The organism is Streptomyces sp. NBC_01689, from assembly GCF_036250675.1.
Lineage (GTDB): Bacteria > Actinomycetota > Actinomycetes > Streptomycetales > Streptomycetaceae > Streptomyces.
Genome location: NZ_CP109592.1, coordinates 7924374 through 7980189, shown reverse-complemented (window position 1 = coordinate 7980189; position 55816 = coordinate 7924374). Strand labels below are relative to the sequence as shown.

51 protein-coding genes and 4 pseudogenes (2 of these 55 only partly in view) are annotated in these 55816 nt (G+C 73.6%); 28 read left to right on the top strand and 27 right to left on the bottom strand.

Annotated features, from left to right (window positions below):
* Positions 1-568, bottom strand: partial view of an ATP-binding cassette domain-containing protein gene (locus OG776_RS34235; protein ID WP_148007992.1) — the 5' portion only. 368 nt of this gene lie to the left of the window's left edge; only the first 568 of its 936 coding nucleotides appear in the window; the start codon lies at positions 566-568; its stop codon lies beyond the left edge, outside the window.
* Positions 569-676: 108 nt separating this feature from the next.
* On the opposite strand from OG776_RS34235, the gene OG776_RS34230 reads away from it, so the two are divergent.
* The 3 genes from OG776_RS34230 to OG776_RS34220 all read left to right on the top strand — a co-directional run bounded on the left by OG776_RS34230 (position 677) and on the right by OG776_RS34220 (position 3821).
* Positions 677-1825, top strand: a complete 1149-nt coding sequence (locus tag OG776_RS34230) for a sensor histidine kinase (protein WP_329326577.1) — start codon at positions 677-679, stop codon at positions 1823-1825.
* Between the two features lie 77 nt (positions 1826-1902).
* The gene (locus tag OG776_RS34225) at positions 1903-2565 is read left to right on the top strand and encodes a response regulator transcription factor (protein ID WP_329323059.1); all 663 of its coding nucleotides are present in this window, start codon (positions 1903-1905) and stop codon (positions 2563-2565) included.
* A 98-nt stretch (positions 2566-2663) separates the two neighbouring features.
* Positions 2664-3821 (top strand): ROK family transcriptional regulator, encoded by a 1158-nt coding sequence (locus tag OG776_RS34220; protein WP_148007989.1) that lies wholly within the window; start codon positions 2664-2666, stop codon positions 3819-3821.
* A 369-nt stretch (positions 3822-4190) separates the two neighbouring features.
* Here OG776_RS34220 and OG776_RS34215 read toward each other — a convergent pair whose 3' ends face one another.
* A complete protein-coding gene (locus OG776_RS34215; RefSeq protein ID WP_148007988.1) occupies positions 4191-4952 on the bottom strand; it encodes a GntR family transcriptional regulator in 762 nt (253 codons plus the stop codon).
* A gap of 249 nt (positions 4953-5201) precedes the next feature.
* Positions 5202-6086: an RNA polymerase sigma-70 factor gene (locus OG776_RS34210; protein ID WP_329323058.1), complete on the bottom strand. Its 885-nt coding sequence runs from the start codon at positions 6084-6086 to the stop codon at positions 5202-5204.
* A 311-nt stretch (positions 6087-6397) separates the two neighbouring features.
* Between OG776_RS34210 and OG776_RS34205 the strand changes: the two genes are divergently transcribed.
* Positions 6398-7228 carry an alpha/beta fold hydrolase gene (locus OG776_RS34205; protein WP_329323057.1) on the top strand — a complete coding sequence of 277 codons (831 nt, stop codon included), beginning with the start codon at positions 6398-6400 and terminating at the stop codon, positions 7226-7228.
* Positions 7229-7735: 507 nt separating this feature from the next.
* Here the strand turns inward: OG776_RS34205 and OG776_RS42490 are convergent.
* A pseudogene (locus OG776_RS42490) lies at positions 7736-8134 on the bottom strand (EamA family transporter); the annotation flags it as partial.
* Positions 8135-8181: 47 nt separating this feature from the next.
* Here OG776_RS42490 and pdxR point away from each other — a divergent pair.
* The 3 genes and pseudogenes from pdxR to OG776_RS34185 all read left to right on the top strand — a co-directional run bounded on the left by pdxR (position 8182) and on the right by OG776_RS34185 (position 12226).
* Positions 8182-9663, top strand: a complete 1482-nt coding sequence (gene pdxR / locus OG776_RS34195) for a MocR-like pyridoxine biosynthesis transcription factor PdxR (RefSeq protein ID WP_329323056.1) — start codon at positions 8182-8184, stop codon at positions 9661-9663.
* 271 nt (positions 9664-9934) lie between these two features.
* Positions 9935-10135 (top strand): annotated as a pseudogene (locus tag OG776_RS34190) (alkaline phosphatase D family protein); the annotation flags it as partial.
* A 579-nt stretch (positions 10136-10714) separates the two neighbouring features.
* Positions 10715-12226: a GNAT family N-acetyltransferase gene (locus OG776_RS34185; RefSeq protein ID WP_329326575.1), complete on the top strand. Its 1512-nt coding sequence runs from the start codon at positions 10715-10717 to the stop codon at positions 12224-12226.
* A 140-nt stretch (positions 12227-12366) separates the two neighbouring features.
* Here the strand turns inward: OG776_RS34185 and OG776_RS34180 are convergent, their stop codons facing one another.
* Positions 12367-13857: a trans-sulfuration enzyme family protein gene (locus tag OG776_RS34180; protein WP_329323054.1), complete on the bottom strand. Its 1491-nt coding sequence runs from the start codon at positions 13855-13857 to the stop codon at positions 12367-12369.
* 60 nt (positions 13858-13917) lie between these two features.
* On the opposite strand from OG776_RS34180, the gene OG776_RS34175 reads away from it, so the two are divergent.
* Together OG776_RS34175 and OG776_RS34170 are read left to right on the top strand one after the other, a co-directional pair.
* Positions 13918-14424: an Lrp/AsnC family transcriptional regulator gene (locus tag OG776_RS34175; RefSeq protein ID WP_148007984.1), complete on the top strand. Its 507-nt coding sequence runs from the start codon at positions 13918-13920 to the stop codon at positions 14422-14424.
* 63 nt (positions 14425-14487) lie between these two features.
* Positions 14488-16179: a DUF885 domain-containing protein gene (locus OG776_RS34170; protein WP_329323053.1), complete on the top strand. Its 1692-nt coding sequence runs from the start codon at positions 14488-14490 to the stop codon at positions 16177-16179.
* A 271-nt stretch (positions 16180-16450) separates the two neighbouring features.
* Here the strand turns inward: OG776_RS34170 and OG776_RS34165 are convergent, their stop codons facing one another.
* On the bottom strand, positions 16451-16933 hold the full coding sequence (locus tag OG776_RS34165) for a rhodanese-like domain-containing protein (protein ID WP_329323052.1): 483 nt from the start codon (positions 16931-16933) through the stop codon (positions 16451-16453).
* A 94-nt stretch (positions 16934-17027) separates the two neighbouring features.
* On the opposite strand from OG776_RS34165, the gene OG776_RS34160 reads away from it, so the two are divergent.
* The gene (locus tag OG776_RS34160) at positions 17028-17474 is read left to right on the top strand and encodes an Lrp/AsnC family transcriptional regulator (RefSeq protein ID WP_148007981.1); all 447 of its coding nucleotides are present in this window, start codon (positions 17028-17030) and stop codon (positions 17472-17474) included.
* Positions 17475-17557: 83 nt separating this feature from the next.
* Here the strand turns inward: OG776_RS34160 and OG776_RS34155 are convergent, their stop codons facing one another.
* From OG776_RS34155 to OG776_RS34140, 4 genes are all read right to left on the bottom strand, one after another.
* Complete coding sequence (locus OG776_RS34155) at positions 17558-20560, bottom strand: SMC family ATPase (protein ID WP_329323050.1); 3003 nt, start codon at positions 20558-20560, stop codon at positions 17558-17560.
* Positions 20557-20727: a hypothetical protein gene (locus OG776_RS34150; protein ID WP_329323049.1), complete on the bottom strand. Its 171-nt coding sequence runs from the start codon at positions 20725-20727 to the stop codon at positions 20557-20559. Before OG776_RS34150 ends, OG776_RS34155 begins: the two co-directional genes overlap by 4 nt.
* A complete protein-coding gene (locus tag OG776_RS34145; RefSeq protein WP_148007979.1) occupies positions 20724-21887 on the bottom strand; it encodes an exonuclease SbcCD subunit D in 1164 nt (387 codons plus the stop codon). Before OG776_RS34145 ends, OG776_RS34150 begins: the two co-directional genes overlap by 4 nt.
* A 69-nt stretch (positions 21888-21956) precedes the next feature.
* Complete coding sequence (locus tag OG776_RS34140) at positions 21957-22583, bottom strand: YigZ family protein (protein ID WP_148007978.1); 627 nt, start codon at positions 22581-22583, stop codon at positions 21957-21959.
* 169 nt (positions 22584-22752) lie between these two features.
* On the opposite strand from OG776_RS34140, the gene OG776_RS34135 reads away from it, so the two are divergent.
* Positions 22753-24744, top strand: coding sequence for an amino acid transporter (locus tag OG776_RS34135; RefSeq protein ID WP_187285513.1), 1992 nt, complete (start codon positions 22753-22755; stop codon positions 24742-24744).
* Positions 24745-24756: 12 nt separating this feature from the next.
* On the opposite strand, the gene OG776_RS34130 is transcribed toward OG776_RS34135, so the two are convergent.
* The 3 genes and pseudogenes from OG776_RS34130 to OG776_RS34120 all read right to left on the bottom strand — a co-directional run bounded on the left by OG776_RS34130 (position 24757) and on the right by OG776_RS34120 (position 26859).
* Entirely contained in the window at positions 24757-25302 is a 546-nt protein-coding gene (locus OG776_RS34130) for a SixA phosphatase family protein (RefSeq protein ID WP_329326574.1), read from the bottom strand.
* Entirely contained in the window at positions 25299-26099 is an 801-nt protein-coding gene (locus OG776_RS34125) for a hypothetical protein (protein ID WP_148007977.1), read from the bottom strand. Before OG776_RS34125 ends, OG776_RS34130 begins: the two co-directional genes overlap by 4 nt.
* Positions 26100-26191: 92 nt before the next feature.
* Positions 26192-26859: pseudogene (locus OG776_RS34120) on the bottom strand (SDR family NAD(P)-dependent oxidoreductase).
* 175 nt (positions 26860-27034) lie between these two features.
* Between OG776_RS34120 and OG776_RS34115 the strand changes: the two are divergent.
* The 3 genes from OG776_RS34115 (at position 27035) to OG776_RS34105 (ending at position 29027) form a co-directional block, all read left to right on the top strand.
* Positions 27035-27925 (top strand): helix-turn-helix transcriptional regulator, encoded by an 891-nt coding sequence (locus OG776_RS34115; RefSeq protein ID WP_329323048.1) that lies wholly within the window; start codon positions 27035-27037, stop codon positions 27923-27925.
* 178 nt (positions 27926-28103) lie between these two features.
* Entirely contained in the window at positions 28104-28511 is a 408-nt protein-coding gene (locus OG776_RS34110) for a CoA-binding protein (protein WP_148007974.1), read from the top strand.
* 75 nt (positions 28512-28586) lie between these two features.
* Entirely contained in the window at positions 28587-29027 is a 441-nt protein-coding gene (locus OG776_RS34105; protein ID WP_148007973.1) for a GNAT family N-acetyltransferase, read from the top strand.
* 73 nt (positions 29028-29100) lie between these two features.
* Here the strand turns inward: OG776_RS34105 and OG776_RS34100 are convergent, their stop codons facing one another.
* From OG776_RS34100 to OG776_RS34090, 3 genes are all read right to left on the bottom strand, one after another.
* Positions 29101-29949, bottom strand: a complete 849-nt coding sequence (locus OG776_RS34100; protein ID WP_329323046.1) for an alpha/beta fold hydrolase — start codon at positions 29947-29949, stop codon at positions 29101-29103.
* 123 nt (positions 29950-30072) lie between these two features.
* Positions 30073-30630 (bottom strand): YbaK/EbsC family protein, encoded by a 558-nt coding sequence (locus OG776_RS34095; RefSeq protein ID WP_148007971.1) that lies wholly within the window; start codon positions 30628-30630, stop codon positions 30073-30075.
* Between the two features lie 43 nt (positions 30631-30673).
* The gene (locus OG776_RS34090) at positions 30674-31246 is read right to left on the bottom strand and encodes a helix-turn-helix domain-containing protein (RefSeq protein ID WP_148007970.1); all 573 of its coding nucleotides are present in this window, start codon (positions 31244-31246) and stop codon (positions 30674-30676) included.
* Between the two features lie 93 nt (positions 31247-31339).
* On the opposite strand from OG776_RS34090, the gene OG776_RS34085 reads away from it, so the two are divergent.
* Positions 31340-32197 (top strand): EamA family transporter, encoded by an 858-nt coding sequence (locus OG776_RS34085; protein ID WP_148007969.1) that lies wholly within the window; start codon positions 31340-31342, stop codon positions 32195-32197.
* 100 nt (positions 32198-32297) lie between these two features.
* Here the strand turns inward: OG776_RS34085 and OG776_RS34080 are convergent, their stop codons facing one another.
* On the bottom strand, positions 32298-33095 hold the full coding sequence (locus OG776_RS34080) for an acyltransferase (RefSeq protein WP_148007968.1): 798 nt from the start codon (positions 33093-33095) through the stop codon (positions 32298-32300).
* A 117-nt stretch (positions 33096-33212) separates the two neighbouring features.
* Between OG776_RS34080 and OG776_RS34075 the strand changes: the two genes are divergently transcribed.
* Complete coding sequence (locus tag OG776_RS34075; protein WP_148007967.1) at positions 33213-33752, top strand: gamma carbonic anhydrase family protein; 540 nt, start codon at positions 33213-33215, stop codon at positions 33750-33752.
* 73 nt (positions 33753-33825) lie between these two features.
* On the opposite strand, the gene OG776_RS34070 is transcribed toward OG776_RS34075, so the two are convergent.
* From OG776_RS34070 to OG776_RS34055, 4 genes are all read right to left on the bottom strand, one after another.
* Positions 33826-34482 (bottom strand): DedA family protein, encoded by a 657-nt coding sequence (locus OG776_RS34070; RefSeq protein ID WP_148007966.1) that lies wholly within the window; start codon positions 34480-34482, stop codon positions 33826-33828.
* Positions 34483-34827: 345 nt separating this feature from the next.
* Entirely contained in the window at positions 34828-35271 is a 444-nt protein-coding gene (gene cynS, locus OG776_RS34065) for a cyanase (protein ID WP_148007965.1), read from the bottom strand.
* Positions 35272-35363: 92 nt separating this feature from the next.
* On the bottom strand, positions 35364-35693 hold the full coding sequence (locus OG776_RS34060) for a hypothetical protein (RefSeq protein WP_148007964.1): 330 nt from the start codon (positions 35691-35693) through the stop codon (positions 35364-35366).
* Positions 35694-36146: 453 nt separating this feature from the next.
* Positions 36147-36599, bottom strand: coding sequence for a DUF4442 domain-containing protein (locus OG776_RS34055; RefSeq protein WP_187285512.1), 453 nt, complete (start codon positions 36597-36599; stop codon positions 36147-36149).
* A gap of 149 nt (positions 36600-36748) precedes the next feature.
* On the opposite strand from OG776_RS34055, the gene OG776_RS34050 reads away from it, so the two are divergent.
* Positions 36749-37783 carry a hypothetical protein gene (locus tag OG776_RS34050; protein ID WP_329323043.1) on the top strand — a complete coding sequence of 345 codons (1035 nt, stop codon included), beginning with the start codon at positions 36749-36751 and terminating at the stop codon, positions 37781-37783.
* 255 nt (positions 37784-38038) lie between these two features.
* Entirely contained in the window at positions 38039-39358 is a 1320-nt protein-coding gene (locus OG776_RS34045) for an MFS transporter (RefSeq protein ID WP_148007962.1), read from the top strand.
* On the opposite strand, the gene OG776_RS34040 is transcribed toward OG776_RS34045, so the two are convergent.
* Both OG776_RS34040 and tuf read right to left on the bottom strand, forming a co-directional pair.
* Complete coding sequence (locus OG776_RS34040) at positions 39320-40165, bottom strand: spermidine synthase (protein WP_148007961.1); 846 nt, start codon at positions 40163-40165, stop codon at positions 39320-39322. The two genes, OG776_RS34045 and OG776_RS34040, sit on opposite strands and share 39 nt — an antisense overlap.
* Positions 40166-40443: 278 nt before the next feature.
* A complete protein-coding gene (tuf, locus tag OG776_RS34035) occupies positions 40444-41613 on the bottom strand; it encodes an elongation factor Tu (protein WP_148014430.1) in 1170 nt (389 codons plus the stop codon).
* A gap of 798 nt (positions 41614-42411) precedes the next feature.
* Between tuf and OG776_RS34030 the strand changes: the two genes are divergently transcribed.
* Positions 42412-43191 carry a TVP38/TMEM64 family protein gene (locus tag OG776_RS34030; RefSeq protein WP_148014431.1) on the top strand — a complete coding sequence of 260 codons (780 nt, stop codon included), beginning with the start codon at positions 42412-42414 and terminating at the stop codon, positions 43189-43191.
* A 183-nt stretch (positions 43192-43374) separates the two neighbouring features.
* On the opposite strand, the gene OG776_RS34025 is transcribed toward OG776_RS34030, so the two are convergent.
* Positions 43375-44544 carry a thiolase family protein gene (locus tag OG776_RS34025; RefSeq protein WP_329323041.1) on the bottom strand — a complete coding sequence of 390 codons (1170 nt, stop codon included), beginning with the start codon at positions 44542-44544 and terminating at the stop codon, positions 43375-43377.
* A gap of 101 nt (positions 44545-44645) precedes the next feature.
* Between OG776_RS34025 and OG776_RS34020 the strand changes: the two genes are divergently transcribed.
* From OG776_RS34020 to OG776_RS34005, 4 genes are all read left to right on the top strand, one after another.
* On the top strand, positions 44646-45113 hold the full coding sequence (locus tag OG776_RS34020) for a winged helix-turn-helix transcriptional regulator (RefSeq protein ID WP_148014433.1): 468 nt from the start codon (positions 44646-44648) through the stop codon (positions 45111-45113).
* A gap of 345 nt (positions 45114-45458) precedes the next feature.
* Positions 45459-46334, top strand: a complete 876-nt coding sequence (locus OG776_RS34015; RefSeq protein WP_148014434.1) for an undecaprenyl-diphosphate phosphatase — start codon at positions 45459-45461, stop codon at positions 46332-46334.
* 394 nt (positions 46335-46728) lie between these two features.
* Entirely contained in the window at positions 46729-47133 is a 405-nt protein-coding gene (locus tag OG776_RS34010; protein WP_329323039.1) for a DUF3761 domain-containing protein, read from the top strand.
* 274 nt (positions 47134-47407) lie between these two features.
* The gene (locus OG776_RS34005) at positions 47408-47587 is read left to right on the top strand and encodes a hypothetical protein (protein WP_148014436.1); all 180 of its coding nucleotides are present in this window, start codon (positions 47408-47410) and stop codon (positions 47585-47587) included.
* 159 nt (positions 47588-47746) lie between these two features.
* Here the strand turns inward: OG776_RS34005 and OG776_RS34000 are convergent, their stop codons facing one another.
* Positions 47747-48484 (bottom strand): SDR family NAD(P)-dependent oxidoreductase, encoded by a 738-nt coding sequence (locus tag OG776_RS34000; protein ID WP_329323038.1) that lies wholly within the window; start codon positions 48482-48484, stop codon positions 47747-47749.
* A gap of 157 nt (positions 48485-48641) precedes the next feature.
* Here OG776_RS34000 and OG776_RS33995 point away from each other — a divergent pair, with 157 nt between their 5' ends.
* The 4 genes and pseudogenes from OG776_RS33995 to lnt all read left to right on the top strand — a co-directional run bounded on the left by OG776_RS33995 (position 48642) and on the right by lnt (position 53474).
* A complete protein-coding gene (locus OG776_RS33995; protein ID WP_329323037.1) occupies positions 48642-50087 on the top strand; it encodes a glyceraldehyde-3-phosphate dehydrogenase in 1446 nt (481 codons plus the stop codon).
* Between the two features lie 191 nt (positions 50088-50278).
* A pseudogene (locus OG776_RS33990) lies at positions 50279-51253 on the top strand (LLM class flavin-dependent oxidoreductase); the annotation flags it as partial.
* A gap of 75 nt (positions 51254-51328) precedes the next feature.
* Positions 51329-51814 carry a nuclear transport factor 2 family protein gene (locus OG776_RS33985; RefSeq protein ID WP_329323800.1) on the top strand — a complete coding sequence of 162 codons (486 nt, stop codon included), beginning with the start codon at positions 51329-51331 and terminating at the stop codon, positions 51812-51814.
* 70 nt (positions 51815-51884) lie between these two features.
* The gene (gene lnt, locus OG776_RS33980) at positions 51885-53474 is read left to right on the top strand and encodes an apolipoprotein N-acyltransferase (protein WP_329323036.1); all 1590 of its coding nucleotides are present in this window, start codon (positions 51885-51887) and stop codon (positions 53472-53474) included.
* Here the strand turns inward: lnt and OG776_RS33975 are convergent.
* Positions 53392-54303, bottom strand: coding sequence for a Gfo/Idh/MocA family protein (locus tag OG776_RS33975; protein ID WP_148007960.1), 912 nt, complete (start codon positions 54301-54303; stop codon positions 53392-53394). The genes lnt and OG776_RS33975 overlap by 83 nt on opposite strands.
* Positions 54304-54596: 293 nt before the next feature.
* Here OG776_RS33975 and OG776_RS33970 point away from each other — a divergent pair, with 293 nt between their 5' ends.
* Positions 54597-55070, top strand: a complete 474-nt coding sequence (locus OG776_RS33970; RefSeq protein ID WP_329323035.1) for a hypothetical protein — start codon at positions 54597-54599, stop codon at positions 55068-55070.
* 345 nt (positions 55071-55415) lie between these two features.
* Here the strand turns inward: OG776_RS33970 and OG776_RS33965 are convergent, their stop codons facing one another.
* A protein-coding gene (locus OG776_RS33965) for a hypothetical protein (RefSeq protein WP_329323799.1) crosses the window boundary here: on the bottom strand, positions 55416-55816 show its 3' portion. The gene runs 163 nt beyond the window's last position; only the last 401 of its 564 coding nucleotides appear in the window; its start codon lies beyond the right edge, outside the window; it ends in the stop codon at positions 55416-55418.

The following is a 55816-nucleotide window of genomic DNA, read 5'->3' as shown; positions in this document are numbered from 1 at the left end:
TCATCAGGTGGCTGGAGACCAGGACCGTACGGCCCTGTCGTGCCAGCTCGCGCAGCAACTCCCGCATCCAGACGATCCCTTCGGGGTCGAGGCCGTTGGAGGGTTCGTCGAGCAGGATCACGGGCGGGTCGCCGAGCAGCGCGGCGGCGATGCCCAGCCGCTGGCGCATGCCCAGGGAGTACGTCCTCACCCGGTTCCGCGCGACGGACGCGAGCCCGGCCTCCTCGAGGACCTGGTCCACGCGGCGTTCGGGGACCCGGTTGCTCGCGGCGAGCACGCGCAGATGGTCGCGGGCGGTCCGCGACCCGTGCGGAGCCTGCGCGTCGAGCAGGGCGCCCACGTGCCGCAGCGGCTCACCGAGGGAGGCGTACGCGCGGCCTCCGACGCGGGCGCTCCCGGAGGTGGGCCGGTCCAGGCCCAGGACGAGCCGCATGGTGGTGGACTTCCCGGCGCCGTTGGGTCCGAGGAATCCGGTGACGCGGCCCGGGAGAACACGGAAGGTGAGGTGGTCCACGGCGCGTCTGCCGCCGTACTCCTTGGTCAGGTCGTGCACGTCGATGCTGGTCATGGGCCCAGCCTGGCCGTGGCAGGCCGGTGGCCGCCTCCCCCGCGGGTGGAGATCGTCTCCCCCGCCCGGGGGAGGCCGGCCGGTGGGACGGACTGGCACGATGACCCGATGGCCCGCCTTATGCGCCCGCTGCTCCGGGGGACGACGTACACGCGCCTGCTGCATCTGTGGGTGCCCATGCTGTTCGTCAGCGTGTGGCTGTTCATCGACATGTCGAAGCCCTGGGTGCCCGCGGCGCTGCTGGTCCCGGTGGGGCTGATCCCGGCGGTGCGGCGCGGCGAGGGGGTGCAGGCCCGCCACATGCTGGCGCGCGACAGCGAGGACACCGCGATCTCGGTCACGCCCTCGGCCACCTGGCGGGACCGGGGGCGGACCGTGCTGTGGCTGGAGGCGCGGATGGCGCTGGGCGCGGCGGCCTGCGTGCTCACCGTCTGGGCGCCGATGACCACCGTCGACGTGCTCAGGGCGGCCTGGGGCCCGGTGGACGGCCCGATCGTGTCGGTGGCCGCTCCGCACTGGGCGTACGCGCTCCTCGCCCCGCTGCCCCTGCTCGTCCTCTACGGGGGCGTGGTCGGCCTCGGTGAGCTGACCACCGCCGTCGCGCGCCGGCTGCTCGGCCCGTCCCCCGCCGAGCGGCTGACCGCCCTCGAGGAGCGCACCGAACAGCTTCTGGAGCGCACTCGCATCGCCCGTGAACTGCACGACTCGATCGGCCACGCGCTGACGGTGGCGGTGGTGCAGGCGGGTGCCGCGCGGGCCGCCGGCGACCCCGCGTTCACCGACCGGGCCCTCGGTGCCATCGAGGACACCGGCCGGGCCGCCCTGGAGGATCTGGAACGGGTGCTGGCCGTCCTGCGCGAGCCGGGACGCCCGGCGAGCGGCAGACCGACGCTGACCGAGGCGGGCCGGCTCCTGGACTCGGCGCGCGCGTCGGGGGCGGAGGTCGACGCCGAGATGACCGGTCCGCTGGACTCCGTTCCGGGGCCGGTGTCCCGCGAGGGATACCGCATCCTGCAGGAGTCCCTCACCAACGTGCTGCGGCACGCGGGCGGGGTGCCGGTCCGGGTGCGCATCGCGGTGGACGGCGGCAGCCTCGGTCTGGAGGTCCGCAGTCCGCTGCGCGGGGACGTGCCGGGGCCCGGCCGGGGCAGCGGACTGCGCGGGATACGGGAGCGGGCGGCACTGCTCGGCGGCCGGGCGCGGACCGGACCCGACGAGGGTGACTGGCAGGTGCGCGTGGACCTGCCGTTGCGCTGATCCGCGCCGGGCACCGCCCGCCGGCCCCTCGCGGCGACGGCTCCGACGGTCCGTGGGGCGTGATCTACGCTGGGCCGATGCCGGTCACCGTTCTGCTCGTCGACGACGAACCCCTCGTACGGGCCGGGCTGCGCGTCGTCCTGGAGTCCCAGCCGGACATCGAGGTCGTCGGAGAGGCGGCGGACGGTGCCGCGGTGATTCCGCTGGTGCGGCGGCTGCGGCCGGACGTCGTCGCCATGGACGTCCGGATGCCGCTGATGGACGGCATCGAGGCCACCCGCGCGGTGCTGCGGACCGTCGAGGACCCCCCGAAGATCCTGGTGGTGACGACGTTCGAGAACGACGAGTACGTCTACGAGGCGCTGCGCGCGGGCGCCGACGGTTTACTGCTGAAGCGGGCGCGGCCGGCCGAGATCGTGCACGCCGTACGACTGGTGGCGGAGGGCGAGTCACTGCTCTTCCCCTCCTCCGTGCGGCAGTTGGCGGCCTCCTACGGCAACGGCACGGCAAGTCCCGCGGCACGGAAGGCGATGGAACGAGCCGCGCTGACCGAACGGGAGGCGGACGTCCTGCGCCTGATGGCACGCGGGCTGTCGAACGCCGAGATCGCGGCACGGCTGGTCGTCGGCACCGAGACGGTGAAGTCGCATGTCAGTGCCGTCCTGGCGAAACTGGGCGCCCGGGACCGCACTCAGGCGGTGATCGCGGCGTACGAGTCGGGGTTCGTCGCCCCGGGCTGAGAACGACCCGCCGGAGGCGAAAGGTCCCCGGCCCTCGCCGGAGCGCTCCGCGCCGAGTACGATCCGGCCAACACGCGCGCTAGCTGGGAGGACGGACGTTGGGGCGGCTGACCGGCGGGGACCCTTCTCTGCTGCGAAGGATCAATTCCGCGGTGGTGCTGCACGCGCTGCGGGCCACGGACTGCGCGACGCTCACCGAGGTGACCCGGGTGACCGGACTGTCGCGGCCGACGGTCGAGGGCGTCGTCGAAGGGCTGATCGAGGCCGGACTCGTCGTCGAGAAGGCGGCCGAGGAGGGCGCCGCCCGGCGCCAGGGCCGCCCGGCACGCCGGTTCAGGTTCCGGGCCGAGGCGGGACATCTGCTGGGGCTGGAGATCGGCCCGCACCGGGTCGCGGTGCTCCTGGCCGACCTGGACGGGCGGGTACTGGGCGGACTCTCCAAGGAGGTCGACGAGACGGCACCGGCCGACGAGCGGCTCGACCGGCTGCGGACGGCGGTCGCCGAGCTGCTGCGCCGGGCCGGGGTCGCCCGCAGCTCCCTGCGCGCGGTGGGCGTCGGAAGCCCCGGGATCGTCGAGGCGGACGGCACCGTACGGCTGGGCACCGCGTTGCCGGACTGGACGGGGCTGCGGCTGGGCGAGCGGCTGAGCCGTTCCTTCAAGTGCCCGGTGCTGGTGGAGAACGACGCCAACGCGGCGGCGGTGGCCGAGCACTGGAAGGGTTCGGCCACCGAGTCGGACGACGTGGTGTTCGTGCTGGCCGGGCTGAGCCCCGGCGCCGGTTCACTGATCGGCGGGCGGCTGCACCGGGGTTACGGGGGCGCGGCCGGGGAGATCGGGGCGCTGCACCTGCTGGGGAGCGAGGCGACGCCCGAGGCGCTGCTGTCGACCACGGACGAGCCGCTGCACCCGCTCGACGAACAGGCCGTCGCCGAGGTCTTCGCGCTCGCCAAGGGCGGCGACCAGCGGGCCCGCGCGGCGGTCGACCGGTTCATCCAGCGGCTCGTGCACGACGTGGCGGCCCTCGCCCTCGCGCTCGATCCCGAACTCGTCGTGATCGGGGGCTGGGCGGCCGGTCTGGACGGCGTACTGGAGCCGCTGCAGCGGGAGTTGGCCCGCTACTGCCTGCGTCCTCCCAAGGTGACGCTCTCGCTGCTGGGCGAGGCCGCCATCGCGACGGGCGCGCTGCGGCTCGCTCTCGACCATGTCGAGGAGCAGTTGTTCGCGGTGGAGGGAACCGTGACGGCCCGCCGCTGACGGCGGGCCGCCTCGCCCGCCGCGGGGCCCTCCGCAGCGCCCTGGCGCGGTCGACCGCACGGGACGTCCACCGAGCCACCGAGCCACCGAGCCACCGAGCCACCGAGCCACCGAGTGCCGGGGTAGCGCACGCCGGATGCCGGATGCGGACGGGCGCGCGGCGGGAACGCCCGACAGGTTCCGTACGCCGCCGCGTTCCGCACGACGCGAACCGGCCGCCGCCCGACGCGTCGGAACACTCGGCCCGCCTCGTCGTGCCACGGGCCCTCGCGCGCCGACCGGTCGGTGAAACCGTCGCGCGCCCCCGGAGTACCGAGGGGCGCGCGACGGTGAAGGCTCGGCGGAGGACCCGCCGTGAGCGTCGGGACGTCAGGAGGCCCGGCGCTCCGGGTCGTGGTGGATCTCCACGCCGCCGGAGTCCCCGAAGGTCAGCCGGCAGGTGTCGGCGCGGTACGTGGCGACGGAGACCGCCGCGGTGCGCCCGAGCGCGTAGAACCGGGTCGTGACCACGAGGACGGGTGCCCCGGGCAGCCGGTCCAGTTCCTTGGCGTCGTCCGCACCGACCGAGCCGAGCTCGACGGCGCGGTCCTGTCCGTCCAGGTCGAGGCGCTGCAGTTCGCGCAGCACGGCACGCGCCCGTGCCGCCCCCGCGGGCGCGTCTATCGCCGACAGGTCCGGCACCGAGGCCGCCGGGACGTACAGCAGTTCGGCGGCGACCGGCTGGCCGTGCGTGCCCCGGGTGCGGCGGACGGTGTGCACCGGCACCTCGTGGCCCGTCTCCAGGGCGTCGGCCACCGCGGCGGGCGGAGCCGCCGTCACACAGTCCGTGGGCTGCCAGGCGTCGCCGGGCGCGCCCGGCCACACGTGCTGCTCGGAACCGACGGCCACGCCCACGCGCGGCGGTGCCACGGTGGTGCCCACCCCGCGGCGGCGCTGCAGACGCCCTTCGAGTTCGAGCTGTTCGAGTGCCTGGCGCAAGGTGGCCCGGGCGACCCCGAACCTGGCCGCGAGGTCCCGCTCGTTGGGCAGGATCTCGCCCACCGAGAACTCGGAGTCCAGTGCCTCGCTGAGCACCGTCCTGAGATGCCAGTACTTCGGTTCCGGCACCGTTTCCAACTGCGTGGTCCCCACCCTGTCCTCCGCAATCGCCGTGGCCCGGCGGCGTTTAGCGCCCTTGTTTATTAAAGGTTCCTGCACTATCCCTGCGACCATAAAGCCGGCCTCACCCTTGGTCAAGACCAATCCTCGATCCCTTACGCATTGCGTAGGCGGGCGGCGCGGAGCGTTCACGGACCGTTCGCGCCGGGTGATGTCCGCGACATGACGCCGAAAGCCCCCGTCCGTGGAACGGGGGCTTTCGGCTGATAGGGGACCGTGTGGCTACCGGGCGCTCAGGGACACCAGCTTCTCGGGGTTGCGCACGATGTAGACGCAGCGGATCCGGCCGTCCACGACGTCGAGTTGGAGGACGCTGTCGGGCTCGGAACCGGACAGGGCCAGCACCGCCGCGCCGCCGTTGACCTCCAGAAGACGGAACGAGAGGCCGGCGGCGCCCTTCCGAGCGACACCGAGGAGGAAGCGGCCCACCTTGTCGGCCGACTCGATGACCCGCAGCGGCGCCTTGGACAGGCCACCGCTGTCGCCGACCAGCCGGACGTCCGGGGCCAGCAGGGACATCAGTCCCTCCAGGTCACCCTCCGCCGCCGCGGCGAGGAACCGTTCGGTCAGGTCACGGCGTTCGGCCGGGTCCACCTCGTAGCGCGGGCGCCGCTCCCCGACGTGCTTGCGGGCCCGCGTGGCGAGCTGCCGCACCGCCGGTTCGCCGCGGTCCAGGACCGCGGCGATCTCCGCGTACGGGAAGCCGAAGGCCTCCCTGAGCACGAACACCGCGCGTTCCAGCGGGGACAGGGACTCCAGGACGACGAGGACGGCGAGCGAGACGGAGTCGGCGAGCACGGCCCGCTCGGCGGTGTCCTCGACGGCGTCCCCGAAGTCGGTGACGTACGGCTCGGGGAGCCACGGGCCCACGTACGCCTCGTGGCGCGACTGCACCTGGCGCAGCCGGTCGATGGCGAGCCGGGTCGTGACGCGCACGAGATAGCCGCGCGGTTCGCGGATCTCGCCGCGGTCCGCGCCCGACCAGCGGAGCCAGGCCTCCTGGACGACGTCCTCCGCGTCCGCCACCCGCCCGAGCATGCGGTAGGCGACGCCCATGAGGACGGAACGGTGCTCTTCGAAGACCTCGGTCGCGGTGTCGGTGGTCACGTCCCCATCCCAGCCGACGCCTCCCCGTCTGTCCAGGCGGCACAGGTCCTGTACCGGGCGGTACGGGTTCCGCGCCCGGCGGTACGGTTCCGTGCCCGGCGGCGCGGGTTCCGTACCGTGCCGTACGGCGGGAGGCCTGTCCGCTTCTCCCCGAGGGGAGTTGAGGCGCGCAGGCGGGGGCCGGCGCGGCGGACCGGCGCGGGTGCGTCGCGTGGTTCCCGGCCACCGGGGGCTACCCGTCGGTAGCAGTTGCTGACAAGCTGTCTACGACATCGGTCCCGGCAGCGTGCCTTCAGACGAGGAGCAGCATCATGTCCGCCACGGTCTCCTTCAACCTCCCCTCCGCGAACGGCCCCAGGACCGTGACGATGTCCTACACGCGCGTGGGCTCCGGAGAACCGCTGCTCCTGCTGCACGGCATCGGCCACCACCGGCAGGCCTGGGACCCGGTCGTCCACATCCTGGCCGCCGAGCGCGAGGTCATCGCCGTCGACCTGCCGGGTTTCGGCGCGTCCCCCGCGCTGCCCGACGGGCTCACGCACGATCTCGGCACGGTGGTGCCGGTGCTCGGCGCGCTGTGCGAGGCGCTGGAGCTGGACCGGCCGCATGTGGCGGGGAATTCGCTGGGCGGGCTCCTGGCCCTGGAGCTGGGCCGCGAGAAGCTCGTACGGTCCGTCACCGCGCTGTCGCCCGCGGGTTTCTGGACGACGGCCGAGCGCCGGTACGCCTTCGCGGTCCTGCTGGCGATGCGGCAGGGTGCGCGGCGCCTGCCGCTTCCCGCCGTCGAGCGCCTCGCGCGCACAGCCGCCGGGCGGGCCGCCCTCACCAGCACCATCTACGCACGGCCCGGCCGCCGTTCACCCGAGGCCGTCGTCGCCGAGACCCTCGCGCTGGCCCACGCCGAGGGATTCGCCGAGACGCTGCGGGCCGGTGTCGCCGTCCGGTTCACGGACGACGTCCCGGGGCTGCCCGTCACCGTGGCCTGGGGCACCCGGGACCGGCTGCTGGTGCGCCGTCAGGGGGTCCGGGCCAAGCAGATCATCCCGCGGGCCCGGCTGGTGCGGCTGCCCGGCTGCGGACACGTCCCGATGAACGACGACCCGGCGCTCGTCGCCCGCGTCATCCTCGACGGCAGCCGCTGAGGAGGGCGCGCGGACGCCCGGGGCGCGTCTGCCGGCCCGGGGCACCCCCGCCCCGGACCCCAGGGCCACCCCCGCACCGACCAGCACGCTGCCGACGGCCTGCGCGGCGCCGTACGTGCCCGTGCCGACCAGCGGCGCGGTCCAGGCCGCCGCGACCGGGATGAGGCCGGAGAAGAGCGTGGCGCGCTCCGCGCCGATGCGCTGCATGCCCATGTACCAGGCCACGAAGCCCACGACCGTGACCACCACCGCCTGCCACAGGAGTGCCGCGGTCTCGGCCGCGGTCGGCGTGCGCGGCCCGCCACCGCCGCCGGTGAGGGCGGCGACCGCCGCCGACTCGGCCGCGGCCACCCCGCACACGGTGGCCGACAGCAGCCGCGGGCCCAGGGGGCGCAGCACCGGCACCGCGAGGACCGCGAACCCCACCTCGCCGGCGAGCGCGCACACCGACCACACGATGCCCGTCCCGTCGGTACGGCCCCAGCCCTGCACGGTGCAGGCGCCGAACGCGACGAGCGCGGCCCCGTACAGCACCCGGCGCAGCGGACGGCGCCCTTCGGTGAGGGGGACGACCACGGCGACGGCGACCGGCGCGCAGCCGACGAAGACCCCCGGGACCGCGGGTTCCGCCGTGCGTTCGGCGGCGAGCACGGCGAGGTTGAAACCGACCATGCCCACGGCCGCGAGCAGCGCGAGCCTGGCCCACTGGCGGGCCGTGAGCCGGCGCAGCGGTGCCGTGCCGTCGCGGCCGACCAGGGTCAGCAGCAGCGCGCAGGCGAGGCCGTAGCGCAGAAACTGGCCGTCCGCGTACGGGTAGTGGCCCAGGACGCTGTTGGCGGTGAAGGAGCAGCCGACGAGGACACAGGCGAGGGCCGCGAGCAGCGACCCCCTGGCGGTGGCGTTCATGACGGTGACGCTACGAACGGCCGCGGTCCGGATTAAGGTCCACTTCCATGACGCCATCGGGGACCGGTCACGGCGAGGCGCTCGGGCCGTCCCCGGATGCCGGCGGGACGGCGGGCCGAGAGTCCTGGACCGCGGCCTGGGAACTGCTCCTGCCGACCGCCTCGGCGCCCGCACGCGCGCGTGGCCGCGCGCTGCAGGCCGCGTTGCGGGAGGCGGTGCGTACGGGACGGCTGGCGCCCGGCACCCGGCTGCCGTCCAGCCGTGAACTGGCCGTCGATCTGGGGGTGTCACGGGGTCTGGTCACCGAGGCGTACGAGCAGTTGACGGCGGAGGGTTACCTGCGCAGCGGCCGGGGCGCGGGGACCTGGGTCGGCGACGCCGTCCGGGCGGCCCGCCCGACGGCCGTCGACCTGGCCCCGCGTCCGGCCGGGGTGCGCGCCGACTTCCTTCCCGGCACGCCGGATCTGTCCCTGTTCCCGCGGGCCGCCTGGGCCGGTGCCCGGCGCGGGGTGCTCGCCGAACTACCGCACCACGCACTGGGTTACCCGGACCCCCGTGGTCTGCCCCGGCTGCGCACCGCCGTCGCGGAACTGCTCGTGCGCCGCCGCGGCGTGGTCGCGGACCCGGAGCGCGTCGTCGTGGTGTCCGGGGTCGCGCAGGCGATGACACTGCTGGGATGCGCGCTCCACGCGCTCGGGATCCGCACCGTCGGGGTGGAGGACCCCGGCAGTCCCGAACACGCCGCCCTGTTCGCCGCGGCGGCGGTCGGCACCGTACCGCTGCCCCTGGACGGGGACGGGACCGCCATGGGACCGCTGAGGGCGTCGGGCGTACGGGCACTGGTGACGACGCCTTCCCACCAGTTCCCCTCGGGGATCGCGTACTCCGCACGGCGCCGTGCCGAACTCCTCGACTGGGCACGCTCGGTGGACGGGCTGGTGATCGAGGACGACTACGACGGGGACTTCCGCTACGACCGGTCCCCGGTGGGCGCGCTCCAGGGACTCGATCCCGAACGGGTCGCCTACACGGGGTCGGTCAGCAAGTCCCTCGCGCCCGGCCTGCGGCTCGGCTGGCTGCTCGTACCGGCGTCGCTCGCCGCGGAGGTCGTCGCACGCAAACGCACCATGGACCTGGGGAACCCCGTCGTCGACCAGGCGCTCCTGGCACGGTTCGTGGAACGGGGCGACTACGACCGGCAGTTGCGCCGCTGCCGGCGCGCCTACCAGGAACGGCGCGACACCCTCGTCTCGGCCCTGGCGGAACACCTTCCCGGCACGGAGGTGTCCGGGATCGCGGCGGGGCTGCACGTCATCGCCGCGCTTCCCGAGCGGTACGGGCCGTCCGACGCGTTCCTGCCGCGGGCCGCCGCGGCCGGGGTGGCCGTGCGTCCGCTCTCGGACTACGAACGCGCCGTGCGGACGGGCGGCCTGCGGCTGGTCCTCGGTTACGCCCACCGGTCCCCCGGGCAGCTCCGCGAAGGGGTCCGGCTGCTGGCGGAGGCGGCACGGGACGGGACGGCCGGGTGAGCGGGACGGGGGCGCGGTGCGGGGGTGCGGCGACCGGGCGCGGGGGACGGGGTGCGACGCCGGGGCCACGGGTACGGCCGGGATGCCCGGGTGAGCGGCACGGGGTGCGGCGACCGGGTGAGCGGGGGGACGGCCCGGACGAGGGAGCCGTCCCGGCAGGTCACCCGTCCCGGCCGGCACGGGGCCGACGGGTGCGCGGCGCTGTCGTCACCTCCGACTCCGGTGTCCGTGAGGGCAGTTGCTCACTCACGGTTTCCGTACGCGCTGCGGCGCGCTCGACGGCACCTTCGGTCCCGACCGGGTCTTCGTCAAGGCGCCGACGGCCGCCGACGTGTCGCCGGCCGAGGGCTACCAGTTCTTCGGGGAGGTCGACATCGACGGCGGCAGCGGGGAGTTGACGGTGCGTCTGCGGGAGCAGGACGGAACCGTGCTGTTCACCCAGGTGCTCCAGCCGGGTCGTGTCGGCCAGTAGCCCGCCCCCCTGCGAACTCCCGTACCCTCGACGTGTCGGGTCGCGCACCGGAGTCATCCCCCGGTGCGCGCCCGCGTGAGCGCGCGCGCCGTCGGGTCCTGATCGGTGTCGCGGGCCATCCACGTTTCGTCGCAGGCTTTCTGACGTGACCTCAGGTCGCGGCGGCCTGACTCCTCGCGGTGCTCGGCGGCGCGCTCCCATTGCTGCCGGCCGATCTCGCCGCCGCCCCACTGTGCCGGCCGATCTCGCCGCCGCGGGCACCGGCGGTACGGCCTCACGGGGGCTGGGGACCTGCCGGCCGTCCCCGCGGACTCCGCCGTGCGCTCCGGGGCGCCCGGTGATCTCGTCCACCCCGCGCAGACGGCTGACCGAAGCGGCTCGTCCAAAGTGGTGACACGGGCTCGTCGACCGCGGACGGCGCCGACCCTGACGCCGGGGATCTGACCAGGCGCGTAACTCCGGCGCTCCGAAGGAGGCAAAACAACCGCAAAAAGAACTACAAAAGGGATAGAAGGACACTTTACCGATCAGTCACAGACCGTTCGTGATCACGCAACACCACTCCTTCACAGTGGCTCCATGACTCCAGACATGTCTGATGTGACCCGTGCGAGGCACGGTCGTCCGGTCCACCACTGGCGGCGGGACGTCGTGGAACTCGCCGCGCTGTTCACGGCCGTCACGGTCGCGGACGGCGTCGCCAACCTGATCGGGCACGGCCCCGACGGGCCCGTGCTGCTGGTGATCTCGGCCGCCCTGCTGGTCGCCACGGCCGGATTCCACACCTGGTGGGCACGCCGCCACGGTCACGCGCCGCCGCCGGACCATACCGGTGCCCGGACCGGCGCCGCACGGCGCCGGTCCGGGCGGACCACGAAGACCGATGAGGCCAGGAGGACCGGAGAGGGAGACACAGGAAACACAGGGGACACGGGGCACACCGAGGGCCCCCGGCAGTCCGACGCGGCGCCGGAGCCCGCCGCCGGGGTGACGGTGCTGTGGCGGATGCGGACGACGGTCAAGGACCGGCCCGGTTCGCTGGCCGCGCTGTGCACGGCGCTGGCGCACCACCGGGTCGACATCCTCAGCCTGCAGACGCACCCGCTCGCGGAAGGCACCGTGGACGAGTTCCTGCTGCGCGCGCCCGCGGAGCTGGCGGCGTCCGAGATCACCCGCGCGGTCTCCGGGGCGGGGGGCTCCGGCACCTGGATCGAGCGGGCCGACGCCCACGATCTGGTGGACGCGCCCACCCGCGTCCTCGCCCTGGCCACCCGAACCGCTCTGGACGCGGCGGAACTTCCGCTGGCCCTCCGGCAGTTGCTCGGTCGGTGCACCATTCGTTCGCTGCCCGCCAGGTCTCCTGGATCGGGCCGGGCGGAAGAGGGTGCGCCGGTCGAGGGAGCGCTGGAGGACACGGTGATGCGGCTGCGCACACCGGAGGGTGGGGTGATCACGGTGGAGCGACCGTATTTGCCGTTCACGCCGACCGAGTTCGCCCGGGCGCGCGCGCTCGTCGAGCTGGACGCGCGGCTGGGCCCGCGCATCCCCCCGGGCCAGGACCTGCTGACCCTGCCGGAGGGCAACGAGATCACCGTCCGCCGCGCGGACGTGTCGGACCTGGCGGCGGCGAAGGCGATGCACGAGCGCTGCTCGTCGCGCACGCTGACCATGCGGTACCACGGGCCGGTCGGGGACGCGGACCGCTATCTGAACCACCTGCTCAGCCCGCGCTTCGGCCGGACCCTCGCCGTCCGGACGTCGTCCGGGCGCATGGTCGGGCTCGGCCACCTCCTCTGGGACGGTGACGAGACCGAGATCGCCCTGCTCGTGGAGGACGACTGGCAGCGGCGCGGTGTCGGAGGCGAGCTCCTCGTCCGACTGGTGGCGATGGCGGTCGAGGCGGGGTGCGCGAGCGTGTACGCCGTCACGCAGGCCTCCAACACCGGAATGGTCGCCGCGATGCGGAGCCTCGGGCTCCCTCTCGACTACCAGATCGAGGAGGGCACCCTGGTGATCACGGCGCGCCTGAACACGCCGCCCGCGACGCCCCCGCTCCCGTACGTCCGGGGCCAGGAACAGGTCCGGCCCTAGGCCGGCACCGCCGCGCTCGCGCTCCGCGCTCAGCCGTAAGGGGAGGCCCCGGGCGACCTCGCCCGGGGCCTCCCCGATTCCCCCTCCTCCCCCGTCCCCCCTCGCCGGCCGATTTCCCCCTCGCCCGGCCGTCTCCCCCGTCAGCCGGCGGCCGAACCCGCGTGCTCCTCACGCAGGTTGAGGCCCCCGCCCTCCGCCGCGCGCCCGGCGGTCGCATATCCCAGGGCCGCGTCCAGGTCGGCCCACAGGTCGTCGACGTCCTCCAGGCCCACCGACATCCGCAGCAGGCGATCGCTCACGCCCGCGCCGTGCCGGTCCCCCTCGGCGACGATGCGGTGACTGATGGACGCCGGGTGCTGGATCAGGCTGTCGACGCTGCCGAGACTGACCGCGGGGGTGATCAGCCGGACCCCGGCGATGACCTCGTGCGGGTCCCCGGCCACCTCGAAGGCGATCATGGCGCCGCCGATCCGCGGGTAGTGGACCCGGGTGACGCGCGGGTCCGCGGCGAGCCGGCCGGCGAGTTCGGCGGCGCTCGCGGACGCGGCCCGGACCCGTACCGGCAGGGTCGACAGCCCCCGCAGCAGCAGATACCCGGCCAGCGGATGCAGGACGCCACCGGTGGCGAACCGCACCTGGCGCAGCCGTCCGGCGAACTCCTCGTCGCACGCGACCACTCCGGCCATGACGTCCCCGTGCCCGCCCAGGTACTTGGTGGCGCTGTGCAGCACCAGCCGGGCCCCCCGCTCGGCGGGCCGTTGCAGCACCGGCGTGGCGAAGGTGTTGTCGGCGAGGAGCGGTACGGAGCCGCAGGCGTGCGCGACGGCGCGCAGGTCGATCTCGGCGAGCGTCGGATTGGCCGGTGACTCGACCATGACGAGTCCGGTGTCGGGGCGCAGCGCGTCCTCGATGCCCGCGGGGTCGACCCAGGTCACCTCCGAGCCGAGCAGTCCCGCCGTGAGGAGGTGGTCGCTGCATCCGTACAGCGGGCGCACGGCGACGACATGACGCAGGCCCATCGCGTTGCGGACGAGCAGTACGGCGCTCAGGGCCGCCATGCCGCTGGCGAACGCGACCGCGCTCTCGGTCCCTTCGAGCCGGGCGAGGGCGGTCTCGAAGCGCGCGACGGTCGGGTTGCCGAGGCGGCCGTAGACCGGCGGACCCTCCGGTTCGGCGCCGTCGGCCGCGAACGCGTCGATGCGGGCGGCCTCGCCCCGGCTGTCGTACGAGGGATAGGTGGTCGAGAGGTCGATCGGCGCGGCGTGCAGCCCGCTCCGGGCGAGATCCTCCCGCCCCGCGTGCACGGCCTCGGTGGCCAGAGCGCGGGTACGGCCGCGGGTGCCACGCCGCGGATGGGAAATTCCGGTGCCGGGGGTGCCCACGGTGCTGGTGGTGCCGGTGGTGTCCACGGCTGCCGTGGTTCCGGTCGGTCCGGTGCCGGTGACGCCGCCGACGCCCCTGGTGCCGGAGACCCCCGTGAGCCCCGCACCGGTGTCGGTGGTCCCGGCGTCCGGCCCGCTCCCGACCGGATTCGTCCCCCCACGCCCGGAGTCGAGCCCGGTGTCGGCGCCGACCTCGGTGCCGTCCGTGCCGCGCCTGCCCGCGTCCATGTCATCTCCGCCGAAGTCCATGCACAACAGCCTGAACACCGACCGGGGTCATAGCGCCAGAACCCGTGTTACGTTCGGGCCATGGCCGATTCTGTCGTACTCGATCCGGTGGATCTTCATCTGCTGCGACTGCTGCAGAACGACGCCCGGACGACCTACCGCGACCTCGCCGCGCAGGTCGGCGTCGCGCCCTCGACCTGCCTGGACCGGGTGACGCGGCTGCGTCGCGCGGGCGTCATCCTCGGCCACCAGCTGCGGCTCGATCCGGCGAAGCTCGGCCGGGGCCTGGAGGCCCTGCTGTCCGTACAGGTCAGGCCGCACCGCAGGGAGCTGGTGGGCCCGTTCGTGGACCGGATCAGGGCACTGCCGGAGTCCCGGACGGTCTTCCATCTCACCGGCCCCGACGACTACCTCGTCCAGGTCGCGGTCGCGGACATGGCCGACCTGCAGCGGCTGGTCCTCGACGAGTTCACCTCCCAGCGGGAAGTCGCCCGCGTGGAGACCCGGTTGATCTTCCAGCAGTGGGACTGCGGTCCGCTCCTGCCGCCCGCCGGCCCGGCCGCGACGCCCACAGCGAAATCGGGCTGATGCGGGCCAGAACCGCGTGGTGACGGGCTGACGTGGCACCGGTTCCCGTATGAGGATGTCGGCATGTCAGAGACGAAGAACCCGCTGCCCCGCGAGGTCGCCGACACGTACGTCGACGAACTCATCGCCCTCGACCCGGTCCTCGGTACGTACCTCGGAGTGAAGGAGAGCGCCGGCCTGCTCCCGGATCCCTCGCCCGCGGGCCAGCAGGCTCTCGCCGGGCTCGCCCGGGCGACCCTCGCCCGCCTCGACGAGGCGGAACGGCGGCCGGGCGCGGACAGCGACATCGAGCGCCGCTGCGCACGCCTGCTGCGTGAACGGCTGACCGCCGAACTGGCCGTCCACGACGCCGAGGAGGGGCTGCGCGCGGTCGGCAACATGCACACCGCCGCGCACGCGGTCCGGCAGGTCTTCAGCATCGCGCCGACCGCGACCGACAAGGACTGGGCAGCGATCGCCGAGCGGCTGCGCGCCGTGCCGACCGCGCTGGCGGGATACCGCGAGTCGCTGGCCCTGGGGCTGGAGCGCAAGCTCTACGCGGGTCCACGTCCCACCGCGACCTTCGTCGACCAGCTCACCGAGTGGTCCGCCCCGGACGAGCACGGCCGGCCCTGGTTCGAGGACTTCGTCACCGCGGGCCCCGACTCCCTGCGCGAAGAACTGGACACCGCCGCGCGGTCGGCCACCCGGTCCCTGGTGGAACTGCGCGACTGGATGCGCGACGTGTACGCGCCCACCATCCAGGGTGCGCCGAACACGGTGGGCCGGGAGCGGTACGCGCGCTGGGCCCGCTACTTCAACGGTACGGATCTCGATCTCGACGAGGCGTACGCGTACGGCTGGGCCGAGTACCACCGTCTGCTCGCCGAGATGCGGACCGAGGCCGAGAAGATCCTGCCCGGCGCCGAGTCGCCCTGGGTGGTGCTCGCGCACCTGGACGAGCACGGCAAGCACATCGAGGGTGTCGACGAGGTCCAGCGGTGGCTGCAGGGCCTGATGGACCAGGCGATCGACGCCCTGGACGGCACGCACTTCGAACTCGCCGAGCCGGTACGGAAGGTGGAGTCCCGGATCGCTCCGCCCGGCGGCGCCGCCGCTCCGTACTACACCGCGCCGTCGTCGGACTTCTCCCGGCCCGGCCAGACCTGGCTGCCCACCATGGGGCAGACCAGGTTCCCGGTGTACGACCTCGTCTCGACCTGGTACCACGAGGGCGTCCCCGGCCACCACCTCCAGCTCGCGCAGTGGGTGCACGTCGTCGAGGACCTGTCGCGCTACCAGGCGACCGTGGGCATCGTGAGCGCCAACTGCGAGGGCTGGGCGCTCTACGCGGAGCGGCTGATGGACGAGCTGGGCTTCCTCGCGGACGCGGAGCAGCGCCTCGGCTATCTGGACGCGCAGATGATGCGTGCGGCGCGGGTGATCGTCGACATCGGTATGCACCTGGAGCTGGAGATCCCGGCGGACTCGCCGTTCCACCCCGGTGAGCGCTGGACGCCCGAGCTGGCCCAGGAGTTCTTCGGCGCGCACAGCAGCCGCCCCGCGGACTTCGTCGAGAGCGAGCTGACCCGCTATCTCTCGATCCCCGGTCAGGCCATCGGCTACAAGCTCGGTGAGCGGGCCTGGCTGCAGGGCCGGGCGAACGCGCGGCGGCGTCACGGCGACGGTTTCGACGCCAAGGCGTGGCACATGGCGGCCCTGTCACAGGGCTCGCTGGGTCTGGACGACCTGGTGGACGAGTTGTCCCGGCTCTGACCGCCACCGACGGCAGCCGGGCACGGCCCCTCCACGGCACGGACGGCCCCACGGCGACACGGGACCACCGTGACACGGACCCAGGCGACGCGGGCTCGCGCCCTGCGCCCGGGGCCGCCGCCGGGGCCCGGCCGCCGTCGGCGGTTCTCCCCGCGAGGGGGGACGCGGTGCAACGCGCGTCCTGCGCCTGCCCCGACCGCTCCCACGTCGCCCTGCCCCACGGCCCGTTCCGGGGCCGTGCCGCCGTGCGGCCGTCCGGAGCCGGCCCCGTTCAGCAGCCGCAGTCCTCCGCGCCCACCGGGACTGTCAACGGGTCGGGCCCACGGCGCTCGCGCCCCTCCCAGGTCTCGAACTCGAAGCCCTCGCGCACCCAGTACTCGAAGCCGCCGAGCATCTCCTTGACCTGGAAGCCGAGTCGGGCGAGGGCGAGGGCGGCACGGGTGGCGCCGTTGCAGCCGGGCCCCCAGCAGTAGGTGACGACCGGCACGGATCTGTCGAGGAGCTGCCCGGCCTGCTCGCTGACGAGGGCGGTCGGCAGATGGATCGCGCCGGGCACGTGCCCCTGGTCCCACGCCGGGGTGGAGCGGGAGTCGAGGACGACGAATCCGGGGTCCTCGGCCGCCGCGAGGGCGGCGGCGACGTCGGACACGTCGGCGTGGAAGGCGAGGCTCGCGCCGAAGTGGGCGACGGCCGCGGCCGGTGAGGCCGGAGCGACCCGCAGCACCGGGTTCGTCACGGGGATCTGAGATGTCATGGCTGAAAACCTAAGGGCGGCGATCCCGCTCCTGAAGGGGCGATCCACGGCCTCCCGCTTGATCCGCCGGGGATTCCCCTGCTATTCCTCGCTCATGACCACGTATTCACCGGACGCCACCGACTGGCTCATCCTGGACGTCCTCCAGCGTGAGGGAAGAGCCAGCTTCGCCGAGCTGGCCCGTGCCGTCTCGATGTCCGCGAGCGCGGTGACGGAGCGGGTACGGCGGCTGGAGGAGGCGGGCGTCATCCAGGGGTACGCGGCCGTCGTCGCCCCGGAGAACATCGGCCTGCCGATCCTCGCCTTCGTCCGTCTGCGGTACCCGAACGGCAACTACAAACCGTTTCACGACCTCGTCGACGCGACACCCCAGATCCTGGAGGCCCATCACGTCACCGGCGACGACTGCTTCGTCCTCAAGGTCGCGGCCCGCTCGATGAGCCATCTCGAGGAACTCTCGGGCAGGATCGGCACGCTGGGCTCGGTGACGACGAGCGTCGTCTACTCCTCACCGCTCCCCCGGCGCCCCCTGGGTCACTGACCCGTCGTCCCGGCCCCGCACGCCCCACCCCGCCCAGGACGCACGGGACACCCCGTTCCCGGATCCCGCGGGACGCCCCCGTGTCAGTCCTGGACGCCCCGCTGCCGTACGACCGATCCCGTTCTCCCCTTCACGACCTCCAGCTGGGCGTGGACGCGGCGCCGCAGGTCGGCGACATGGCTGACGATGCCGACGCTGCGGTCCCGTTCCCGCAGCGAGTCGAGCACGTCGAGGACCTCGTCGAGGGTCTGGTCGTCGAGGCTGCCGAAGCCCTCGTCGATGAAGAGCGTGTCGAGCCGCACGCCTCCGGCCTCGTCCGTGACGACGTCCGCGAGGCCGAGGGCCAGCGCGAGCGAGGCGAAGAACGTCTCGCCGCCGGAGAGCGTCGCGGTGTCCCGTTCCCGGCCGGTCCAGGCGTCCACGACGTGCAGCCCGAGCCCGCTGCGGCCGCGGCCCGCGCGGTCGTCGGAGTGGACGAGGGTGTAACGCCCGGACGACATGCGCTGCAGACGTGCGGTCGCGGCGGCGGCGACCTGCTCCAGGCGGGCGGCGAGGACGTACGACTCCAGGCGCATCCTGCGTTCGTTCTCCGCCGAGGTGCCCGCCGCCAGGCCCGCCATGCGCGCCACCCGGTCGTACTCCTCGCGCAGCGGTCCCAGCCGGCGTACGGACGCGGTCGCGCGCGCGGAGAGCCGGTCCAGCTCGGCACAGCGGCGGGCGGCGGCGTCCTGTGCGGAGGCGGCGTCCCGCAGCCGCCGGGCGGCGGACTCGGCGGCCTGTTCGGCCGCCCGCGGGTCGACTGCCGGCCGCCGGGCCGCGGCGGTCGTGTCGGCCTCGGCGAGCACGGCGCGGACCGCGGCCTCCTCCGACTGCCAGGCGTCCAGGCGTCGTTGAAGGTCACGGTGGGCCGCGTCGTCGAGCAGCGCGGCGGCCGCCTCCTGCGGTGTGGAGAACCCGGCCCGGAAGGCCGCGTCGGCCAGCCGGGCGTCGGCGTCCTTGAGCCGCTGCGCGGCGTCCTCGGCCGTACGGACCGCGTCCGCGGCCTCCGTGAGCAGGGCGGCCCGCCGCTCCAGCTGCGCGGCGCGCGCGGCGACGCTCTCCGCGGCGCCCCGGGCCTGCGCCAACTCCTTTTCCAGCAGCGCTCGTTCACGGTCGAGGGTGTCGCGGTGGGCGACGCGGGACGCGACCCGCAGTTCGGCCTTCTGCCGGGCCGCGACCCGCCGTCCGTGTTCGAGCTCGGCCTGGGCGAGCCGCTCGCGGGCGGCGTGCAGTCCGGAAGCCGCGGCGCGGGCCTCACCGTGCTCGCGCTCCAAGTCGGCCTCCTCCTCGGCGAGTCGGCCGGTCGGGGTGTCGCCCGCCTCGGCGGTGGCGGCGGCGAGCGCCTCGCGGACGACACCGAGCCGTCGTTCGTCCTCGGCCGCCTTCTCGTCGGCCCGCTGGTGGACCGCGAGGGCCCGCTCCTCCGCCTCACGGTCGACATGGCCGGCGATCTTCCGCGCGGGCGCGGGGTGTTCGGTGCCGCCGCAGACCGCGCAGGGCTCGCCGTCGACGAGCGCGGCGGCGAGTTCCGCCGCGATCCCCTTGAGCCGCTCCTCCTTGAGGTCGAGCCAGCGGGCACGGGTGTCCGTCGCATGGGCGCGGGAGGCGAGAGCCTGCTTCTGGGCGTCGTCGGTGTCCTTGGCGAACTGGTCGCGCTCACGGGCGGCCCGCAGTCTCGCCCGGGCGGGTTCGCGTCGTACGGCCAGCCGCTCGGCCTGGCCCGCGGCCTCCTGCGCGGTCTCGATGCGCGCCTGGAGTCCGGTGCGGGTGGTCTCCCAGGTGGCGAGCCAGCTCTCGGCGTCCTGCAGGACGTCCTCGTCGGCGCGCTCCTGTCGGTCCAGGCCGGAGCGCTCCTCGGTGAGTTCACCGAGCCTCGCCTCGGCGCGGCGGGCCGAGGCGAGGCCGCCCAGCTCCTCGGCCGTCCTGCGCGCGTCGGCCGCGAGCCCGGCCGCCCCGGCATCGGCGAAGGACGCCGGGAGGGCGGCACGCGCGTGGGCCTCGGCGGTGGTCGCACGGCGGTGCTCGGCCTCGGCCGCGTCACGCAGGTCGAGGGCGGGTGCCACCGCCTCCGCCTTGCGGCCCCGGTCCATGCGGGTCTGTGTCTCGTGGTGGGAGTCCGAGCGCTCCTCCAGGCGCGCGGCACGCTCCCGCGCCTCGGTGAACCTGCGCTGCAGGCGGGCCACTTCCCGTACGTCGTCGAGTTCGAGGTCGGCGGCGGCCTGGGCCGACTCGGCGGCCGAGACCGCGCCGTGCGCGAGGGTCAGCCGCTCGCGGGCCGTGGCGCGGGCGACCGCCGCCCAGGCGAGGACGTCCTCGGCGAGACCCGGGTCACCGGGTGCGAGGCCGGGCAGCGGCATCTCGGCGATGTCCCCGGCGGCCTGCTGCATGCGGTGGGCGTCGGCGAGCAGGGCGGCGTCCCCGTCGCGCACCTCGCTCTCGGCGGCCCGCCGGCGCTCGGTGAGGCGCTTCTCGACCTCGGCGAAGCGGTGGGTGTCGAAGAGGCGGCCGAGGAGCCTGCCGCGCGCCTCGGCGTCGGCCCGCAGGAAGCGGGCGAAGTCGCCCTGGGGCAGCAGGACGACCTGGCAGAACTGCTCGCGGCTCATCCCGAGCAGCTGGGTGATCTCCTCGCCGATCTCCTGGTGGGAGCGGCTGAGGTCCTTCCAGGAGCCCGCGGACGCCTCGTACTCGCGCAGCCAGGTCTGGGCCTTCTCGGTGGTCGTGCCGGTGCCGCGCTTCTTCGGACGGGCCCAGGGTGGCTGGCGGGTGACCTCCAGCCTGCGTCCGGCGACGGTGAGTTCGAGACGGATCTCCGTGCGGGTGGCGGGGGCCGCGTGGTCGCTGCGCAGGGTGAGCCCCTGGCCGCTCTGCCGGGCGCCCGGGACCGCCCCGTACAGCGCGTAGCAGACGGCGTCGAGGACGGACGTCTTCCCCGCGCCCGTCGGTCCGTGCAGCAGGAAGAGTCCGCCGGCCGACAGCTCGTCGAAGTCGACCCGCTGGGTCGTCCCGAAGGGCCCGAAGGCGGTGATGTCCAGACGGTGCAGCCTCATCGGCCCCCCTCGCTGTCGTCGAACCGGTCCCCGCCGACGCCGTGTCCGTACGCACCGCCCCGGCCGAAGATCTCTCCATGGGTGCCGTCCTCGCGGCCGCGGGCGGTCCCGCCGGTGCGGGCGGTCCCGCCGGTGGCGGCACCGGGCCCGCGCGGTGGCGGGGTCACCGGGAGACCTCCCGTACGGCCTCGTCGGCGTGGACGGCGTCGAACGCGTCCCGCAGCACGGCCTGTTCCCGCGGGTCGGGACCCGTGCCCCGCACATGGGCCACGAAGTCCTCGGCGATCTGCTGTTCGCTGCGGCCCGCCAGCCGCCGCGCGTACGAGACGTCCGGGTCCTCGGGTGCCCGCTCGGGCTCGAAGACCAGGCTGAGGGTGTGCGGGAAGCGCTCGGTCAGCCGGGCCATCGGCTCGGCCGGACGGACCGGATCGGTGAGGGTGGCCTCGACCCACGCCTCCTCGTGCCGCGCCAGCCCCGGGTCGGCGAGCAGCTCCTCCAGCCGCCCCCGCAGGCGGGCGAGCGCCCGGGGCACGGGGCAGTCGACACGCTCGGCGGCGATCGAGCCGTCCGGGCCCAGGTCCACCAGCCACATGCTCTTGCGGTGGTCGGCCTCGGAGAAGGAGTAGGGCAGCGGGGAGCCGGAGTAGCGGACCCGCTCGGTGATGGTCTGGCTGCCGTGCAGGTGCCCCAGTGCCACGTAGTCCACTCCGTCGAAGACCGCGGCGGGCACCGCGGCGACTCCGCCGACGGTGATGTCCCGCTCGCTGTCGCTGGCCGCCCCTCCGGTGACGAAGGCGTGCGCGAGGACGACGGACCGGGTGCCCGGCGGACGGCCGGCGAGGTCGGCGCGGACCCGGTCCATGGCGGCGGCGAGCACGGTCTCGTGTCCGGCCCTGTCCACCGCGAACTCGTCCTTCACCAGGGCCGGTTCGAGATACGGCAGGCCGTAGAGGGCGACGTCGCCGTGGGCGTCGGCGAGGACCACGGGCGTGCCGGAGGCCGAGGGTTCGGTCCGCAGGTGGATGCCGGCCCGCCCGATGAGCCCGGCCCCCACGCCGAGCCGGCGCGCGGAGTCGTGGTTCCCGGAGATCATCACCGTGGGCACCCCGAGGTCGGCCAGCCGGTGCAGGGCGTCGTCGAAGAGCTCGACGGCGGCCAGCGGCGGGACCGCCCGGTCGTACACGTCCCCGGACACGACCACCGCGTCGACGGCGCGCTCGCGCACGGTCGTGACGAGATGGCCGATGAACTCGGCCTGGGCGCCGAGCATCGTCACCCGGTGGAATGCCCGGCCGAGGTGCCAGTCGGACGTGTGCAGAAGCCTCATGATCCCCGAGACTAACGGGCGGGTCGGACATCACGGGCGGGTACTCCCGTATCGGCCCGTGCCACCCGCCTACGCGTCCCCGTACGCCTCTCCGCCCAGTTCGAACCCGGCCGTCCCGGCCGTCGCGTCCGCGAGCCAGGCCCGGAACGCCGCCACGTCGGCGTCCGGCAGTCCGATCTCGATCGTGACCGCCTCGCCGTAGCGCACGTCGCGCACCGCGCGTCCGGTGGCGCGCAGGTCGTTCTGGACCTTGCCCGCGCGCTGGTGGTCCACGGTGACCGTGGCCAGCCGGAAGCGTCTGCGGGTCAGGGTGCCGAGCGCGTCCAGGGCCTCGCCCACCGAGCCGCCGTACGCCCTGATCAGGCCGCCCGCGCCGAGCTTGACCCCGCCGTAGTAGCGGGTGACGACGGCGACGACGTACCGCATGTCGCGGCGCAGCAGCATCTGCAGCATGGGGACGCCCGCGGTGCCGCCCGGTTCCCCGTCGTCGCTCGCCCGCTGGACGGCGGCGTCGGCTCCGATGACGTACGCGTAGCAGTTGTGGGTGGCGTCCGGGTGCCGCCTGCGGACCTCCGCGACGAAGTCCTGGGCCTCCCGCCCGGTGGCCGCCGGGGCGAGGGCGCACAGGAAGCGGGAGCGGTTGATCTCGGTCTCGTGCACACCCGCGCGGGCCACGGTGCGGTACTCGTCCTGCATCCGGCCAGCGTAGGCGCTGCACGCGCGCGGGCCGGACACGGGAGCGGGCGGCCCCCCGGTTCCCGGGCCGGTCGACCCGGCGCCGGGCCGCGCGAGGGCGTGGTGGATACTCGCTCCTCGTTGCCCGAAGCCGGACCGCCGGCCCGGCCGATCACAGGGAGACCGCAGCATGACCGGCACCCAGGTGGACAACGCGGAACCGGCCGGGCCCGCGGGTCCCGTCCCCTCCGCCGCCGCTCCCCGCTGGCGGGCCTGGCTCCTCGAGGGGCTGACCGAGCGGTCGGCCCGTCACCCGGGCCCGCACGCCACCCCCGACACCGAGCACCAGGGCCACACCTGGTGGCGGGTGATGTGTCTCACCGGCGTCGACTACTTCTCCACTCTCGGCTACCAGCCGGGCATCGCCGCCCTCGCGGCCGGTCTGCTCTCGCCGCTCGCGACCCTCGTCCTGATCGCGCTGACCCTGCTCGGCGCGCTGCCGGTCTACCGCCGGGTCGCCAAGGAGAGCCCGCACGGCGAGGGCTCGATCGCGATGCTGGAACGGCTGCTCCCCTGGTGGGCGGGGAAGGTCTTCGTGCTGGTGCTGCTCGGGTTCGCGGCGACCGACTTCCTGATCACGATCACCCTGTCCGCGGCGGACGCCTCGGCCCACGTCGTGGAGAACCCCTTCGCCCCGCACTGGACGCACGGCGCGAACATGTGGATCACCCTTCTCCTGGTGGCGGCGCTCGGCGCGGTCTTCCTGAAGGGCTTCAAGGAGGCCATGGGCATCGCCGTGGCACTCGTGGCCACGTATCTCACGCTCAACGTAGTGGTCCTGGTCACCGCGGCCTTCCAGGTGCTCGGTCACCCGCACAAGGTCGGTGACTGGACCGACGCGATGACGGCGGAGCACTCCTCGCCGCTCGCGATGATCGGTGTGGCCCTCCTGGTCTTCCCCAAGCTGGCGCTCGGCATGTCCGGTTTCGAGACAGGTGTGGCCGTGATGCCCCAGGTCAAGGGCGATCCCACGGACACGTACGCGCGGCCGGCGGGCCGGATCCGCGAGACCCGGCGGCTGCTCACCACCGCGGCGGTGATCATGAGCTGCTTCCTGCTGCTGTCCAGCCTGGCGACGACGATCCTGATCCCGCAGAGCGAGTTCGAGAGCGGCGGCTCGGCGAACGGCCGCGCCCTCGCCTATCTCGCGCACCGGTACCTCGGCGAGGGCTTCGGCACGGTCTACGACGTGTCGACCATCGCGATCCTGTGGTTCGCCGGTGCCTCGGCGCTCGCCGGCCTCCTCAACCTCGTCCCGCGCTATCTGCCCCGCTACGGCATGGCTCCCGAGTGGACGCGCGCCGTCCGTCCCTTGGTGCTCGTCTTCATGGCCGCCGCGGTCCTCATCACCCTGTGGTTCGACGCGAACGTCGACGACCAGAGCGGCGCGTACGCGACCGGTGTGCTCGTCCTGATGCTCTCCGCGTCGTTCGCCTCGGCCGTCGCCGTGCACCAGCGGGGCCACCGGGTCGCGGCGCTCGGCTTCGGCGCGATCACCGCGGTCTTCGGCTACACGCTGGTCACCAACGTCATCGAGCGTCCCGACGGCATCAAGATCGCGCTGATCTTCATCCTGGCGATCCTGTCCACCTCGTTCGCCTCCAGGGTGCGCCGCGCCTTCGAACTGCGGGCCGCGGAGGTCACGTTCGACGAGGCGGCGGCCCGGTTCGTCGACGAGGCCGCGGCGAGCGGGCCGCTGCTGCTGATAGCCAACGAACCGCACGAGCACAGCACTCGGGAGTACCGCGCCAAGGAGTACAGCCAGCGCGAGCAGACGCACATACCGGACGGCCGTCCCGTGCTGTTCCTGGAGATCTTCGTGACCGACTCCTCGGACTTCACGGCCGACCTCGCCGTGCACGGCGACGAGAAGCACGGGGTGCGCAGGCTGCGCGTCGAGGGCGCCACCGTGCCCAACACCATCGCGGCCGTCATGATGCGGTTGCGCGACCGGACGGGCCAGGTCCCGCACGCCTACTTCAACTGGACCGAGGGCAACCCGCTGAGTCACCTGGTCCGCTTCCTGGTCTTCGGTGACGGCGAGGTCGCCCCCGTCACCCGCGAGGTGCTCCGGCGCGCCGAGCCCGACCCGGAACGACGGCCCCGCGTCCACGTGGGCTGATCCCCGGGCCCTTCAGGGCTTCTTCCGGCCGCGCGGCACGATCATGTCCGTCAGCAGGGCCACGCCCGGGGTGAGGTCGTCCCAGGAACCCCCGTGCCAGGCCAGGACCGCGACCGCGGAGGTCGGGAACTTCGTCCGTACGTCGTCGAGCGCGTCGTCGAGACCGTCCCCGGCCAGGTCGAGGACCAGCTCCTGCAGCCCCGGATTGTGGCCGATCAGCAGCAACGTCATCATCTGGTCCGGGACTTCGTGTACGGCCGCGAGCAACTCCGGTGCGTCGGCGCCGTAGAGCCGCCGGTCGAACCGCGCGGGCGGCGGGGTGCCCCACTGCTGCGCCGTCAGCTCCCATGTCTGGCGGGCGCGCACGGCGGTGGAGCAGAGCGCGAGGTCGGGCAGGCAGTCGGCGTCCGCGAGGGCGCGCCCGGCCGCGGGGGCGTCGCGGCGGCCGCGCAGGGCCAGCGGCCGGTCGTGGTCGCCGACGCCCATGGGCCAGGCGGACTTGGCGTGCCTGAGGACGACGAGTCTGCGCAGCGGCCCGGCTCCGGCGCGTGCGATCACCACTGGGTCCCGATGTCACGGGTGAGCTCGAGTCCGAGCAGCCGGTCCGCGTAGGCGTACGTCTCGAAACGGGCGCCGTCCGGCACGTCCTCGGCGTGCTCGACGCGCCGCAGCACCGCCAGCACGGCGGGGACATCGAGGTCGTCCTCCCACGCGGCGCGCAACTCCTGCCGTACGGGCTCGGGGACGGGACGGGAGGGCCGGGTGGCCCAGCCGGCGACGGCCTTGCGCCAGCGTGCGAGGGTCTCGCGGGAGCCGTCGAGGTCGGCGGCGGCCAGGTCGAGGGAGTGCCCGCGCGGGGTCGTGAGCAGGATCATCCGCAGCAGCGCGTGATCGGCGGTGCCGCTCACCGGGGCGACCTCGACGCGGACGCCGTCGCGCTCCGGGTCCGGGAGGCCGGGGATCACGGTGGCCCGTCCGGCGGGGTCCTCGTCGGAGGGGGGCGGTCCGTCGGAGGCCGGTCCCTCGGAGACCGGTCCCCCGGCCATTGGTCCGTCGGCGGAGCCGCCCGTCGTCCCGACCACGTGCAGGGCCGGGCCCGCGCCGCCCCGCTCGCCCTCGGCCCGCCGGATGCCGAGCGCGTCGGCGAGCGCCCTGAGTCCCGCGGGCGGGTCGGCCACCGTGACGACGGGGGTCCCGCCGAGCTCCAGTGCCCTGGCGAGCACGTCGGCGACGAGCAGCACCCGCAGCGCGGACAGGTCGTCCCCCGCCACGTGCGCCTCGACGCGGGTCAGGCCGCGGCGGGCGCGGACGGCGTCGACGGTCTCGCCCGTTCGGGCGTCGGTGATACGCAGCACGAGGTGAGCGTAGGCGGCCGAAGGGCCGCGCGCAGGACGGTCGCCGCCATTCCGGACGGTCGGCCCGCCGGACCGTCCGGGTGTCCGCGGGGTCAGGCTTCGAGGTCGTCGGCGAAGTGGCGGTACCCGTGCCGGTCCCGGTGGATGGTCCACAGGGCCTCCGCGAGGGCGTCGGGGTCCTTCCTCGGGTGCCCGGGGATGATCGCGCCGGGAATGACGAACTGGGCGACGTGGATGCCGTCGGGGGCGAGCGCCTCGTGCAGCAGATGGCCGTAGGCGCTCTCGGCGGCGAAGGCGATGGAGGTGCCGGCGCGCTCGACGTGCGGGAGCGCGGCGGTGCCGCCGTTCACGAAGAGGATGGTGCCGCGGCCGAGTTCCCGCATGCCGGGGAGCACCTGGCGCACCGCGACGACGGGACCGTACACCGAGAACTCGATCGGGCCGACCAGGTCGGCGGCACCGGTCTCCAGGACGGGGCGCATGAAGTCGCGGTGCGGGACCGGGCTGTACTGCAGGACCTCGATGGGCCCCAGGGCGTGGCGACGGCGGCGTCGAGAGCCGCCTCCAGCGCGGCCGGGTCACGGACGTCGGCTGCGAAACCCCGCGCCGTCACCCCCTCCCCGGCCAGTTCGTCGGCGAACGTCCGCGTCCGGTCCGCGTCGCGCGAGACGAGGGCGACGTCGAAACCCGCGCGGCCGAAGCGCCGCGCGACGGCGGCTCCGAGGCCGGGTCCGGCTCCGACGACGGCGATGGTGGTCATGGTGTTCCTCGGCTGGTCTCGGGGCGGGCGGTCTCCCCCCACCGAGCTTCCGGCCTGCGGGCCCCACCCGCATCCCGGCGGACGGGCCCGCCGCGCACCGGGACCGCGTCCGCGGGCGTGACACGGCCCCGCGCTCTCCTGCCCCGCAGGTCATCGGGCTGCCACACTGGTGGCCATGGCACGTGAGCGGCGGAACGGCAGCGGCGGCGGCACGGATCTGGGGAGTTTCCTGCGCGCCCGCCGTACCCATGTGTCCCCGGAGGAGGCCGGTCTCAGGGTCGGGCCCGCCCTGCGCCGGCCGCCCGGACTGCGCCGCGAGGAGCTGGCCATGCTCGCCGGGGTGAGCATCGACTACTACACACGGCTGGAACGCGGCCGGGAGACCCGCCCCAGCCCCGCGGTCGTGGACGCCCTCGCCGGGGTCCTCCGTCTGGACGCGCGGGAGCACGAGCACCTGCGCGACCTCGTCGCGCGGGCCGCGCGCGACGCCTCGCGGGAACCGGCGGCGCCCACCCGTACCGTGCGGCCCGGCGTCCGGCTGCTCCTGGAGAGCCTGCGGCCCAACCCCGCCCACGTGGTCAGCCGTACGTCGGACGTGCTCGCGTGCAATCCGGGCGGGATGCGGCTCCTCGCCGGTCTGGACGAGTGGCCGGCCCGGGAGCGCAACGTCGCGCGCTATGTGTTCCTCCATCCGGACGCGCCCTCGCTCTTCGACGACTGGGACGAACAGGTCCGTGCCTGCGTCGGGCGGATGCGGGCCCTCGCGGGTACCGACCCCGACGCCCCCGACCTCGCCGCGCTGGTCGACGAACTCCTGCTCAAGAGCCCCGACTTCGCACGGCTGTGGGACCACTACGACGTCCGGCTGCGCTCCCACGGCCATCGGACGTTCCACCATCCGGAGGTCGGCGACCTGACCCTCGGCTACCAGTCCATGCAGCTCGACGGCACCCCCGGCCACCGGCTCGTCGCCTACTACGCCGAGCCCGGCACGCCCGGGTACGACGCGATGGCGCTGCTCGACACGGCCGTGGACCGGAGCCGCCCGAGAACCGGGAGCGGCTGAGGCGAGCGCCCGACCGGCGTCCCCGCGCCCGCCCGCAGCTCCGGGTCCGTGCCGGGGATCGCGGAACCACGTCCGGCGATCCGGGAATCCTCCCGCGCCGTCCGCCGTTCTTTCGGCTGAACAGCTGAAACAGCTGAACGGCGATGACATTCCACGGCAGCACCCCAGGAGGACGACCGTGTACGGCGACCGGACGACGATCAGCAGGATCCTGAACGAACTCGGCGACACCTGGGCGGTCGTCGGCCTCTCGTCGAACCAGGGGCGCGCGGCGTACGGGGTCGCCGACGTCCTGCGGCGCCACGGCAAGCGGGTCGTTCCCGTGCACCCGAAGGCCGAGACCGTCCACGGCGAGAAGGGCTATCCCTCGCTCGACGCGATCCCGTTCGACGTCGACGTCGTGGACGTCTTCGTCAACAGCGACCTCGCCGGGGCGGTGGCCGACGAGGCCGTCGCGATCGGCGCCAAGGCCGTCTGGTTCCAGCTCGGCGTCGCCGACGAGGCCGCGTACGAGCGGACCCGCGCGGCGGGGCTCGACATGGTCATGGACCGCTGCCCCGCCATCGAGATCCCCCGTCTCGGCTGATCCGCCGCGCGCCGTCCCCGGCCCGTGCGGCAAACCCGGTTGACGCCGTGCGCGGCAGCCGGGTTTGCTGCCGAGGTGTCCACTCTCCTCTTCCGGCGGCCGGCCGACGAACCCGGCCTCGAAGCCTGGCGTCACGTCCACAACGTGATCGTCCCGCCCGCCGCGCTCTCCCTCGACGAGGTCCGGGAGCGGGCCGTCCGCAACCTCCTGGAGGTCGTCCACCTGGGCGACGTCCTGGTGGGCTGCACGACGGTCCGGCCGCCGGAACCCGGCACGGCCACGGCCACCGTGATCGCCCGGGTGCTGCCCGGGCACCGCGGCCGCGGGTTCGGCGGCGAACTGTACACGCGGGGTCTTGAGCAGGCGCGGGAGCTGGGCGCCGAGGTGATCGAGACGGTCGTCCTCGCCGCGAACGAGGACGGGCTGCGCTTCGCCCTGAAGCACGGATTCACGGAGACCGAGCGCTATGTGCTGCCCGGCGACCCGTCGGAGTGGATCGATCTGCGGCTGACCTGACGCGGCGCCTCTCCCGGCCACGCCCCGGGCCGCGACGTACCTCCGTACCGCGGTACCTCCGTCCCGTCGGCCGTCACCGTTCCCGTTCGAGGAACTCGACGACGGTCTCCGTGAAGAACCGCGGGTCGTCGAGCCAGGGGAAGTGCCCGGCGCCGGGCTGGACGACCGGACGCGCCCCGGGTATCAGCGCGGCGGCCTCGCGGGCCACCCGCGGCAGCGGCCCGCTGTCCAGTTCGCCCGCGAGCAGCAGGATCCGCGTGCCGAGCGCGGCGACGGCGGCGCGGGTGGCGGCGGGCCGGAAGGCACCGGGGGACGCGTACAGTCCGGCGGCCTCCTCGTTGGTCTGTCCGACCTCACCGGAGGCGTGCGCCCTGGCGGTCGCGTCCCAGCGGCCGTAGAAGAAGGGAGCGGCGGCGTCCCGGTCGGCATCCGTCGCCGAGCCGGCCCAGATCCTCCCGAAGGCGTCGTACGCCTCCTCGAACCACGGCTCCGAGCGGCGCAGCAGGGCCGCCTCCCGGCGGTGCTCCCGGCTGAAGTCGACGCCGAGGGCCCGCGCGCGGGCGGTCACCAGGGTGAGGGTGCGCACACGGTGCGGATGCGCGGCCGCGTGCAGCAGGGCGAGATCACCGGCGGCCGAGTGGGCGAGAAGGTCTACGGTGTCCAGTCCCAGATGGGTGCGGAAGGCCTCGACGTCCGCGACCTGTCGGTCGCATCGGTACGTCGCCGGGTCGTCGGGGGCGGCGGAGTCGCCGGTTCCCCGCAGGTCGAGCAGGTACAGCCGACGGTGCCGGGACAGTCCGCCGAGGTCACCGAGGTAGGCCGAGGCCCGCATCGGGCCGCCGGGCAGGCAGAGCAGCGGTGCGCCCTCCCCCACGGCGTGGTAGGCGAGCGTGGTCCCGTCGGGGGCGGGGAAGGTCGGCATGGCGTCATTCTGGTGATCGCGCGCGGGCCACGGCAACCGTTCGACACGCGAGGGCCCGGCACCCGCCCCGATACCGCCGGCCCCGCACCGGCTCCGCTCCGGCTCCGCCCGGGTGCCGGAGTGTCAGGCGACGCCGAGGCCCTCCGTCACCACGGCGTTGGGCAGTTCCGTGAACGCCTTGCCGGGTACCAGCAGCTTTCCCCGCCGACGGCCGCTGCCGACCAGGACGTACGGCAGCTCGGCGACCGCCGGGTCCACCAGGACGGGCCAGTCGGCGGGCAGTCCGAGGGGAGTGATGCCGCCGTACTCCATGCCGGTCTCGCCGGTCGCGACGTCCATCGAGGCGAACGAGGCCTTCCGGGCGCCGAGCCGGCGGCGGACGACGTTGTTGACGTCGACCCGGGTGGTGGAGAGGACCAGGCACGCGGCGAGCGTGGTCTCCGCGCCCCTCCGGCCCGCGACGACCACGCAGTTGGCGGACACGTCGAGCAGTTCCCTGCCGTAGTGCTCGACGAAGGTCGCGGTGTCGGCCCGGGCGGGGTCCGTGTCCACGTACACGATCTGCTCGGCGGGTACGGTGCCCCGCCAGGCCCGTACGGCGTCGGCGACCGGGCCGACGAGGTCGCCGAGGCACTCGGGAGCGGGCGTGGCGTGGTCGAAGTCTCCGATGGGGGCGCGCATGACCGCACGCTAACAGCCGCCCGGGGGCGCCCGGCCGGGGGTCTCAGTGCACGAGCGGGACCGACACCGCCATGACCAGCTCCACGGGTACGTCACCGTCGTTGCCGTACCGGTGCGGGGTGTTGGCCTCGAAGGAGGCGCTCGCCCCCTCCGGCACGCGGTGCGGGACGCCGTCGACGGTGAGGGTCAGATCGCCCGCCGTGACGTGGACGAGCTCCACGGTTCCCGTGGGGTGCGGGTCCGAGGGGCTGCCCTCGCCCGGCATCAGGCGCCAGTCCCACATCTCCAGCGGGCCGGGGGCCTCGGTGCCCGCCAGCAGCCGGTTGTAGCTGCCGGCGTCCGTGTGCCACAGCCGTACGGCCTGCTCGGCGGGGACGATCCGGACCTTCGGGCCCTGTTCGTAGTCGAGGAGCGTGGTGATGCTGACCCCGAGGGCGTCGCCGATCTTGACGACGGTGCCGAGGCTGGGGTTGGTCCTGGCCTGCTCGATCTGGATGAGCATGCCGCGGCTGACCCCGGCGCGGGCCGCGAGTGCGTCCAGGGTGAAGCCGCGCTCGGTGCGCCAGCGCTTCACGTTGCGCGCCAGGGACTGGGTCAGCAGGTCGAGGTCCGACACATTCCGTCCAATATTGTGAATGACAGAGTTCAATAGAGTGAACTATGGTGTGGTGCACCCGATCGTTCACCGAACTGTACTGCGAGGCGACTCATGACAGCGCTCTTCGCCCTGGCCACCAGCCTCCTGTGGGGCCTGGCCGACTTCGGCGGAGGCCTGCTGACCCGCCGGACCCCCGCCCTGACCGTGGTCGTCGTCTCGCAGGCGGTCGCGGCGGGCGTCCTGGGTGTGATCGTGGTCCTCACCGGCGCCTGGGGCGAGGCGGGGCCGCGGCTGTGGTTCGCGGTCGCGGCCGGCCTGGTGGGACCGGTCGCGCTCTTCTCGTTCTACAAGGCCCTCGCCCTCGGCCCGATGGGCGTGGTCTCGCCGCTCGGCTCCCTGGGTGTCGCCGTCCCGCTCACCGTCGGGCTCGTCCTGGGCGAACGGCCCGGACCGCTGCAGTTCGCGGGCATCGCGGTCGCCCTCGCCGGTGTCGTGCTCGCGGGCGGCCCGCAGTTCAGGGGCGCCCCCGTGCAGCGGCAGGCGATCCTGCTGACGCTGCTCGCGGCGCTCGGCTTCGGCACGGTGTTCGTCCTGATCGCGGAGGCGTCCTCGTCCGTCACGGGCCTGTTCCTCGCCCTGTTCGTGCAGCGCGTGACCAATGTGGTCGCGGGCGGTGCGGCGCTGGGGGTCTCGGTGCGGCACGGCTCCGCCGGACTGCCCGACGGCGGCTTCCCCTGGCGCGCGCTCCCGGCCTTCGCCTTCGTCGGCCTCGCCGACGTGGCGGCCAACGGCACGTACTCCGTCGCCGCCCACCTGGGCCCGGTGACGGTGGCCGCCGTGCTCGCCTCCCTCTACCCGGTGGTCACGGCGCTGGCCGCGCGCGGGTTCCTCAGCGAACGGCTGCGCGGCATCCAGGCGGCGGGCGCGGGCCTGGCCCTCGTCGGCACGGTCCTGCTCGCGACGGGGTGAACACCGGCTCGGCGCGGTCCGGCCGGTCCGGGTCCGGCACGGACCGAGCCGGCTGCCGGGTGCACCCCGGCCGGTGCCCGTGCCCACGGCGCGGCGGCGATCAGGGCTCGGCGCGTACGTCCCCGGCGACCTCGCCCGTCGCGAGGTCCAGTTCCGCGAGCCGGGCCACGGCCGCCTCGTCCAGGCCCGACAGCGCGAGCAGCTGCTCGGGGGTGACGCCGTCGGGGATCGGCACGGGCGCCGGTGTGCGCAGCGGCGGCTGCCATCCGGCCGCCGGGTCCCAGCGCCGTACGACCCGGGCGGGAGCGCCCGCCACGACCGCGTGGTCGGGCACCGTGCCGCGTACCACCGCGCCGGCGGCCACCACGACGTTCCGCCCGATCCGCGCCCCCGGCAGGATCACCGCCCCGGTGCCGATCCAGCAGCCGGGACCGATCTCGACCGGCTCCATGCGGGGCCACTGCTTGCCGATGGGCTCGTGCGGATCGTCGTACGAGTGGTTGGTGGACGTCACGTACACGTAGGGCCCGAAGTAGCAGTCGCTGCCGATGGTGACCGTCGTGTCCGCGATGACATGGCTGCCGCGGCCGAGCACCACGCCGTCCCCGAGGCGCAGGATCGGCTCGGGGCCGAGGTCGAGGTCGGGCATCAGTCCGGCGGTGAGGGTGACCTGCTCGCCGACGATGCAGTGGTCGCCGAGATGGATCCAGGGTTCGCCGAAGACGGTGCCGAGCGGGAAGGCCAGTCTGGTACCCGTTCCGATCGCCCCGAAGCGCAGCCGGCCCGGATGTTCGGCCGTGACGGAGGCCGTGCGCTGCACCCAGGCCCAGCCCGCGTGGACGGCACGCTGCACGAGACGGCGCCGCCATGACGAGAACTTGTTCCTGTTACTGGGCACGCGCTCACCGTACTCAGGGGGAGTGGGAGCCAGCAGGGATCACGGCTGTGATCTTCGCCCCACCGCGCCGGGGATCATGGCATACGGTGCCGGTGTACCGACGACGAGGAGGCGGCGATGACGCAGCAGGCGCTGATCATGGGGATCGGCGGCAAGGATCCGCAGGTGGACCCGGAGGCGTTCACGGCACCCACGGCGGTGGTCATCGGTGACGTGACCCTGGGGGCGGGCGCCGGCGTCTGGTACGGCGCGGTGCTGCGGGCCGACTGCGGGCCCATCGTCATCGGCGCCGACAGCAACATCCAGGACAACTGCACGCTGCACGTCGATCCCGGCTTCCCGGTGACCGTGGGCGAGCGGGTCTCCGTCGGGCACAACGCCGTGCTGCACGGCGCCACCGTCGAGGACGACTGTCTGATCGGGATGGGGGCGACGGTCCTCAACGGGGCGGTGATCGGCGCCGGTTCGCTGGTCGCGGCGCAGGCCCTGGTCCCGCAGGGGATGCGGGTCCCGCCCGGCTCGCTGGTGGCGGGCGTCCCGGCGAAGGTCAAGCGTCCGCTGACGGAGGAGGAGCGGGAGGGTCTCACGCTCAACGGCACCTTCTACGTGGAGCTGGCGAAGGCGCACAGGGACGCGGTGGAGCGGGCGGGGAGCTGAGGCGTGGCCTTCGGGGACGCGGGCGCCCGTGTCCCCGGTCGCGGCCGGCCGGTGCCCGCGGGGCCCGGTCGGCTCAGGGGACCTGGTCGGCGGCGACCGGCTCCGGCCGGACCTCGTCCAGCTCGGCGGACACCCGCTTCGCCCGGCGCTTGACGACCAGCATCGAGCCGAGCCCGATGAGCACCGCCAGCACCAGTCCGACCCACGAGAACCGCTTCAGCCAGGACTCGGCGACGACGCCCACGTAGTAGATGACCGCGGTGGTGCCACCGGCCCAGACGACCCCGCCGAGCACGTTGGCGATCAGGAACTTCCAGTACGGCATCTTCAGCACACCGGCGAGCGGCCCCGCGAAGATGCGCAGCAGGGCGATGAAGCGGCCGAAGAAGACGGCCCACATGCCCCACTTCTGGAACGAACGCTCGGCCGTCGCGATGTGTCCCGGACCGAAGTGCCTGGGGAACTTCCTGCCGAGCCAGGCCAGCAGCGGCCGTCCGCCCCGGCGGCCGATCGCGTAGCCGATGGAGTCACCGACCACCGCGCCGACGGTGGCGCACGCCCCGAGGATGACGGGATTGATCCCCGCGTGCTGGGAGGACAGCAGAGCCGCCGAGACCAGGATGATCTCGCCGGGCAGGGGTATGCCCAGGCTCTCCAGACCGATGACCAGGGCCACCAGCGCGTAGATGCTGACCGCGGGCACCGTCTCGAGCCACTCCTGGACGTGCAACTCCCGCTCCTCGGCGTCATGTGTCTCCCGGCATGCGCTCGGACGAGCGCATGCCGGGAAGCCTACCGCTCGGCCGAGTGCGGCGGAGTCACGCGGTTGACGCCGGTGCTCCCGGAGAGCGGCCGCGCAGGCGGTGGGCGCGGCGCCGCGACGGGGGCCGCCGGCGAGAGCGCCTGGCCGGCGCGATGGAGACGGCCGAGGCGGCCGGCCGGACGGCGTGCGGGGCCGCCGCCACGGCCGGTGGGCGCACCGCCCCCGCGAGGGGGCGCGCCACCACCGGCCGCGCTACCACCGATCACCCCGTCCCTGATCCGGACACGACGGGTCCGGCCACGGGTGATCCCGCTACCACTGGTACGGGAGGTACTTCCCGTCGAGGGTGACGACCACGCGGTCGCCCGCGGGGTCGGGCACCCGCCGTACGTCGAGCCGGAAGTTGATCGCGCTCATGATGCCGTCACCGCACTGCTCGTGGATCAGCTCCTTGATGGTCGGCCCGTACACCTGGACGACTTCGTAGAGCCGGTAGATCGTCGGGTCGACGGGGACGGCGGCGTCCAGGGCCCCGCGGGTCGGCTGGAGCTGGAAGGCGAGGACCGCGTCGTCGCCGAGTTCCAGGAGCGCCGCGGCCGTCGTCGCCTCCTCCTCGCGCATGGGGTGCTGCCCCAGCAGCGCCGCCGTCGTCCAGGCGAGCGGCTTGCCGACCGCTTCGGCCAGTTGGGCCCAGGTGACCCCTGTTCTCACCTTGGCCTGACGGACGGCTTCGGCGGCTTCGCGCTTGCTGAGCATGCACATCTCCGTTCCTGGAGAACCACGCAGACAGGTCGGGCCAGCCTAGGGAGAACACTCACCGTGATCCATAGGACCGGCCCGAACTCGCCTCAGTCCCGGGGCTCGACGTGGATCCGTCGGCCGTCCCAGCGGAGTGTGTCGCCGAGCCGGGCGACGGCCGGCGGTTCCCCGTCGCGCCGGATGGTGAGGCCGTCGGCGCCGAGTCCTGCCGTGTAGCCGTGCTGTCGGCACCACCGGCCCGGGACGTCCGGGGGGATGTCGGGGTGGAGCAGGAGTGTGGTGGGGTCGGCTCCGGCCCGGTTGTCGACGATGTCCCGGAGCGATGCGGCCATGGCGCGCAGTCTGCGGCTCTTCCGTCTGCTGAGTGCCCGCATCGCCTCGTACTCGTACTCGAAGGCCACTTCACCCAGATCGCTCACGACGTCCCCTTGCTGCGGAGGACCGTCGCCCGTCGGCTCCGCCCCCCTGCCCACCGGCCGCACGCGCACGTCGGACGGTGGATGTGTCCGGCCCGCCGGACCCTCGGGCGGCGGCTGCATCCAGGGTATGCCGAAGGGACCACGCCCTTCGGACGGTTGGCGGCGCAGGGCCTGGTCACGGCCGCGCGGGCCGGTACGGGTGGTGGCGCGGGAGGGTACGGGGGCTCAGGAGGCGGTGGGTGCGTCGGTGGAGGCGATCGTCGTCGCCGGCGAGCGGGTGCATCCGGCAACGGGCCGGCGTGCCGTCGACCTCGCGCGCCCGTCCCGGTCCGGCGGGGCTCGGCCGGCGTCACCGGGGGCGGTCGCGGAGGCGACCCGGGCGGGCGGTCCGCCCGGCTTCCCCCCGGGGTCCGACGCGGACCTCCAGGGGGAGAGTTCGTACGGGGAGGACGGTCAGCCGTTCGGCCGCAGGGTCCACACCACGGTCATCTCTCCGGTGACCGCGCCGTCCGCGCGCTGGATGGCGACGGTGACAGGAAACTCGGGGCGCTGCCCGGCGTCGAGTTCCGCCACGACGTCGGCGGCCGGACGGCCGAGGGTCGCGGTGGCGGTGACCGGCCCCATCGCCAGCTTCCGGTAGGCGATCTCGGCGCTCACCGCGAGCGGCACGGCACGGGAGAGCTGCTCCCCGAAGGCGGCGAGGACGATCGCCCCGCTCGCCGACTCGCCGAGGGTGAACATCGCCCCGGCGTGCGGACCGCCGACGTGGTTGTGGAAGTCGCTCTGGTCCGGGAGGTTCACCACGGCCTTCTCCGGCGTGGTCTCCACGAATTCGAGGTTGAGGGTCCGGGCCATCGGCACCGTGGCGGCGAGCATCTCGCCGATCGTCATCTGGTCTGCGCTCATGTCCGCATGTTACCCACGAGTAGAAAATCCTGGCCAGCACTGGGGCATGTGAAGAAAACGAAAAAATCAGGACCCGATCTCTGACCGGTACATGGCTGACGAAGAGCAGTGACCGAAACGTGTCACGGCCGCTACTAGGGTTACTGCCCATGTGGCCAGGACAGCAGCCGCCCGGGGGCGAGCAGAACCCGCAGAACCAGAACCCGCAGCAGCCGAACCCGTACCAGCAGCCGGGTTACCAGCAGCCGAATCCGTACCAGCAGCCGGGATATCAGCAGCCGAATCCCTACGGGCAGCCGCAGTGGGGGACCGTGCCGGACTCGCCCGGGGGCCCCCACGCGCCCGGTGGGCCCGGGGGCGGGAACCGGGGCGGCGGCAACCGGACGAAGGTGACCGCGATCGTCGCGGCCTCGGCCGTCGTGATCGCGGCGGGCGTCACCGGCTTCCTCGTCCTGGGCGGCAAGGGCAAGGACGACAAGGCGGGCGGCGACCCGACCACGTCCTCGTCCCCGAAGACGTCCGCCTCGGCGTCCGCGAGCGGTGACGACAACCCGCGCGGTACGGACGACGAGAAGCCGACCGTCGCGGGCTGGAAGGTCGTCGTCAACCCCAAGTGGGGCACCGCGTTCGACGTCCCGGCCGACTGGAACGTCCGCACGCCCGGCACCTTCATCGGCTTCGAGGACGAGAAGAAGGGCGACGGTTCCGCCGTCATCGGCATGTCCGCGCCGGCCTTCCTCAAGGAGAAGTGGTGCACGTCCGACGACGACAAGGACGGTCGTACGGACGACACGGCGCTGGCCGCCGCGGGCACCAAGGGACAGAGCGGCGCCAAGAACACCGACGACGTCGCGCGCAACGACTCGGCCTGGTGGGTCTTCGGCGGCTACACCGACCAGAAGGAAACCTCCAAGAAACTGCTCAAGATCGGTAAGCCCACGCCGTACACGACCGCTTCCGGCATCACGGGCAGCGTCGCCACGACGTACTCGACCGGCGTGCCGAAGAAGGGCAAGTGCGACTCGAAGGGCAAGGCGACCACGTTCGCCTTCAAGAACTCCGCGGGCGACTTCGTGTCCTGGACGCTCTACGGCGCGAAGGGCGTCGCCGAGGAGGTTCCCGACGCCACGATCCGGAAGATACTGAGCACGGTCCGGCTGCACGGTGAGCCGACCGGGTCCTGACGCCCGCGCGCGGCGAGCCGGCCGGGTCCCCACGCCCGCACACGGCGAGCGGGCCGGATCATGACGTCCGTACGGTGACCTGCGGGGTCGTGAGCGGCGCACGGTGAACCGGCGGGACGGTGGGCGTCGCACGCCGGACCGGCGGGGCGTGGGCGGACCCGGGGAACGCCGAGCCGCGGGCCGGTCCCCCGAGCGGTGCGCGGAGGGTCCGCCCCGGGTTTGGCAAGTCGGGCACCGGGCGGCGAAAGTGGCCCGGTGACCTCTGCCCCCGACTCCCGTCGACACCCGCGCCGCCGTCCTTCCTGGGCCGGACGGAACTACACCCTGCTGACCGCCGCCGCGGTCGTCACCAACCTGGGAAGCCAGGGCGCGCTGATCGCCGCGGCGTTCGCGGTGCTCGAAACGGGCGGCGACGGAGGTGACGTCGGCCTGGTCGCGGCGGCCCGCACACTGCCGCTCGTCCTCTTCCTGCTGATCGGCGGCGCGGTGGCCGACCGGCTGCCGCGCCATCGGGTGATGGTCGCGGCCAACGCCCTCAACTGCCTCTCGCAGGCGGCGTTCGCGCTCCTGGTCCTGACCGGCGAACCGCGGCTGTGGCAGATGCTGCTGCTGTCCGCCCTCGGCGGCACCGGCCAGGCGTTCTTCGGTCCGGCCGCCGAGGGCATGCTGATGTCCTCGGTCGACGGGGAGCAGGCGAGCCGCGCGTTCGCCTTCTTCCGGATGGCGATGCAGGGCGCGGGGCTCGGCGGGGCGGCGCTCGGCGGAGCGCTGGTGGCGGTGATCGGCCCCGGCTGGGTGCTCGCCGTGGACGCGGTGGCGTTCGCCCTCGCCGGAGCGATGCGCTCGTTCCTCGACGTGAGCCACATACCTCCGCGCCGGCCGGGCGAGGGACTGCTCGCCGACCTCCGCGAGGGCTGGCAGGAGTTCGTCGGACGCCCCTGGCTGTGGACGGTCGTCGCCCAGTTCTCCGTGGTGGTCGCCGTCGTGGGCGCCGCCGACGCGGTCTACGGTCCGCTGGTCGCCCGGGACAGCCTCGGCGGGCCCGGACCCTGGGGGCTGGCCCTCGGCGCGTTCGGCGCGGGCACGGTCGGCGGCGCGCTGCTGATGACCCGCTGGAAGCCGCGCCGCCTGCTGCTCGCGGGCACCTTCTGCGTCTTCCCGCTCGCCGCGCCGGCCGCCGCGCTCGCGGTACCGGTACCGGTCGGGCCGCTGTGCGTGGTGATGTTCGTCAGCGGGGCGGCGATAGAGGTGTTCGGCGTCTCGTGGATGACCGCGCTGCACCAGGAGATCCCCGAGGACAAGCTCTCCCGTGTCTCGGCGTACGACTGGTTCGGCTCGATCGCGATGGTCCCGCTGGCCACCGCCCTGGCGGGCCCGGCGGAGCAGGCCTTCGGCCGGACGGCCGCCCTGTGGGGGTGTTCGGTTCTGGTCGTCGTGGTCACGGCGGCGGTGCTGTTCGTACCGGACGTACGGAATCTGACCCGGCGGACCAGGCCGGTGGCCCAGGGGTCCCCGTCGGTGGACGTCCGGCACACGTCAGCCGATGCCGAAGGCTCCGCCGGGCGGCTCGGGTGAGGGGACGGCGTCCTCGTCGCGGACGGGTGCGGCGGCTCCGATGAACCTGCGCAGCGCGGGGCCGTGTTCCACCCGCGCCGGGAACGCGTCCGCGGCCGTACGACGGGCCAGGGCGGCCGTGTCGAGCGGGTGGTGGGAGGCGACCAGTACCGCGTTCCCGAACCGCCGGCCGCGCAGCACGCCCGGTTCGGCGATCACCGCCAGCTCCTCGAACACCGTTGAGAACGTGGCGAGTTGGGAGCGCAGAAAGGTGAAGGGGGCCGCGTCGGCGAGGTTCGCCAGGTAGACGCCGCCGGTGCGCAGGACGCGTCCGGCGGCGTAAGCGTACGCCGTGGACGTCAGATGGGCGGGGACCCGCGAGCCGCCGAAGACGTCCGCGATCACGATGTCGGCGGAGGCGGGCGCGGCGGATTCGAGCCACTCGCGGGCGTCCGCGCCGTGCACGGTGATCCCGGCGCCGTCGGCCACGGGCAGGTGCTCGCCGATCAGGGCCAGCAGACCCCGGTCCGCCTCGATCACGTCCTGGCGTGCGCCCGGCCGGGTCGCGGCCAGATAGCGGGGCATGGTCAGCGCTCCCCCGCCGAGGTGCAGCACGTCCGGTTCCCGCCCCGGCGCGACGACGGTGTCCAGTACGTGCCCGAGCCGTCGCGCGTACTCGAACTCCAGGTGCGTGGGGTCGTCCAGGTCCACGTACGACTGGGGTGCCCCGTCGACCGTCAACAGCCAGGCCCGCTTCCGGTCGACGTCCGGCATCAGCTTGGCGGTCCCGTGATCCACGGCCCGCATCACGGGTATCGGCTCGTCCACGCGTCCATTGTGCCGCGCCCACCCACGCCCGACGGCCGGTGCCTCGTGCCACGCCCCTGCCGCCGGTCGGGACACGGCCCCGGGTGACCGGACCGGCTGCCGCCGACCGGTCCCGGGCCGATTCCGACTCCACCGGCGCCGCGTCGCGTGCCGGGTCGCCGCGGCGTGCGCCGTCTTCCACCGGGCGCGCGAGGCGTGCCGGGCGCCGACACGGACGGACGGGGGCCCGCCCCTTCCGCGGCGCGCCCCCGTCCCACTCCCCCGTCCCACTTCCCCCGTCAGCCGACCGAGGTCACCGTCCCCGCGCCGACCGTCCGGCCGCCCTCACGGATCGCGAAACTCAGGCCGGGCTCCAGCGGTACCTCGCGTCCCAGCTCGACCGCCATCGTGACGGTGTCGCCGGGCCGGGCGATCGCCCGCTCACCGAGGTCGACGTCACCGACCACGTCCGCGGTGCGGATGTAGAACTGCGGCCGGTACCCGGTGGCGACCGGCGTCGTGCGGCCGCCCTCGCCCGAGGACAGGACGTACACCCGCGCCGTGAAGCGACGGCTGGGGACGACGCTGCCCGGCGCGGCGACGACGTGCCCGCGCCGTACGGCGTCCCGGGCGACCCCGCGCAGCAGCAACGCCACGTTGTCACCGGCCTGCGCCTCCGCCATGGGCTTGCCGAAGGTCTCCAGACCCGTGACCACCGTGTCGACGGCGGCGCCCAGCACCTCGACCCGGTCGCCGACCCGGACCGTGCCGCGCTCCACGGCGCCCGTGACGACGGTCCCGCGCCCGGTGATGGTGAGCACGTTCTCGACCGGCAGCAGGAACGGCGCGTCGACGTACCGCTCGGGCATCGGCACGTACGTGTCCACCGCGTCGAGCAGCGCGTCGATCGCCGCCGTCCAGCGGGGGTCGCCCTCCAGCGCCCTGAGACCGGACACCCGCACGACGGGGACCGACTCGCCTCCGTAGCCGTGCGCGGAGAGCAGCTCGCGGACCTCCAGCTCCACGAGGTCGGTGAGCTCCTCGTCCCCCGCGTCGGCCTTGTTGAGGGCGACGACGATGTGGTCGACACCCACCTGTCGCGCGAGCAGCACGTGCTCGGCGGTCTGCGGCATGATCCCGTCGAGCGCGGACACGACGAGGATCGCCCCGTCCAGCTGCGCCGCGCCCGTGACCATGTTCTTGACGTAGTCGGCGTGGCCGGGCATGTCCACGTGCGCGTAGTGCCGCGTGTCGGTCTCGTACTCGACGTGCGCGATGTTGATGGTGATGCCGCGCGCGGCCTCCTCCGGCGCCCGGTCGATGCGGTCGAACGGGACGAAGGTGCCGGAACCGCGCCCGGCGAGGACCTTGGTGATGGCGGCGGTCAGGGTGGTCTTGCCGTGGTCGACGTGACCCATGGTGCCGATGTTCAGGTGCGGCTTGGTCCGCACGTAAGCCGTCTTGGGCATGGCTGTACCTCGAAGCCTCTTCGGTGTCAGCGGAGCTGAGTGAGGGTCCCGGCGCTCATGGCCGGGACGGGGACCCCGAGGACTCGCCGACCCTCCCCCTGCGGGGTCCGCCGGACGATCCGGGAAGGGTCAGCTTCGGGCGCCGTCGACGGCTGCCACGACGATCGGGACGGCAGCCTTCGGCGCGTCCGCGACTGCGGACGCTGCGAGGAGGAAGACGTGCCGGAACATGAGGCGATCATCGCCGACATGTCCGGCCACGTCGAATGGTTTTCCCGGTGGTTTCCCGGACCACCGGACCACGGGACGCAACCTGGTGCCGTCGGTGCGTCAGAGGCGTGCGGGTCGGGAGCAGATGGAGGGACGACGGGCCATCGACGGTTGCCGTGGGGAGAGTCGGCTCACACGGCCGCACGCTCGGCACGCGGCCGGCTCCCGGTGAAGCCGGTGGACCGGCGCCGCGGCGGCGGCCCGCGGCACCCGGCCGTGGTGGTGCGGTCCGCGTCCACAGGAGCCGCGGTGGCCGGAAGGTCCGCGCGGGACGAGGACCGGTGATCGGACGTGGTCAGGCCATGGAGAGGACGACACTGTCGGCCTACTGGGCCTCGGCCTGGGGCCGTTGCGGACCGGCCGTCGCGGGCCGGCCCCTGCGACACCGCCGACGGCCAGCCGTGCCGGGACGGTGCCTCGGTGGCGACGTCCGGCATCCCGAACCGGCCGCCCGGCGTTCCGGAAGCTGTGACGCCCCTGACACGAACCATACGGCGATCACACACACGGGTCGGTTAGTGTCGCCGAATGCTCGATGCCACCACCCGCTCTGGGGGCACCGCCACGGCCGTCCCCGCGGCCCCCGCCACGGAGCTCTCGCTCGCCGCCGAGTTCGCCGTCTCCACGCCGACGGGCCTCACCGCCCGCTGCACGAGAGTTCTGCTCTCCCCCTGGTCCCGGCTCTCCCTGCTGCTGGTGCTGCTCGCGGCCTCCGCGGCGAGCGTGCTGCTCTTCGAACCGCAGCGGCTGCTCTCCGACGGCTGGCCACCCCAGCTCAGCGGGGCCGCGGCCGCCGTGGTCTTCGGGGTGGCGTACGGGCTGTGCACGGTGGCCTTCGTACCCCGGCCGCTGCTCAACCTCGCCGCCGGCGCCCTGTTCGGCTCCGGACTCGGCCTCGGCACGGCGCTCGCGGGTACGGTGCTCGGCGCCGGGATCGCCTTCGGGCTGGGCCGGATCCTCGGACAGGACGCGCTGCGCCCGCTGCTGCGCGCCCGCTGGTTGAAGGCGGCCGACGGACAGCTCAGCCGGCACGGCTTCCGCACGATGATGATGGCCCGGCTGTTCCCCGGAGTGCCGTTCTGGGCGGCGAACTACTGCGCCGCCGTCTCCCGCATGGGCTGGCTGCCGTTCCTGCTGGCCACGGCGTTGGGGTCGGTTCCGAACACCGCCGCGTACGCCGTCGCGGGCGCCCGGGCGTCGGCCCCGACCTCGCCCGCCTTCCTGATCGCGATGGGCTTCATCGCGCTGCCCGCGCTGGCCGGCGCCGTGGTGGCCTGGCGCAAACGCCACCACCTCCGCGCACACTGACCCCACGACCCACGACCCACGACCCCGGCACGGCGTCCGCGGACCCCGCCGGACACCCCGGGACCGGCACCGACGCGTCCACCCACCCGAACCCGAAGTCCAGGACTCCGGACGAGTGCCGACGCGTCCACCCGCCCCTGAGTCCGGGAACCGACCCGTGCGGGCGGAGCCCGCCCCTCCGCCCTACATCGCCTCAAGCACCATCGCGTTGGCGAGCCCGCCCGCCTCACACATCGTCTGCAGTCCGTAACGGGCGCCGCGGGCGCGCAGGGCGTGCACGAGGGTGGTCGTCAGCCGGGTCCCGCTCGCGCCGAGCGGGTGACCGAGCGCGATCGCCCCGCCGTGCACGTTGACCCGGGAGAGATCGGCACCCGTCTCCTGCTGCCAGGCCAGGACGACGCTCGCGAAGGCCTCGTTGACCTCGAAGAGGTCGATGTCGCCGAGGGAGAGCCCCGCCCTGCGGAGCACCTTCTCGGTGGCCGGGACGACACCCGTGAGCATCAGCAGGGGGTCGGATCCGGTGACGGCGAAGCTGTGGAGGCGCGCCAGCGGGCGCAGCCCGAGACGGGCCGCGGTCTCGCCGGCCATGATGAGCACGGCCGACGCGCCGTCGTTGATCGGGCTCGCGTTGCCCGCCGTGACGGACCAGTCGATCTGCGGGAAGCGCTCGGCGAACACCGGGTGGTAGTAGGCGGGCTTGAGCCCGGCGAGCGTCTCCGTGGTGCTGCCGGGGCGGACGCTCTCGTCACGGGTCACACCGTGCAGGGGGGCGACCTCGGCGTCGAAGAGGCCGTTCTCCCAGGCCGCGGCGGCCTTCTGGTGAGAACCCACCGCGTACGTGTCCAGCTGCTCGCGCGACAGCCCCCACTTCGCGGTGATCAGTTCGGCGCTGATGCCCTGCGGCACCAGACCCTCGGGGTAGCGCTCGACGATCCCGGGGCCGAAGGGGTTTCCGGCGTCGCCGACGTTCGACCCCATCGGCACCCGGCTCATGGACTCCACCCCGCAGGCCACCACGATGTCGTACGCCCCCGACAGGACTCCCTGTGCGGCGAAGTGCACGGCCTGCTGGGAGGAGCCGCACTGGCGGTCCACGGTGGTGGCGGGCACCGACTCCGGGAAGCCGGCCGAGAGCACCGCGTACCGGGTGAGGTTCGCGGCCTGCTCCCCGACCTGGGTGACGGTGCCGCCGATGACGTCGTCGATCAGCGCCGGGTCGACCCCGGAGCGCTCGACGAGGGTGCGGAGGGTGTGGGCGAGGAGCTCCACCGGGTGGACCTGGGCGAGAGAGCCGTTCGGCTTGCCCTTGCCCACGGGCGTACGAACGGCTTCGACGATCACGGCGTCACGCATGACTGCTCTCCGAACTCGTGGCGTTTGCTTTCCAAACTCACTAAGTGACTCCAGAGTAACCTAGTGAGTAGGACATTCCAACCCACCCGTAGACTGACGGCATGAAGGACGCCCGCCCCTGCTCGATCGCCGAGACCCTGGCCCTGGTCGGCGAGAAGTACTCCCTGCTGGTCATGCGGGAGGTGTCGCTCGGCGTCACCCGCTTCGACCAGCTCGCCCGCAACATCGGTGCCCCGCGCGATGTGCTCACCGCGCGCCTGAAGCGGCTCGTCGACGTCGGCGTGCTGGAGAAGGTCGAGTACAGCGACCGCCCGAAGCGCTACGAGTACCGGGCCACACGGGCCGGAGCGGAGCTGCAGCCGGTGCTCCTGACCCTGATGGAGTGGGGCGACCGCCATCTCCAGGAGGACGGTTTCCGTCCGATGGTGATGGAGCACGTGTGCGGCCACGAACTGGTCCCGCAGGTGGTCTGCGGGGAGTGCGGCCAGAGGATCGAGCACGGCGACCTGACGGCCCACCCGCAGTCCCCGGGCTGGACGGTGACGGGTCCCGCGGCGGTCCGCACCTGAGAGCGCGCGGCGCGAAGCACGGCACCCCCTCCCCCCTCCCCGATCCGCCGCCCGGTCGGCCCACCCGTGGACAACCGGCCGTCCGCACGGCGCGAACCGGCCGTGGACGCCCGGCCGGCGGAGGCCCGGGACCGTCGGGAACGCCCAGGTCACCCCGCACCCGAGGGTTCCTACGTTCGTACGAGCAATCGAACAGTTCCTCTAGTAAAGGCAAACCCCCGTGGCCGGACCGGCCTCGCGGGGCGCTACGCTGCCTCCGACACCCGTGATCACCGCGTCCCGCGCATCTCCCCCACGGCGTGTCCGCCGGCCCGTCCTCGATCAGCGCTTGGACCACCTCACTTCATGTCTTGGTTTGAATCCCTCATCCTCGGACTCGTCCAGGGGCTGACCGAGTTCCTCCCCGTCTCCTCCAGCGCGCATCTGCGCCTGACCGCGGCGTTCTCCGGCTGGCACGACCCCGGAGCGGCCTTCACCGCGATCACACAGCTCGGCACGGAGGCCGCGGTGCTGATCTACTTCCGCAAGGACGTGGGCCGGATCCTCGTGGCGTGGTTCCGCTCGCTCACGAGCAAGGCGATGCGCCAGGACCACGACGCGCAGATGGGCTGGCTCGTCATCGTCGGCTCGATACCGATCGGCGTGCTCGGGGTGACGCTCAAGGACCAGATCGAGGGTCCGTTCCGCGATCTGCGGGTCACCGCGACGATGCTGATCGTGATGGGCGTGGTCATCGGCGTCGCGGACCGGCTGGCGGCGCGCGACGAGTCGGGCGGCAAGCACCGGGCCCCCAAGCAGCGCAAGACCATCGAGAGCCTCAACACCAAGGACGGCCTGCTCTTCGGCCTCTGCCAGGCGATGGCCCTGGTCCCCGGCGTCTCACGGTCCGGCGCGACCATCAGCGGCGGCCTCTTCATGGGCTACACCCGTGAGGCGGCGGCCCGTTACTCCTTCCTCCTCGCCATGCCGGCCGTGCTCGCCTCGGGAACCTTCGAGGTCAAGGACGCCACCGAGGGCGGTCACGTCTCCTGGGGGCCGACCATCTTCGCGACGGTCATCGCCTTCGCCGTCGGGTACGCCGTGATCGCGTGGTTCATGAAGTTCATCTCCCACAAGAGCTTCATGCCGTTCGTCTGGTACCGGATCGCACTCGGCGCCGTCATCATCGCCCTGGTCGGCGCGGACGTACTCAGCCCGCACGCGGCCGAGTCGGCGGGCTGAGGCGGATCCCGCCGGATTCCGGCGGATTCCGGCGAGGCGGGCGGATTCCGGCGAGGCGGGCGGATTCCGGCGAGGCGGCCGGTTCCTCCGGTCGCCTCCCGGTGAGCGCGTGAAACCGCCCCCCGGTCAGCCCACTTGCGCGACCCGCCCGGAGAGCATGGCGACGGGGAGACCCGAACCCGGCCCCCGGCCGTGAACGGTCACAAATGTGTCACCGCCCTCACCCGGCACTCACCTTTCCTTCACATCTCCCGTTACGGTCACCCCATCACGAACCATCCCTGGGGGGACCATGTCGTACAACCAGCCTCCGCCGCCGCCCGGTTACGGGCCGCCCGCGCCGTTCCCGCCCGCGCCGCAGCCGGCCCGGCCGAAGTGGGCGAGGAAGAGGTACATGCTGCCCGCCGTCGGCCTCGCCTTCTTCATCGGCGTCGGTATCGGCGGGAGCGGGAGCGGGAGCGGCCAGGACAGCGACACCACGAAGGCCGCGGCCGCCAAGGTCCGGCCGGCCGCCACCGTCACCGAGACCGCGACCGCCACGGCCACCGCGACGGAGACCGCGACACCGAAGCCGGCACCTACGGTGACCGCCACGAAGACGGTCAAGGTGAAGGTGACCGTCACCGCGCGAGCCGCCTCCGGCAGCGGCTCCGGCAGCGGTTCGTCCGGCGGATCGTCCGGCAGCGGCGGCGCGGGCAACGGCGCCACCGCCCGCTGCAACGACGGCACCTATTCCTACGCCGCGCACCATCAGGGCGCCTGCTCGCACCACGGCGGAGTGGCCGTCTTCTACAAGTAGGTCCCGCCTCTGCGAGCGGCTTCCGCACGCGGGTCCGACGGCACGGGCCTTCCGCGACGCCCGCCGCCGGACCCGCCGACGCCCGCTCCGAGCAAGGGCGCACAGGAGACGCCGCACCGGGCCGGCCGGTCCGCCGGGGCCGGTTCAGCCGCCCCGTCCGGACCGGTTCCCGCCCTCATCCGCACGGCGCGACCCGCGAGCCGTGACGAACCACATACGGGATGCGTAGCCGACCGGTGGCGCAGTGTCAGTCCATGCCCCTAGGCTGGTGCGCATGTCCCCCGACTTCACGTTCTCTGGTTCCGTGCGGTCCGCTGCCGCGTTGAACGAGCAGATCCGCGCCCTGTGGATGCGCTCGGGTGGCTCCCTGTCCGCCCAGGAACGCGCGGAGTACGAGCTGTTGGTCGTGAAGTGGGCCGAAGCGATCCGCGAAGAGATCATCGAGGCGGCCTGACCCTCCTCCCCGCCATGCCGCGCGGTGTCGTGGCATGTCATGTCGCGTCCTGCACCACGGGGTCGCCGGTCCGGGGCCCCCGACTCCGGGCCACCGTCCGCCGCGTCCCGCCCCGCATCCCGCACCGCCGCGCGTCCGCCACCGGCTCACGCCACGGACTCACCGGCCTCCGGACACCCGCAGCACCGCGCCCGTGGCGTACGAGGCGTCCGGCGACATCAACCACGCGACGGCGGCGGCCACTTCCTCCGCCCGGCCGACCCGGCGCAGCGGAATCGAGGCCGCGGAGCGCTCCGCGCGGCCCGGGTCGCCCATGGCCGCGTGCATCTCGGTGTCGATCATGCCGGGCGCGACCGCGTTGACCCGGATGCCGTCCGGGCCGAGTTCCTTGGCGAGCCCCAGAGTCAGGGCGTCCACGGCGGCCTTCGTGGCCGCGTAGTGCACGAACTCGCCGGGGCTGCCGAGGGTGGCCGCGGCCGAGGACACGTTCACGATGACGCCGCTCCCCCGGGACGCCATCGACCGGGCGGCCCGCCGTGAACACAGCAGTGTGCCCAGCAGGTTGACGTCCACCACGCGCCGCAGGTCGGCGGGGTCGCTGTCCGCGAGCCGCCCCAGCGGACCGGTCACACCGGCGTTGTTCACCAGCCCGCCGACGGGCCCGAGCCGCTCCGCGGTGTCGAAGAGCCGCTCCACGTCGTCCGCGTCGGAGGTGTCCACCCGCACCGTGACACAGCGCGATCCCGCCGCGCGGACGGCCGTCGCGGTCGACTCCGCCGCCGTGCCGTCCCGCACGTACCCGACGACCACGTCGTGTCCGTCTGCCGCGAGGCGGGCACAGATCGCGGCGCCGATCCCCCGGCTCCCACCCGTGACCACAGTGACCGGACGTGTCATGCATGACTCCTTCCGACAGCCCTGCACCACAGTAAGCCCGCAGGCGATCATGAACCGGGCCTCCGCCCCCTCCCCGACTCCTGCCGTCCACCCCTCGGACGATCAAAACGAACGACGGGTTACCATATGAGCGCCGCCTAGCTCGAAAGATAGACCTGTGACTGTCAACGACGACTCGTTCACCAACTGGAAGACCCGCGAGGAGATCGCGGAGTCGATGATCCCGATCATCGGGAAGCTGCACCGGGAGCGGGACGTCACGGTCCTCCTCCACAGCCGCTCCCTGGTGAACAAGTCGGTGGTCAGCCTTCTCAAGACCCACCGCTTCGCCCGGCAGATCGAGGGCGCGGAGCTCTCCGTCACCGAGACGCTGCCGTTCCTCCAGGCGCTCACCACGCTCGACCTCGGCCCCTCCCAGATCGACCTCGGCATGCTCGCCGCCCTGTACCGGAGCGACGATCTCGGACTCTCCGTACCGGAGTTCACCGCCAGGGCCGTCGCCGGCGCCACCGGCGCGGACCGGGTCGAGCGCCGCGAGCCGCGCGATGTCGTCCTCTACGGCTTCGGCCGCATCGGCCGGCTCGTCGCCCGCCTGCTGATCGAGAAGGCCGGCTCCGGCAACGGGCTGCGGCTGCGCGCCGTCGTCGTCCGCCGGGGCGGGGACCAGGACATCGTCAAGCGGGCCTCGCTGCTGCGCCGCGACTCCATCCACGGTCAGTTCCAGGGCACGATCACCGTCGACGAGGCGAACAGCACGATCATCGCCAACGGCAACGAGATCAAGGTGATCTACGCCGGGGACCCGAGCGAGGTCGACTACACGGCGTACGGCATCAAGGACGCCATCCTCATCGACAACACCGGCAAGTGGCGTGACCGCGAAGGCCTGTCCAAGCACCTGCGTCCCGGGATCGACAAGGTGGTCCTCACCGCGCCCGGCAAGGGCGACGTCCCCAACATCGTGCACGGCGTCAACCACGACACCGTGAAGCCGGACGAGCAGATCCTGTCCTGCGCCTCCTGCACCACCAACGCGATCGTCCCGCCGCTGAAGGCGATGGCCGACGAGTACGGCGTCCTGCGCGGTCACGTGGAGACCGTCCACTCGTTCACCAACGACCAGAACCTGCTGGACAATTACCACAGCTCCGACCGCCGGGGCCGCTCCGCGCCGCTCAACATGGTCATCACCGAGACGGGTGCCGCGTCCGCCGTCGCCAAGGCGCTGCCCGACCTCAAGGCCCCGCTCACGGGCAGTTCGATCCGGGTCCCGGTGCCGGATGTCTCGATCGCCATCCTCAGCCTGCGGCTGGGGCGCGAGACCACCCGCGAGGAGGTCCTCGACCACCTCCGCGAGGTGTCGCTGACCTCGCCCCTGAAGCGTCAGATCGACTTCACCACCGCGCCCGACGCGGTGTCGAGCGACTTCATCGGCTCGCGCCACGCCTCGATCGTCGACGCCGGCGCCACCAAGGTCGACGGCGACAACGCGATCCTCTACCTCTGGTACGACAACGAGTTCGGCTACTCCTGCCAGGTCATCCGGGTCGTCCAGCACGTCTCCGGGGTCGAGTACCCGACGTTCCCGGTACCCGCCGTCTGATCGGGCGTCAGGACCGGTCGCCGTCACCGGCGTCCGGTCCCACACCTCCCCGACCCACCAGCGGACCGTACGAACTCGGCTGCCTCCAGGGCTTGTTCGGCCTCCGGATGCCGGAGGCCGACGCCGTCCGCGGCTCGCCCCGATCGACCGAACACCCGTGCCCGCCCGGTCCCGCTCCCTATACTGAGCAGATGATCTCTGTGCCGCTCGGTGCGCTCGAGGTAGCCATGGTCCAGGCGGGCACACGGGCCGCGGACACGTTGCGCGACACCACCGAGTTCGCCCGGCGGCTCGACGACCTCGGATACCGGCGGCTCTGGTACGCCGAGCACCACCACTCCCCCGCCATCGGGGCGTTCCCGCCGGTCGTCCTGACCGCCCACGCGGCCGCGTCGACCTCGTCCCTCCGTCTCGGATCCGGCGGCGTCCTCGCCCCGAACCACGCTCCGCTCATGCTGGCCGAGCAGTTCGGCACGCTCGCCGCCCTGCACGCGGGCCGGATCGACCTGGGTATCGGACGCGGTCCGGGCACCTTCGACGAGCCCACGGCGCGGGCCCTGCGGCGCGGGGCCGGTCCGACGACGGACGACGAGTACCGCCACGACGTGTCGGAGACCCTGCGGTTCCTGATGGAGGAGGTCGCGCTCGAACCGCTTCCCGAGCCCTGGCTGCTGTCCTCCAGCACGGCCGGTGCCGCGCTCGCCGCGGAGCTGGGGCTGCCGATCGCCTTCGCCCACCACATCCGTCCCGATAACACCCTCACCGCGCTCGGCCACTACCGGGCGCGCTTCTCCCCCTCCCGCTGGTGCGGCCGTCCCCGTGTGCTGGTCTGCGTGGAGACGGTGTGCGCCGGGACCCCGGAGGAGGCCGCGCGGCTCGCGGGCCCGATGGACGTCGTCAAGGCGGGGCTGCTCCAGGGAAGGAGCGACATCCCCTTCCCCGCACCAGAACAGGCCGCCGCCCACCCGTTCACCGCCCAGGAGGCACGGGCCCTGGCGGGCTTCCGCGCCCAGCAGGCCCATGGCACCCCCGACACGGTCACGGCCCGGCTGACGGCGCTGGCGGAGGCGACCGGCGCGGACGAGCTCATGCTGGTGACACCCGTCCACGCGCTGGCCGACCGCCTCAGGTCCTACGAGCTCGTCCGCCAGCACGCCGGCCCTCCGCACGTCCGCGCGCCGCCGGGCGAATGTCCCTGCACGCCACTTGGCTCCGCGGGCCCGGTGGCCAACACTGAGCCGATGACGCAGCGTGTGGAGCTCGCGACCGTGATGGACCGGTTCGCCGTGGACGGACTCGTCACCGACTACGCGGTGGTGGTCGACGACGGCGACTGGGACGCCTACCGGGGGCTGTTCGCGCCGGGCGGCCGCGCGGACTACCGCTCCGCAGGCGGCATCGAGGGGGACGCCGACCAGGTCGCGGGATGGCTGGCGCGGAGCATGGAGCTGTTCCCCATGCGCCAGCACCTGATCGTCAACCGGCGGGTGCGGTTCGGAGTACTGGACCAGGACAGCGGCGACACGGCCCGGGTCCAGGCCGACTACATCAACCCGATGCGCTTCGCCGGACCCGAAGGGGGGCCCACCGCACCGGACTTCGTGTGCGGCGGCCGGTACGTCTTCGGACTGGTCCGCACGCATCTCGGCTGGCGTCTGCGCGAGGTGGTCGTCCAGGAGAAGTGGCGCCGCATGCCGCAGCCGCGTCAGAAACCTTCCGCCACCTGACCGCAGGCCCCCTGTCGTAGATCGTCCGTGAAGCGCACACTGGAGGGAGCACCGGGGAGGGAGGCGCCGTATGACGAGGTTCGGCCGATGGCGTGACTCCCCCTGGCGGCGTGCGGTCCTCGCCGCGCTCGCCGGCTCCCTGCCGGTCCTCGCCTTCCCGGCCCCGTCGTGGTGGTGGTTCGCCTACGTCGCCCTCGTACCCTGGATCCTGCTGGCCCGCACCGCCCCGACGGGCCGACGGGCCGCGTACGACGGCTGGTTCGGCGGCCTGGGATTCATGCTGGCCGTGCACCACTGGCTGTTGCCGAGCCTCCATGTCTTCACGGTCCTGATCGCGGGACTGCTCGGGGCGCTGTGGGCGCCCTGGGGCTGGCTGGTACGCCGGTTCCTCGGCGGGGTGCCCTCGGCGGGGCGGGTCGGGGCCGCGCTCGTGGTGCTGCCGTCGGGCTGGCTAGGCGTCGAACTCGTCCGGTCCTGGCAGGGGCTGGGCGGGCCCTGGGGTCTGCTCGGGTCGAGTCAGTGGCAGGTGACGCCCGCGCTGCGGCTCGCGTCGGTCGGCGGGGTGTGGCTGCTGAGCTTCCTGGTGGTCGCCGTGAACGTCGCGATCGCGGTCCTGACGGCCGTGCGCCGGTCGCGGGTGCCCGTCGTCGCCACCGCCGTCATCGGGCTCGTCGCCACCGCCGCCGCCACCTCGGCGGCCTGGGTGTGGTCCCCGCGCCCGGAGCTCGACGACCGGGTGCGCGTCGCCGTCGTACAGCCCGGCGTCATCGGCGGCGCGGGCACCGGCGCGGAGAAGCGCTTCGCGCGCGAGGAGGCCCTCACCCGCACGCTCGCCGGGCGCCGGGTCGACCTCGTGGTCTGGGGCGAGAGCAGCGTCGGCGTCGACCTGGCCGACCGGCCCGATCTGGCGGACCGGATCGCGGCACTGTCCCGCGAGACCGGCGCCGACATCCTCGTGAACGTCGACGCGCGGCGCTCCGACCGGCCGGGGATATACAAGAGTTCGGTGCTGGTGGGACCGAGCGGACCGACCGGCGCCCGCTACGACAAGATGCGTCTCGTCCCCTTCGGTGAGTACGTACCGGCGCGCGCCCTCCTCGGCTGGGCGACCTCGGTCGGCAAAGCCGCGGGCGAGGACCGCAGGCGCGGCACCGGACAGGTGGTGATGGACGCCGGGCACGGACTGCGTGTCGGGCCCATGATCTGCTTCGAGACCGCGTTTCCCGACATGAGCCGGCATCTCGCCCAGGACGGTGCGGAAGTCCTCCTCGCCCAGTCCTCCACCTCGTCGTTCCAGCACAGCTGGGCGCCCGCGCAGCACGCCTCGCTGGCCGCGCTGCGGGCCGCCGAGACCGGCCGCCCGATGGTGCACGCCACCCTCACCGGTGTCTCCGCCGTCTACGGGCCCGGCGGCGAGCGGCTCGGCTCCTGGATCGGCACGGGCGCGAGCGAGACGGCCGTGTACGAGGTCCCCCTCGCGCGCGGGGTCACCCCGTACGTCCGGTACGGCGACTGGCCGGTGCACGGGGCGCTGCTGGTCCTGGCCGCCGTCTGCGCCACGGAGGGCGTCCGTGCGCTCAGGCTCCGGCGGACCGCTCCCGCACCGCTCGTACCACCCGCTCGCACAGTTCATGAGTCGCCAGTGCGTCCCGGGCGCTGAGCACCTTGCCCGCGCGCACGGCGTCGAGGAACAGGAGCACACCCTGCTCGATGCCGCGCTGACGGGCCACCGGCACCCAGTCCCCGCGCCGGCGCACGCTGGGCTGGCCCTTGTGGTCGATCACCTCGGCGAGGTTGAGCACCTGGCGCTTGGTGTCCTGGCCGGAGACCTCCAGGATCTCCTCCGCCGAGCCGCTCAGCCGGTTCATCACACCGAGCGCCGTGAAGCCGTCGCCCGCGAGCTGGAGCACGACGTGGTGGAGCAGTCCGCCCTCCACGCGGCCCCGTACCGTCACGTCGTCGACCGGCCCCGGCACCAGGAACCGCAGGGTGTCCACGACGTGGATGAAGTCGTCGAGGATCATCGTGCGGGGCACCTCGGGCAGCCCTATCCGGTTCTTCTGCATCACGATCAGCTCGCGCGGGTGCTCCAGGCACTGCGCGTACCCGGGCGCGTGACGCCGGTTGAAGCCGACGGCGAGACTGACGTCGCGTTCCTCCGCGAGCCGGACCAGCTCCTGCGACGCGTCGAGCTCGTAGGCGAGCGGCTTGTCGACGAACGTCGGTACGCCCGCCTCCAGGAGCCGCGCGACGATCTCGGGGTGCGCCACGGTGGCCGCGTGCACGAACGCCGCGTCGAGCCCCTGGTCGAGCAGAGCGGTGAGATCGGTGTGCCGTCGGCCCTGTGGAAGGTGCAGCCCGTCGGCGACCCGGGCCAGCGTCTCGGGCGTCCGGGTCTGCAGATGCAGCTCGATCCCCGGCTGGGCGCCGAGCACCGGCAGGTACGCCTTCTGCGCGATGTCACCGAGTCCGATGCAGCCGACCTTCACGAGGTCTCCTTCGTTCGACGCTGACCTGGTCGGAAGCATACGGGCGTCCCGGCCCGCACCGGTCGGCGCGGCAGCCCGAGGAACCGGACCCCGGCTGCGGGGAGGGGGACCCCGTGGTGTCCGGCGGGCGCGCGACGACGGCGACGGCGCCCCGCCGCACCGTCGCCGGTCGGCGGCCGCGGGTCACCCGGCGTCCGCCGGTGCCCGCCGGAGGAGCGCAAGGATCACCCGTGCGGGGCATCCTGTGCCTTCTCCGCTCCCCAAGGAGCCCCCGACGCAGCAGAGTTGTGTGGATGCACCGAACGACGACGACCGCGGCACTCCTGGTCACCGTGGCGGTCTCCGCCCTCGCCGGCTGTGTGACCGTCCAGCGGCCGGCCGCCCCCGGCCCGGCCTCCGCGCCCACCCTGCCCTCGCCACGTCCGGACGGACGGGCCGTGGAGCGGGTCGTGCAGGCTCCGGGGCAGGAGGCCCTGGAGTTCGTCGGACCGTCGCCGAAGCCCTCACCGGAGGCGTCCCGCGCCACGGGGAGACACCACGCCGCTCCGCCCGCGCAGGCCGCCCCGCAGGTCCCGGCTCAGCGGCACGCCCCCGCCGCACCGCACGCCCGGCCGAAGCCGCACGGGTCCGCCCACCACACCGCCGCCCCGCCCCCGGCGACGCACGTCCCGAAGGTCCAGGATCTGTGTGTCCTCGGCACGAAGTACGGCGGCTGGAATCCGGGCAGCCCCGAGGCGGTCATCTGCAAGGGCACGTACGGTCATTGACCCGCCCACGCCCTGCTTTCGGCCTCTCGGACTCCGAGCTTCGGTCTCTCGGACTCCGGGCTCTCTGACTCCTGGGCTTCGGGCTCCCGGACTTCGGTCCTTCGGACTCCGGGCTTCCGTCCCTCGGACTCCGGGTTCCCGGACTCCCGGACTCAGGCTTCGGTCCCTCGGGCTCCGAGGTCTCGGACTCCGGGCTCCGGGCTTCCGTCCCTCGGACTCCGGGCCCCCGGACTCCGGGGTCTCCGACTCCGGGGTCTCCGACTCCGTGATCGAGGTACCGCATCCGGGGCGGGCCGGCCAAGCGGGGTTTCCCGGCCGGACCCCGCCGTGCTTCCGGGGCGGCCGTCAGGGGCGTCGGCGGGGCGGGCCCAGCGTCTCTCCTCCGGGGCCGCCGAACCGGCCGGGCCCCTCCCCCGGTGTGCCCTCCGACGGCCCCTCGTCGTCGAGCCTCAGCTCCAGCCGGCCGATCGCCGCGCGCACCCCGTCCCCGTACCGGTCGTCACCGAGGACACCCACCGCGCCGCGGGCCCGGCGCAGATGCGTACGGGCCGCGTCGCAACGGCCGAGTTTCACGTAGTCCGCGGCCAGGTTCAGATGCAGCGACGGGTAGAACGCCCGTACCGCGGGTGACCGGTGGTGCTCCGCGACCCGGTCGTCCCCGAGTTCGTCGGCCGCCGACAGGGCCCGCAGGTCCCACGCCAGCTCGTCCGAGGGGTCGTCCTGGGTGTCCGCCATGTAGTGCGCCA

Excerpts from the sequence above, each read along its gene's own strand:
- OG776_RS34230 (WP_329326577.1), top strand. The coding sequence starts at position 677 with ATGGCCCGCCTTATGCGCCCGCTGCTCCGGGGGACGACGTACACGCGC.
- OG776_RS34225 (WP_329323059.1), top strand. The coding sequence starts at position 1,903 with ATGCCGGTCACCGTTCTGCTCGTCGACGACGAACCCCTCGTACGGGCC.
- OG776_RS34205 (WP_329323057.1), top strand. The coding sequence starts at position 6,398 with ATGTCCGCCACGGTCTCCTTCAACCTCCCCTCCGCGAACGGCCCCAGG.
- pdxR (WP_329323056.1), top strand. The coding sequence starts at position 8,182 with ATGACGCCATCGGGGACCGGTCACGGCGAGGCGCTCGGGCCGTCCCCG.
- OG776_RS34185 (WP_329326575.1), top strand. The coding sequence starts at position 10,715 with ATGACTCCAGACATGTCTGATGTGACCCGTGCGAGGCACGGTCGTCCG.
- OG776_RS34180 (WP_329323054.1), bottom strand. The coding sequence starts at position 13,857 with ATGGACTTCGGCGGAGATGACATGGACGCGGGCAGGCGCGGCACGGAC.
- OG776_RS34175 (WP_148007984.1), top strand. The coding sequence starts at position 13,918 with ATGGCCGATTCTGTCGTACTCGATCCGGTGGATCTTCATCTGCTGCGA.
- OG776_RS34170 (WP_329323053.1), top strand. The coding sequence starts at position 14,488 with ATGTCAGAGACGAAGAACCCGCTGCCCCGCGAGGTCGCCGACACGTAC.
- OG776_RS34165 (WP_329323052.1), bottom strand. The coding sequence starts at position 16,933 with ATGACATCTCAGATCCCCGTGACGAACCCGGTGCTGCGGGTCGCTCCG.
- OG776_RS34160 (WP_148007981.1), top strand. The coding sequence starts at position 17,028 with ATGACCACGTATTCACCGGACGCCACCGACTGGCTCATCCTGGACGTC.
- OG776_RS34155 (WP_329323050.1), bottom strand. The coding sequence starts at position 20,560 with ATGAGGCTGCACCGTCTGGACATCACCGCCTTCGGGCCCTTCGGGACG.
- OG776_RS34145 (WP_148007979.1), bottom strand. The coding sequence starts at position 21,887 with ATGAGGCTTCTGCACACGTCCGACTGGCACCTCGGCCGGGCATTCCAC.
- OG776_RS34140 (WP_148007978.1), bottom strand. The coding sequence starts at position 22,583 with ATGCAGGACGAGTACCGCACCGTGGCCCGCGCGGGTGTGCACGAGACC.
- OG776_RS34135 (WP_187285513.1), top strand. The coding sequence starts at position 22,753 with ATGACCGGCACCCAGGTGGACAACGCGGAACCGGCCGGGCCCGCGGGT.
- OG776_RS34115 (WP_329323048.1), top strand. The coding sequence starts at position 27,035 with ATGGCACGTGAGCGGCGGAACGGCAGCGGCGGCGGCACGGATCTGGGG.
- OG776_RS34100 (WP_329323046.1), bottom strand. The coding sequence starts at position 29,949 with ATGCCGACCTTCCCCGCCCCCGACGGGACCACGCTCGCCTACCACGCC.
- OG776_RS34095 (WP_148007971.1), bottom strand. The coding sequence starts at position 30,630 with ATGCGCGCCCCCATCGGAGACTTCGACCACGCCACGCCCGCTCCCGAG.
- OG776_RS34085 (WP_148007969.1), top strand. The coding sequence starts at position 31,340 with ATGACAGCGCTCTTCGCCCTGGCCACCAGCCTCCTGTGGGGCCTGGCC.
- OG776_RS34075 (WP_148007967.1), top strand. The coding sequence starts at position 33,213 with ATGACGCAGCAGGCGCTGATCATGGGGATCGGCGGCAAGGATCCGCAG.
- cynS (WP_148007965.1), bottom strand. The coding sequence starts at position 35,271 with ATGCTCAGCAAGCGCGAAGCCGCCGAAGCCGTCCGTCAGGCCAAGGTG.
- OG776_RS34055 (WP_187285512.1), bottom strand. The coding sequence starts at position 36,599 with ATGAGCGCAGACCAGATGACGATCGGCGAGATGCTCGCCGCCACGGTG.
- OG776_RS34050 (WP_329323043.1), top strand. The coding sequence starts at position 36,749 with ATGTGGCCAGGACAGCAGCCGCCCGGGGGCGAGCAGAACCCGCAGAAC.
- tuf (WP_148014430.1), bottom strand. The coding sequence starts at position 41,613 with ATGCCCAAGACGGCTTACGTGCGGACCAAGCCGCACCTGAACATCGGC.
- OG776_RS34030 (WP_148014431.1), top strand. The coding sequence starts at position 42,412 with ATGCTCGATGCCACCACCCGCTCTGGGGGCACCGCCACGGCCGTCCCC.
- OG776_RS34025 (WP_329323041.1), bottom strand. The coding sequence starts at position 44,544 with ATGCGTGACGCCGTGATCGTCGAAGCCGTTCGTACGCCCGTGGGCAAG.
- OG776_RS34020 (WP_148014433.1), top strand. The coding sequence starts at position 44,646 with ATGAAGGACGCCCGCCCCTGCTCGATCGCCGAGACCCTGGCCCTGGTC.
- OG776_RS34015 (WP_148014434.1), top strand. The coding sequence starts at position 45,459 with ATGTCTTGGTTTGAATCCCTCATCCTCGGACTCGTCCAGGGGCTGACC.
- OG776_RS34010 (WP_329323039.1), top strand. The coding sequence starts at position 46,729 with ATGCTGCCCGCCGTCGGCCTCGCCTTCTTCATCGGCGTCGGTATCGGC.
- OG776_RS34005 (WP_148014436.1), top strand. The coding sequence starts at position 47,408 with ATGTCCCCCGACTTCACGTTCTCTGGTTCCGTGCGGTCCGCTGCCGCG.
- OG776_RS34000 (WP_329323038.1), bottom strand. The coding sequence starts at position 48,484 with ATGACACGTCCGGTCACTGTGGTCACGGGTGGGAGCCGGGGGATCGGC.
- OG776_RS33985 (WP_329323800.1), top strand. The coding sequence starts at position 51,329 with ATGACGCAGCGTGTGGAGCTCGCGACCGTGATGGACCGGTTCGCCGTG.
- lnt (WP_329323036.1), top strand. The coding sequence starts at position 51,885 with ATGACGAGGTTCGGCCGATGGCGTGACTCCCCCTGGCGGCGTGCGGTC.
- OG776_RS33970 (WP_329323035.1), top strand. The coding sequence starts at position 54,597 with ATGCACCGAACGACGACGACCGCGGCACTCCTGGTCACCGTGGCGGTC.